The 55725-nt window shown below is 70.1% G+C and carries 57 protein-coding genes (1 of these 57 only partly in view); 27 read left to right on the forward strand and 30 right to left on the reverse strand.

Annotated features, from left to right (window positions below; genetic code table 11):
• Window positions 1-1029 precede the first annotated feature (1029 nt).
• The 4 genes from EIZ45_RS23155 to lipA form a co-directional block, all read right to left on the reverse strand.
• The gene (locus EIZ45_RS23155; RefSeq protein ID WP_037820778.1) at window positions 1030-2232 is read right to left on the reverse strand and encodes an Ig-like domain-containing protein; all 1203 of its coding nucleotides are present in this window, start codon (window positions 2230-2232) and stop codon (window positions 1030-1032) included.
• A 130-nt stretch (window positions 2233-2362) separates the two neighbouring features.
• Complete coding sequence (locus EIZ45_RS23160) at window positions 2363-3232, reverse strand: patatin-like phospholipase family protein (RefSeq protein WP_134665687.1); 870 nt, start codon at window positions 3230-3232, stop codon at window positions 2363-2365.
• Window positions 3233-3289: 57 nt separating this feature from the next.
• Complete coding sequence (locus EIZ45_RS23165) at window positions 3290-3967, reverse strand: DedA family protein (RefSeq protein WP_043839989.1); 678 nt, start codon at window positions 3965-3967, stop codon at window positions 3290-3292.
• Window positions 3968-4070: 103 nt separating this feature from the next.
• A complete protein-coding gene (lipA, locus tag EIZ45_RS23170; protein ID WP_134665689.1) occupies window positions 4071-5072 on the reverse strand; it encodes a lipoyl synthase in 1002 nt (333 codons plus the stop codon).
• A 128-nt stretch (window positions 5073-5200) separates the two neighbouring features.
• Here lipA and EIZ45_RS23175 point away from each other — a divergent pair, with 128 nt between their 5' ends.
• The 4 genes from EIZ45_RS23175 to EIZ45_RS23190 are packed head-to-tail and all read left to right on the forward strand — an operon-like array spanning window position 5201 to window position 9066.
• Window positions 5201-6109, forward strand: coding sequence for an ABC transporter ATP-binding protein (locus tag EIZ45_RS23175; RefSeq protein WP_134665691.1), 909 nt, complete (start codon window positions 5201-5203; stop codon window positions 6107-6109).
• Window positions 6106-6879: an ABC transporter permease gene (locus tag EIZ45_RS23180; RefSeq protein ID WP_134665693.1), complete on the forward strand. Its 774-nt coding sequence runs from the start codon at window positions 6106-6108 to the stop codon at window positions 6877-6879. Before EIZ45_RS23175 ends, EIZ45_RS23180 begins: the two co-directional genes overlap by 4 nt.
• 34 nt (window positions 6880-6913) lie before the next feature.
• Window positions 6914-7609 (forward strand): response regulator transcription factor, encoded by a 696-nt coding sequence (locus tag EIZ45_RS23185; RefSeq protein WP_134665939.1) that lies wholly within the window; start codon window positions 6914-6916, stop codon window positions 7607-7609.
• Window positions 7610-7626: 17 nt separating this feature from the next.
• Window positions 7627-9066, forward strand: coding sequence for a cell wall metabolism sensor histidine kinase WalK (locus EIZ45_RS23190; RefSeq protein ID WP_240690745.1), 1440 nt, complete (start codon window positions 7627-7629; stop codon window positions 9064-9066).
• Here the strand turns inward: EIZ45_RS23190 and EIZ45_RS23195 are convergent.
• Together EIZ45_RS23195 and EIZ45_RS23200 are read right to left on the reverse strand one after the other, a co-directional pair.
• Complete coding sequence (locus EIZ45_RS23195; protein ID WP_134665695.1) at window positions 9047-9991, reverse strand: oxidoreductase; 945 nt, start codon at window positions 9989-9991, stop codon at window positions 9047-9049. The two genes, EIZ45_RS23190 and EIZ45_RS23195, sit on opposite strands and share 20 nt — an antisense overlap.
• Window positions 9992-10010: 19 nt before the next feature.
• Window positions 10011-10532: a hypothetical protein gene (locus tag EIZ45_RS23200; RefSeq protein ID WP_037809496.1), complete on the reverse strand. Its 522-nt coding sequence runs from the start codon at window positions 10530-10532 to the stop codon at window positions 10011-10013.
• A gap of 132 nt (window positions 10533-10664) precedes the next feature.
• On the opposite strand from EIZ45_RS23200, the gene EIZ45_RS23205 reads away from it, so the two are divergent.
• Together EIZ45_RS23205 and EIZ45_RS23210 are read left to right on the forward strand one after the other, a co-directional pair.
• Window positions 10665-11285, forward strand: coding sequence for a TetR/AcrR family transcriptional regulator (locus EIZ45_RS23205; RefSeq protein WP_037809498.1), 621 nt, complete (start codon window positions 10665-10667; stop codon window positions 11283-11285).
• A gap of 25 nt (window positions 11286-11310) precedes the next feature.
• A complete protein-coding gene (locus tag EIZ45_RS23210) occupies window positions 11311-12246 on the forward strand; it encodes an LLM class F420-dependent oxidoreductase (protein ID WP_043827651.1) in 936 nt (311 codons plus the stop codon).
• Between the two features lie 64 nt (window positions 12247-12310).
• Here EIZ45_RS23210 and lipB read toward each other — a convergent pair whose 3' ends face one another.
• The 7 genes from lipB to lpdA all read right to left on the reverse strand — a co-directional run bounded on the left by lipB (window position 12311) and on the right by lpdA (window position 19514).
• The gene (gene lipB, locus EIZ45_RS23215; RefSeq protein ID WP_043827650.1) at window positions 12311-13054 is read right to left on the reverse strand and encodes a lipoyl(octanoyl) transferase LipB; all 744 of its coding nucleotides are present in this window, start codon (window positions 13052-13054) and stop codon (window positions 12311-12313) included.
• A complete protein-coding gene (locus EIZ45_RS23220) occupies window positions 13051-13680 on the reverse strand; it encodes a phosphatase PAP2 family protein (protein WP_043827649.1) in 630 nt (209 codons plus the stop codon). Before EIZ45_RS23220 ends, lipB begins: the two co-directional genes overlap by 4 nt.
• Window positions 13677-14555 (reverse strand): TIGR01777 family oxidoreductase, encoded by an 879-nt coding sequence (locus EIZ45_RS23225; RefSeq protein ID WP_134665697.1) that lies wholly within the window; start codon window positions 14553-14555, stop codon window positions 13677-13679. Before EIZ45_RS23225 ends, EIZ45_RS23220 begins: the two co-directional genes overlap by 4 nt.
• Before the next feature lie 15 nt (window positions 14556-14570).
• Entirely contained in the window at window positions 14571-15056 is a 486-nt protein-coding gene (locus EIZ45_RS23230) for a helix-turn-helix transcriptional regulator (protein WP_037809509.1), read from the reverse strand.
• A gap of 5 nt (window positions 15057-15061) precedes the next feature.
• Window positions 15062-16171 (reverse strand): serine hydrolase, encoded by a 1110-nt coding sequence (locus EIZ45_RS23235; RefSeq protein ID WP_134665699.1) that lies wholly within the window; start codon window positions 16169-16171, stop codon window positions 15062-15064.
• 114 nt (window positions 16172-16285) lie between these two features.
• A complete protein-coding gene (gene sucB / locus EIZ45_RS23240) occupies window positions 16286-18085 on the reverse strand; it encodes a 2-oxoglutarate dehydrogenase, E2 component, dihydrolipoamide succinyltransferase (protein ID WP_134665701.1) in 1800 nt (599 codons plus the stop codon).
• A gap of 55 nt (window positions 18086-18140) precedes the next feature.
• Window positions 18141-19514 carry a dihydrolipoyl dehydrogenase gene (gene lpdA / locus EIZ45_RS23245; RefSeq protein ID WP_037809512.1) on the reverse strand — a complete coding sequence of 458 codons (1374 nt, stop codon included), beginning with the start codon at window positions 19512-19514 and terminating at the stop codon, window positions 18141-18143.
• 193 nt (window positions 19515-19707) lie between these two features.
• Here lpdA and EIZ45_RS23250 point away from each other — a divergent pair, with 193 nt between their 5' ends.
• On the forward strand, window positions 19708-20055 hold the full coding sequence (locus tag EIZ45_RS23250; RefSeq protein WP_043827645.1) for a hypothetical protein: 348 nt from the start codon (window positions 19708-19710) through the stop codon (window positions 20053-20055).
• Between the two features lie 502 nt (window positions 20056-20557).
• Here EIZ45_RS23250 and EIZ45_RS23260 read toward each other — a convergent pair.
• A complete protein-coding gene (locus EIZ45_RS23260; protein WP_134665703.1) occupies window positions 20558-21541 on the reverse strand; it encodes an SMI1/KNR4 family protein in 984 nt (327 codons plus the stop codon).
• A gap of 83 nt (window positions 21542-21624) precedes the next feature.
• Window positions 21625-23127 carry a leucyl aminopeptidase gene (locus tag EIZ45_RS23265; protein ID WP_134665705.1) on the reverse strand — a complete coding sequence of 501 codons (1503 nt, stop codon included), beginning with the start codon at window positions 23125-23127 and terminating at the stop codon, window positions 21625-21627.
• A 102-nt stretch (window positions 23128-23229) separates the two neighbouring features.
• On the opposite strand from EIZ45_RS23265, the gene EIZ45_RS23270 reads away from it, so the two are divergent.
• On the forward strand, window positions 23230-24087 hold the full coding sequence (locus EIZ45_RS23270) for a sulfatase (protein WP_134665707.1): 858 nt from the start codon (window positions 23230-23232) through the stop codon (window positions 24085-24087).
• Window positions 24080-24706 carry a DUF402 domain-containing protein gene (locus tag EIZ45_RS23275; protein ID WP_134665709.1) on the forward strand — a complete coding sequence of 209 codons (627 nt, stop codon included), beginning with the start codon at window positions 24080-24082 and terminating at the stop codon, window positions 24704-24706. Before EIZ45_RS23270 ends, EIZ45_RS23275 begins: the two co-directional genes overlap by 8 nt.
• A gap of 1 nt (window position 24707) precedes the next feature.
• Here the strand turns inward: EIZ45_RS23275 and EIZ45_RS23280 are convergent, their stop codons facing one another.
• Window positions 24708-25010 carry a hypothetical protein gene (locus tag EIZ45_RS23280; RefSeq protein ID WP_043827642.1) on the reverse strand — a complete coding sequence of 101 codons (303 nt, stop codon included), beginning with the start codon at window positions 25008-25010 and terminating at the stop codon, window positions 24708-24710.
• A 96-nt stretch (window positions 25011-25106) separates the two neighbouring features.
• Here EIZ45_RS23280 and EIZ45_RS23285 point away from each other — a divergent pair, with 96 nt between their 5' ends.
• On the forward strand, window positions 25107-26210 hold the full coding sequence (locus tag EIZ45_RS23285; RefSeq protein ID WP_043827641.1) for a branched-chain amino acid aminotransferase: 1104 nt from the start codon (window positions 25107-25109) through the stop codon (window positions 26208-26210).
• A gap of 66 nt (window positions 26211-26276) precedes the next feature.
• On the opposite strand, the gene cobT is transcribed toward EIZ45_RS23285, so the two are convergent.
• Window positions 26277-27347, reverse strand: coding sequence for a nicotinate-nucleotide--dimethylbenzimidazole phosphoribosyltransferase (cobT, locus tag EIZ45_RS23290; RefSeq protein ID WP_037809521.1), 1071 nt, complete (start codon window positions 27345-27347; stop codon window positions 26277-26279).
• Between the two features lie 79 nt (window positions 27348-27426).
• Here cobT and EIZ45_RS23295 point away from each other — a divergent pair, with 79 nt between their 5' ends.
• A complete protein-coding gene (locus EIZ45_RS23295; RefSeq protein WP_134665711.1) occupies window positions 27427-28128 on the forward strand; it encodes a 2-C-methyl-D-erythritol 4-phosphate cytidylyltransferase in 702 nt (233 codons plus the stop codon).
• Between the two features lie 105 nt (window positions 28129-28233).
• Here the strand turns inward: EIZ45_RS23295 and EIZ45_RS23300 are convergent, their stop codons facing one another.
• Window positions 28234-29223, reverse strand: a complete 990-nt coding sequence (locus EIZ45_RS23300) for an aldo/keto reductase family protein (RefSeq protein WP_037809525.1) — start codon at window positions 29221-29223, stop codon at window positions 28234-28236.
• 54 nt (window positions 29224-29277) lie between these two features.
• Complete coding sequence (locus EIZ45_RS23305; RefSeq protein ID WP_043827639.1) at window positions 29278-29937, reverse strand: DUF3043 domain-containing protein; 660 nt, start codon at window positions 29935-29937, stop codon at window positions 29278-29280.
• 143 nt (window positions 29938-30080) lie between these two features.
• On the opposite strand from EIZ45_RS23305, the gene EIZ45_RS23310 reads away from it, so the two are divergent.
• Window positions 30081-30458, forward strand: a complete 378-nt coding sequence (locus tag EIZ45_RS23310; protein ID WP_037809530.1) for an iron-sulfur cluster assembly accessory protein — start codon at window positions 30081-30083, stop codon at window positions 30456-30458.
• A 74-nt stretch (window positions 30459-30532) separates the two neighbouring features.
• On the opposite strand, the gene EIZ45_RS23315 is transcribed toward EIZ45_RS23310, so the two are convergent.
• A complete protein-coding gene (locus EIZ45_RS23315) occupies window positions 30533-30718 on the reverse strand; it encodes a hypothetical protein (protein ID WP_043827638.1) in 186 nt (61 codons plus the stop codon).
• Window positions 30719-30873: 155 nt separating this feature from the next.
• Between EIZ45_RS23315 and EIZ45_RS23320 the strand changes: the two genes are divergently transcribed.
• Window positions 30874-31863, forward strand: a complete 990-nt coding sequence (locus EIZ45_RS23320) for a carbohydrate kinase family protein (RefSeq protein WP_106961136.1) — start codon at window positions 30874-30876, stop codon at window positions 31861-31863.
• A gap of 264 nt (window positions 31864-32127) precedes the next feature.
• Here the strand turns inward: EIZ45_RS23320 and asnB are convergent, their stop codons facing one another.
• Window positions 32128-34062, reverse strand: coding sequence for an asparagine synthase (glutamine-hydrolyzing) (gene asnB / locus EIZ45_RS23325; RefSeq protein WP_134665713.1), 1935 nt, complete (start codon window positions 34060-34062; stop codon window positions 32128-32130).
• A 212-nt stretch (window positions 34063-34274) separates the two neighbouring features.
• Between asnB and EIZ45_RS23330 the strand changes: the two genes are divergently transcribed.
• Together EIZ45_RS23330 and EIZ45_RS23335 are read left to right on the forward strand one after the other, a co-directional pair.
• Complete coding sequence (locus EIZ45_RS23330) at window positions 34275-35222, forward strand: cytochrome c oxidase subunit II (protein ID WP_051728682.1); 948 nt, start codon at window positions 34275-34277, stop codon at window positions 35220-35222.
• 32 nt (window positions 35223-35254) lie between these two features.
• Window positions 35255-35677 carry a cytochrome c oxidase subunit 4 gene (locus EIZ45_RS23335; protein WP_037809532.1) on the forward strand — a complete coding sequence of 141 codons (423 nt, stop codon included), beginning with the start codon at window positions 35255-35257 and terminating at the stop codon, window positions 35675-35677.
• Between the two features lie 11 nt (window positions 35678-35688).
• On the opposite strand, the gene EIZ45_RS23340 is transcribed toward EIZ45_RS23335, so the two are convergent.
• Complete coding sequence (locus EIZ45_RS23340; RefSeq protein WP_134665716.1) at window positions 35689-36597, reverse strand: DMT family transporter; 909 nt, start codon at window positions 36595-36597, stop codon at window positions 35689-35691.
• An 83-nt stretch (window positions 36598-36680) separates the two neighbouring features.
• Here EIZ45_RS23340 and EIZ45_RS23345 point away from each other — a divergent pair, with 83 nt between their 5' ends.
• Complete coding sequence (locus EIZ45_RS23345; RefSeq protein WP_134665718.1) at window positions 36681-37640, forward strand: GlxA family transcriptional regulator; 960 nt, start codon at window positions 36681-36683, stop codon at window positions 37638-37640.
• A 435-nt stretch (window positions 37641-38075) separates the two neighbouring features.
• Here the strand turns inward: EIZ45_RS23345 and trpD are convergent, their stop codons facing one another.
• The 3 genes from trpD to EIZ45_RS23360 all read right to left on the reverse strand — a co-directional run bounded on the left by trpD (window position 38076) and on the right by EIZ45_RS23360 (window position 40025).
• Entirely contained in the window at window positions 38076-39119 is a 1044-nt protein-coding gene (gene trpD / locus EIZ45_RS23350; RefSeq protein ID WP_205670079.1) for an anthranilate phosphoribosyltransferase, read from the reverse strand.
• 5 nt (window positions 39120-39124) lie between these two features.
• Window positions 39125-39538 (reverse strand): hypothetical protein, encoded by a 414-nt coding sequence (locus EIZ45_RS23355; RefSeq protein ID WP_009074814.1) that lies wholly within the window; start codon window positions 39536-39538, stop codon window positions 39125-39127.
• A gap of 61 nt (window positions 39539-39599) precedes the next feature.
• The gene (locus tag EIZ45_RS23360; protein WP_043831120.1) at window positions 39600-40025 is read right to left on the reverse strand and encodes a ribonuclease E inhibitor RraB; all 426 of its coding nucleotides are present in this window, start codon (window positions 40023-40025) and stop codon (window positions 39600-39602) included.
• Window positions 40026-40132: 107 nt separating this feature from the next.
• Here EIZ45_RS23360 and EIZ45_RS23365 point away from each other — a divergent pair, with 107 nt between their 5' ends.
• Genes EIZ45_RS23365 through EIZ45_RS23380 form a run of 4 tightly spaced genes read left to right on the forward strand, consistent with a single transcriptional unit; the run spans window position 40133 to window position 44436 of the window.
• Window positions 40133-40759 carry a heme-copper oxidase subunit III gene (locus EIZ45_RS23365; protein WP_081684809.1) on the forward strand — a complete coding sequence of 209 codons (627 nt, stop codon included), beginning with the start codon at window positions 40133-40135 and terminating at the stop codon, window positions 40757-40759.
• A 55-nt stretch (window positions 40760-40814) separates the two neighbouring features.
• Complete coding sequence (locus EIZ45_RS23370) at window positions 40815-41633, forward strand: c-type cytochrome (protein ID WP_037809539.1); 819 nt, start codon at window positions 40815-40817, stop codon at window positions 41631-41633.
• On the forward strand, window positions 41630-42781 hold the full coding sequence (locus EIZ45_RS23375) for a ubiquinol-cytochrome c reductase iron-sulfur subunit (protein ID WP_134665720.1): 1152 nt from the start codon (window positions 41630-41632) through the stop codon (window positions 42779-42781). Before EIZ45_RS23370 ends, EIZ45_RS23375 begins: the two co-directional genes overlap by 4 nt.
• Window positions 42778-44436 carry a cytochrome bc complex cytochrome b subunit gene (locus EIZ45_RS23380; protein WP_134665722.1) on the forward strand — a complete coding sequence of 553 codons (1659 nt, stop codon included), beginning with the start codon at window positions 42778-42780 and terminating at the stop codon, window positions 44434-44436. The genes EIZ45_RS23375 and EIZ45_RS23380 overlap by 4 nt, the downstream gene beginning before the upstream one ends.
• Before the next feature lie 58 nt (window positions 44437-44494).
• Here the strand turns inward: EIZ45_RS23380 and EIZ45_RS23385 are convergent, their stop codons facing one another.
• From EIZ45_RS23385 to EIZ45_RS23400, 4 genes are all read right to left on the reverse strand, one after another.
• The gene (locus tag EIZ45_RS23385) at window positions 44495-44947 is read right to left on the reverse strand and encodes a GNAT family N-acetyltransferase (RefSeq protein WP_134665724.1); all 453 of its coding nucleotides are present in this window, start codon (window positions 44945-44947) and stop codon (window positions 44495-44497) included.
• A gap of 29 nt (window positions 44948-44976) precedes the next feature.
• Window positions 44977-45429: a GNAT family N-acetyltransferase gene (locus EIZ45_RS23390; protein ID WP_134665726.1), complete on the reverse strand. Its 453-nt coding sequence runs from the start codon at window positions 45427-45429 to the stop codon at window positions 44977-44979.
• 33 nt (window positions 45430-45462) lie between these two features.
• Complete coding sequence (locus EIZ45_RS23395) at window positions 45463-45747, reverse strand: Lrp/AsnC family transcriptional regulator (RefSeq protein ID WP_009074830.1); 285 nt, start codon at window positions 45745-45747, stop codon at window positions 45463-45465.
• A gap of 82 nt (window positions 45748-45829) precedes the next feature.
• A complete protein-coding gene (locus EIZ45_RS23400; RefSeq protein ID WP_134665728.1) occupies window positions 45830-47548 on the reverse strand; it encodes a DEDD exonuclease domain-containing protein in 1719 nt (572 codons plus the stop codon).
• 120 nt (window positions 47549-47668) lie between these two features.
• Here EIZ45_RS23400 and EIZ45_RS23405 point away from each other — a divergent pair, with 120 nt between their 5' ends.
• The 4 genes from EIZ45_RS23405 to EIZ45_RS23420 all read left to right on the forward strand — a co-directional run bounded on the left by EIZ45_RS23405 (window position 47669) and on the right by EIZ45_RS23420 (window position 53180).
• Window positions 47669-49066, forward strand: coding sequence for an NYN domain-containing protein (locus EIZ45_RS23405; RefSeq protein WP_037809553.1), 1398 nt, complete (start codon window positions 47669-47671; stop codon window positions 49064-49066).
• Between the two features lie 867 nt (window positions 49067-49933).
• Window positions 49934-50155, forward strand: coding sequence for a hypothetical protein (locus tag EIZ45_RS23410; protein WP_037358162.1), 222 nt, complete (start codon window positions 49934-49936; stop codon window positions 50153-50155).
• A gap of 429 nt (window positions 50156-50584) precedes the next feature.
• Complete coding sequence (locus EIZ45_RS23415; protein WP_037809557.1) at window positions 50585-51646, forward strand: NlpC/P60 family protein; 1062 nt, start codon at window positions 50585-50587, stop codon at window positions 51644-51646.
• A 376-nt stretch (window positions 51647-52022) separates the two neighbouring features.
• Entirely contained in the window at window positions 52023-53180 is a 1158-nt protein-coding gene (locus tag EIZ45_RS23420; protein WP_205670080.1) for a glycosyltransferase family 4 protein, read from the forward strand.
• 7 nt (window positions 53181-53187) lie between these two features.
• Here the strand turns inward: EIZ45_RS23420 and EIZ45_RS23425 are convergent, their stop codons facing one another.
• Window positions 53188-53802 carry a uridine kinase gene (locus EIZ45_RS23425; protein WP_037810047.1) on the reverse strand — a complete coding sequence of 205 codons (615 nt, stop codon included), beginning with the start codon at window positions 53800-53802 and terminating at the stop codon, window positions 53188-53190.
• 53 nt (window positions 53803-53855) lie between these two features.
• Here EIZ45_RS23425 and EIZ45_RS23430 point away from each other — a divergent pair, with 53 nt between their 5' ends.
• The 3 genes in view from EIZ45_RS23430 to EIZ45_RS23440 are tightly spaced (at most 45 nt apart) and all read left to right on the forward strand, a layout consistent with a single transcriptional unit that may run on beyond the window.
• Window positions 53856-54263, forward strand: coding sequence for an SRPBCC domain-containing protein (locus tag EIZ45_RS23430; protein ID WP_078870303.1), 408 nt, complete (start codon window positions 53856-53858; stop codon window positions 54261-54263).
• 25 nt (window positions 54264-54288) lie between these two features.
• Window positions 54289-55518, forward strand: coding sequence for a cytochrome P450 (locus tag EIZ45_RS23435; RefSeq protein WP_134665730.1), 1230 nt, complete (start codon window positions 54289-54291; stop codon window positions 55516-55518).
• Window positions 55519-55563: 45 nt separating this feature from the next.
• Window positions 55564-55725, forward strand: the beginning of a protein-coding gene (locus EIZ45_RS23440) for an adenosylmethionine--8-amino-7-oxononanoate transaminase (protein WP_134665732.1). The gene runs 1125 nt beyond the window's last position; only the first 162 of its 1287 coding nucleotides appear in the window; its start codon is at window positions 55564-55566; the stop codon falls past the right edge of the window.

Genomic DNA, 55725 nt, shown 5'->3' on the forward strand with positions numbered 1-55725 from the left:
GGGTTGTGGGAGAGTAGGACACCGCCGAACTTAACCTGATAGGTCTGGGCCCCGGTCCGAGAACCCCTGGTGGTTCTCCCGGGGCCCAGACTCGTATCCGGACCAGAACAAGGCCCGAACCCGGCAACGAGTTCGGGCCTTCGTCATGCCCAAGCTATTTCTTCGGAGCCTCCCGAAAGCTGCAACTGGATCGCGCCGCGGCGTGCGCAGGACTGGGCTTCAAGACCCCAGGAGCGTGAGAGGGGAACGCATCCCGCGGAAGCGAGCAACTGGTTGGCCCCATTCAGCAGTGCAGGCAGTGGCGGCACGAGGCAACAAGATCCAGCCAGCAGGGCAGACAACGGAGCAACTAGTCCTGGGCGAGCTTCGCCTGCCTTGTGCGCTCACCACGGAGGTGGCGGCTCCCAGCACCGGCGGCGGGGAAGCGATGCGACACGCAGAGAAACGTCCAGCACCGCCGGCAAAGCGGCGCTGCGAGGGAAGGCGTCCGCGCCAGGGAGCAATGGGCGGCACTAGGCGATGAGATCGAGGCAGCAAGACCGGCAACGGTGGGCCGGGCTTCGTCTCCGCAGCCGATCTGACGGCACTGCGGCCCGGTGCCGATAGCCGCTCCGCAGCGGCATGGCCCGGTGTCGGTCACTGCTCGGCAGCGACACAGCCCAGTGCCGCTAACTGCTCCGCGGCAACGCGACTCGGTGCCGCTCACTACTCTGCGGCGACGCGGTTCGGTGCGGCTAACTGTTCTGGGGCGACAAGGCCCGGAGCTGCTCACTACTCCGCGGCAACGCGGCCCGGTCCCGATCAGTGCTCCGCGGCAACGCGACTCGGTGCCGCTAACTGCTCCGCGGCAACGCAGCCCGGTCCCGATCACTACCTCGCAGCAACGCAGCCCAGCCCAGCCCCGGTAACCCCTCCAACCCCAGGGCAGCAAAAAGGGTGCCGGAGCAAGAAGCTCCGGCACCCTTCTCAGTCGAACCGTTCAGCCGAACCAGCCTCAACCTTGCCCAACCCAAGCCGGGCCGTGAGGGGCTACTTCAGGGCCGAGCCCTTCTGCCAGTCGGTCCAGGACTTGGACCAGTCGCCGTACAGGTCCCACACCGGGAGTTGCGGGCCGCCTGAGTTGGTGACTTCTACGACGTCTCCCAGGCCGAAGTTGTTGAAGAACCACTCCGCGTTCGCGGCGTTCAGGTTGATGCAGCCGTGCGAGACGTTGGAGCTGCCCTGTTGCCCGACGCTGTTCGGGTTCTCGTGGACGAACTCTCCGTCGTTCGAGATGCGTTCGGAGAACTTCTCGTTCGAGCGGTACGCCTTCGGGTCCGGCGGGCACACGCCGTACGTGCAGGAGTCCATCGTGTAGTTCGCCTGCTTGTCCGAGATGACGTGCGGGCCGAGGTGGGTGGGGGTCGCGTCCTTGCCCATCGAGATCGGCATCGACTTCACCATCGAACCGTTGTGGAAGATCTGCATCTGTTCGCTGTTGCCGTCGGCTTTCGCGATCCACGAATCGTGCACCTTGTACGATTCGGTGCGATCGTCCGCTCCGTACACGCCATTTCCGAAATCGACGCCGTAAATCTTCGCGGTCACCGTCAGCGTGGTGCCCGGCTTCCAGTATTCCTTCGGCCGGTAGTGGACGTTCTTGTCGTCCATCCAATACCAGCTGCCGTCCTGCTTCGGCGACGACTCGACCGTGAGCGCCTTCTCCACCGCGGCCTTGTTCTTCACCGGGACGCCGAAGCTGAACACGATCGGCTGGCCCACGCCGACGCCCGAGCTCTTCACCGCGTTCGGGGCCGGGATCAGGTTCGCGTTCGCCTGCTTCTTCGGCGACAGCGTGGTCACCTGGCCCTGCTGTTCGACGGATTTCCCGTCCGCGCCTTGGGCATGCGCCTTCACCTGGTACGTGCCGCCGTAGCCGAGGACCTCGGTGGTCGTCCAGCTGAGCTTGTCCGGAGAGAACTCGCCCGCGACGGCTTTGCCCTTGGAGCTCGTGACCGTGACGTCCGTGAGCTTCCCGTTCGCCGCCTTCACGACGATCGGCGTGCTCGGGCTGATCCCGGACGCGTTGGCCGGTTCGATCGACACCGAAGCCGGTGTCGCGGTCTGGCTCGACCCGCCCGGCGCACCGGGCGTGCCAGCGTTGCTGCCGCCGTCCCCGGAGGAACAGGCGGAAAGCAGCACGGTCGCCGCGAGAATTCCGGCGAGCGGAAAAAATGTCTTCTTCGGGAACATTATGTCTCTTTTGTGAGGGTCCAGGACCGGCAGGTTCAACTGCAAAACTACGCGATCGGAAAGACGCCCCGACCGGCGGATCGGTGCATTAGGGTGACGCGGATCACGTTCGCGAATTCCGCGTCGCGGATCAGGGACGCAGCAATCCGGGCGCGCCGTACAAGCCGGGGCCGTCGACGGTCAGTTCCTTCAAGTGGTCTCGCGCGGCGTGATAGGCCTGCGACGCCAGGTCGTCGGTGCGCGAAAAGTCCAGCGGGCTCACCTGAACCGGCGCCGGGCCCGGCAGGTAGACCACCGGCACCGTCCGGGCGGCGACCGGCGCTTCCAGCACGGCCTGGTTGCGCATGCTGATCATCGCGGTGAACATCATCACCTCGGCGAACGTCCGGGGCGCGCCGGGCATTTTGCCGGGGAACGCGCAGTCCAGGACGACCAGCGACTTCGCGCCCATGCGCAACGCCTGCCGCATCGGGACGTTGGCGACCAGGCCGCCGTCGTAGAGGAGACGGTCCTCGTACGGCACCGGCGGGTAGATGCCGGGGATCGCGCAGCTCGCCAGGAGCGGTGCTTGCAGCGGACCAGAGGTGAGCAGAACCGGTTCGGCGGTGTCGACGTCGGTGGTGACGACGCCCAGCGGCATCGCCAGATCCTCGAACCGGCGGCCGGCGCCGAGGTGGTCGTCGATGATCCTGGCGAGACCGGTGTTCGGGAACAGGTGGGTTTTGCTGTGCCGGAGCGTCCGGACCTGGCTGAGCACGCCGCCGGGGAAAGCCTCGGCCTTCGTCATGTGCGCCCAGATGTCGCGGAGCCGCCGGAGCCGGTCGTCGCCGGCCAACGCGAGCACCGCGGCGTTCAGCGAGCCGACGGACGTGCCGACCGCCAGATCCGGCGTGATGCCCGCTTCGTCGAGGGCTTGCAGCATGCCCACCTGCAGCGCGCCGAGGCTGCCGCCCCCGCCGAGGACGAACGCGACCGGCTTCGGGAGGTCAAGTGCCTGCATACGGTCGAATCTAATCAGCCGGACGGCTCCCGGGCGGGTGACTTCGAGTGACCTCGGTCAATTGCCGGTGCGGGCGGGCTCTTCCGGCTGCTCGTCCGGCGAAGCGGCGGAACCGGTGATGCCCAGTGCCTTGCGTTTCTTCATGCGCAGCAAGAAGAAAACCAGCACCCCGATCACCAGCGCGGCCACCACGAGGAACCCGGTGTTCATCGCGCTCTCGACCTGCTTCGCCGCCTCGCCCAGCGCCGCGCCGAGGCTGATGTGCACGAGCGACCAGCAGAACGCGCCGGCGGCGGTCGCCGGGAGGAACTTGCGGAACGGCAGGTTCGACGCTCCCGCGGCGGCCGGCGTCAGGGTGCGCAGCACCGGCAGGAACCGCGCGAAGAACACCGCCCACGCGCCCCGGCGTTCGAGGACGCCGGTGGCCTTGTCCCAGGCGTCCAGCCCGTATTTGCGGATGAGCTTCGTCTCCCGCAGCCGCGGCCCGAACTTCCGGCCGAGGGCGTACCCGATCGAATCGCCCAGCGCCGCGCAGACGGTGACGACCGCCCACAGCGTCAGGAAGCGGGGCACGGACGTCGCCGTGGTCGCCGCGATCAGCAGGCCCGATTCGCCCGGGGCGATGAAGCCGAGGCCGATCGTGCACTCGGCCAGCACGAGCCCGCCTGCCGCCGCGACGAGACCCGGTTGGGGGAGTGCTTGCAACCAGTCGAGGATGTCCGTTACTAAAGCCACACCATCACTTTACTGATTCTTGGGAATAGCGTGCCACGTTCAGGGGACGCGGAGACGAATAAGGGGCCCCGGTGCGTAACCGGGGCCCCTCGTCGGTACGGGTTCAGCGGGACAGCAGGCTGCTGGCTTCTTGCGCCGCCGGTCCTTCGGCGGTCAGGTGGGCGAGGTTCTCCGGGAGCGCCTCGCCGCGGTGCGCCTTGGTCTGGGCGTAGAGCCGTCCGGCGCGGTAGGACGAGCGGACCAGGGGACCGGCCATCACGCCGGGGAAGCCGATCGCCTCGGCGGTCTTGGCGTGCTCGACGAATTCCTCCGGCTTGACCCAGCGGTCGACCGGGTGGTGCCGTGGGGAAGGCCGCAGGTACTGGGTGATGGTGATGATCTCGCAGCCCGCGTCGAAGAGGTCCTGCAACGCGACGCTGACCTCCTCGGGGGTTTCGCCCATGCCGAGGATCAGGTTCGACTTCGTCACCAAACCGGCCGCGCGGGCCTGGGTGATGACGTCCAGGGAGCGCGCGTAGCGGAAGCCGGGGCGGATCCGCTTGAAGATCCGCGGCACCGTCTCCACGTTGTGCGCCAAAACCTCCGGCCGCGACCCGAACACCTCAGCCAGCTGGTCGGGTTCGGCGTTGAAGTCCGGGATCAGCAGCTCGACACCGGTGCCCGGGTTCAGCGCGTGGATCTGACGCACCGTCTCCGCGTACAGCCACGCACCACCGTCCTCGAGATCGTCCCGGGCGACCCCGGTGATCGTCGAGTACCGCAGCCCCATGGCCTGCACCGACTCCGCGACCTTCCGCGGCTCCGTCCGGTCCAACGCAGCAGGCTTGCCCGTGTCGATCTGACAGAAGTCACAGCGCCGGGTGCACTGGTCCCCGCCGATCAAGAACGTGGCCTCCCGGTCTTCCCAGCATTCGTAAATGTTGGGACAACCCGCTTCTTCGCAGACGGTATGGAGGCCTTCGCGGCGCACGAGCCCCTTGAGTTCGGTGAACTCCGGACCCATCCGCACCCGCGTCTTGATCCACGACGGCTTCTTCTCGATCGGCGTCTCGCTGTTGCGCACCTCAAGCCGCAACAACTTCCGCCCCTCCGGTGCAGCAGTCACGATCCCCACCCTACGCCGAGGTTTTCCTGTGAACGGGACCCAATCCAGCCCGTGGACGGCCGCGAACGCACAGGGTTCTCCCAGAAGCTCTGCGGATTCGCCCGGACCGGCCGGGAACGCTCGCCAGCATGACAGCGATCGAAGTACGCGGGCTCACGAAACGGTACGGGCCCGACACCGTGGTGGACGACCTGTCGTTCAGCGTCGAGCCCGGGCAGGTCACCGGGTTCCTCGGGCCGAACGGGGCGGGCAAGTCCACGACGCTGAAGATGATCACCGGCCTCGCCGCCCCGACGCGCGGGTCGGTGACGATCGGCGGACGGCGCTACCGGGACCTCGCAGTGCCGCTCACGGAGGTCGGCGCGCTGCTCGACGCGGGTGCCGTGCACGGGGCCCGCAAGGCGCGCGGCCACCTTCTCGCGCTCGCGGCGAGCAACCGGCTGCCGCGGAGCCGGGTCGACGACGTGCTCGCGCGCACCGGTCTGGAGAGCGCGGCCGGGCGGAGGGCAGGCGGATTTTCGCTCGGGATGCGGCAGCGGCTCGGCATCGCGGCCGCGCTGCTCGGCGACCCCCGGGTGCTGATTTTCGACGAACCGGTGAACGGCCTCGACCCCGAGGGCATCCGCTGGATCCGGGACTTCATGCGCTCGCTCGCCCGCGACGGCCGCGCGGTGCTGGTGTCCAGCCATCTCATGAGCGAGATGGCGCAGACCGCCGACCGGCTGATCGTCATCGGCAGGGGCAAGCTGCTCGCCGACACCGCCACCGCCGAACTGGCCGGTCAGGCGGGTTCGGTGCTCGTCCGCGCCGCCGATCCGGACGGGTTCGCCCGCCATCTGCTCGCCGCCGGAGCCACCGTGCGGGACAGCGCTGGAGACGCGCTGGTCGTTTCGGGCCTGACCAGCGACGAGATCGGAAAACTGGCCGCGTACCACGGGGTCGCGCTCGGGGAGCTCACGCCGCAGCGGGTTTCGCTCGAGGACGCGTTCCTCGCGCTCACCGAGGACAGCATCGAGTACCAGGGGGTTGCCGCGTGATCGTCTCCGGCACGCTCAGGTCGGAGTGGATCAAGCTCCGCAGCCTGCGTTCCACCTGGTACACCGTGGCCAGCCTGTTCGCCGCCGGGCTCGGCATCACCGCGCTGGCGACCGCTTCGGCGGGCGCCGAGTACGCCAAGGCGACGGCCGCGGAACGCGCGGCCTGGGATCCGACGGCTCTCAGCTTGAAGTCCTTCATCGTCGCGCAGCTGATCATCGGGGTGCTGGGTGTCCTGGTCGTCACGTCGGAATACGCGACCGGGCTGATCCAGACATCGCTCACGGCGACGCCTCGGCGGTCCCGGCTGCTGGCGGCGAAGGTGGTGCTCGCCGCCGCGGTCGCCGTCGTGGCCGGGCAAGTGCTGATGTTCGCCGCTTTCCTGATCGGACAAGGGTTTCTCGCCGGGCAGCAGTTGCCGCACGTGAGTCTCGGCGAGCCTGGCGTGCTCGGTGCCGTGGTGGGCGGTGGGCTGTACCTCGCCGCGATCGCGTTGCTCGCGGTCGGTCTCGGCACGCTGATCCGGGCGACCGCGGGTGCGCTGGCCGCGCTGGTCGGGATCGTGCTGCTGGTGCCTGCTGTCGCCGACCTTTTCCCGTCCTGGATGCAGTGGCTGTTCACGTTCTGGCCGTCCAAGGGCGCGGCAGCGATCTTCTCCGGCAAGTTCGATCCGGCGTACCCGGATCCGTGGCTCAACCTCGCCGGCCTGTACGTCGGCGTGGCCGTGGTGCTCGCCGTCGCGTTCGCGGCGTTCCGCAGGCGGGACGTGTGACCGTGGTCTCCGTACGCTGGCGTTCATGGCAGGGATGACGCCCGCTCGGCTGCTGGTGGTCGACGACGAGGCCACCGTGCGGCAGTTGTTGTCGGCGGCGTTGCGGTTCGCCGGGTTCGAGGTGAGGTCCGCGGCGACGGCGGGCGAGGCAGTCACCTCCGCTGCGGAAGAGCCGCCTGACCTGGTGCTGCTCGACGTGATGCTGCCGGACGCGGACGGTTTCGAGGTCGCCCGGCGTTTGCGCGAACGGCACCGGCCCGGCCGCGGCGGACCGGTGCCGGTGCTCTTCCTCACCGCCCGCGACCGGCAGGCGGACAAGGTCGCCGGCCTGTCACTGGGTGCCGACGACTACGTCACCAAACCGTTCGACCTGGAGGAGCTCATCGCGCGGATCCACGCGATCCTCCGGCGCACGCAAGGACACCAGGCGGTGGTGACGGTGGGCGAGCTGGTGCTCGACGCGGAAGGCCATCAGGTGACGCGGGCCGGGCAGCCGGTCCGCGTCTCGGCCACCGAATTCCGGCTGTTGCGGTATCTGATGGAGAACGCCGGGCGCGTGGTGTCGAAGGCGCAGATCCTCGACCGGGTGTGGCAGTACGACTTCGGCGGCGACGCCAGCATCGTCGACACCTACATCTCCTATCTGCGGCGCAAGGTCGACACCGGCGAGCCCAAGCTGATCCACACCGTGCACGGCGTCGGTTACGTGATGCGGGAACCGCGGCGGTGAGGCATCCACTGCGCCGGATGTCGTTGCGCACCCGGCTTCTGCTCATCACGGCGGGTCTCTTGCTGGCTGGGTTGACGCTGATCAGCGCCGTCGTCTCGGACCGTCTGGAGCGCTACCAGCTCGACCGGATCGACACCCAGCTGCGCGGTTTCACCGAGCTGATCGCGCGCGTGCCGTCCGGCGTGCTGCCCGCGGGCGACCCCCGGACGTCCGCGCTGGACCCGGCGCTGGACCTGATCGGCGCCCCGTACGTGGTCTATCTGGGCGCGAACGGCGCGGTGACCGGCGGCATCCATTCTTCACGGCTGGCGGCGGAAACCCTGCCCTCACCCGAGGAACTGCGATCGGTCCCGGTGCACGGCCCGCCTGCCGACCTGCGGGCCGCGAACGGTTCGGAGCGCTGGCGCGCGGTCGCGGCACCGGCGCCGGGCGGGACGGTGATCGCGGCGGCTCCGCTCGCCGAGGCGGACGCCCTGATCTCCCGGTTGCGGATCAGCAGCGTGGTCACCGGATCCGTGCTGCTCGTGCTGCTGACCGGGGCCGGCTGGTTCGCGCTGCGCGGCGGGCTGCGTCCGTTGCGCCGGATCGAGCACACCGCGGCGGCGATCGCGGGCGGCGACCTCAGCCGCCGGGTGCCCGGGATCGCCGCGCCGGGAACGGAAATCGGCCGCTTGGCGGGGTCGCTCAACACCATGCTCGGACAGCTGGAGCGAGCCTTCGCCGACCGGACCGCTTCCGAGGCGCGGATGCGGACCTTCGTCGCGGACGTCAGCCACGAACTGCGCACGCCGCTTTTCGGGATCAAGGGCACCGCCGAGCTGTACCGGATGGGTGCGCTCCCGGAACAGTCCGATGTGGACGAAGCCATGCACCGGATCGACCGGGAAGCGGTCCGGCTGGCCGCGCTCACCGATGACCTGCTTTTGCTTGCCCAGCTTGACGAAGCTCCGGAAGCGCAGCTCGACCGAGCGCCGATGGACTTGCGCACGCTGGCTGGCGACGCCCGGCACGCGTTGCGCGCGCTCGACCCGTCACGGCCGATCGAGCTGACCGGACCTGGCGGCGAGGGCGGGCCTGGACCGGCTCCGGTGAACGCCGACGAGGCGCGGCTGCGGCAGGTGGTCACGAACCTCGTCGGCAACGCTGTCGCGCACACTCCGCCGGGCACCGCGGTCCGCATCGGGGTCGGGACTGTGGGCGGTCGGGCGGTGCTGGAGGTTGCCGACGAAGGACCGGGAATGACTGCGGCGCAAGCAGAACGCGTCTTCGACCGGTTCTATCGCGCGGACCGTTCGCGAGCGAGGACACCGGGTGCGGACGCGGGTCTGGGGCTCGCGATCGCCCGGTCGCTGACGCGGGCGCACGATGGCGAGATCGAGCTGGAGACCGCGGTCGGCGAGGGGGCGTGTTTCCGGATTGTGTTGCCGCTGCTGGAGTTCAGTGCGGATCGGGAGTGACGCCGGTCAGCTCGGCAGTCAGTTCCCACAGCCTGGTCCCGGCTTCCGGATTCCGGGCCGGGGCAAGGGTGCGCACCTTCGTCGGACGGCCGCGGACCGCGAAAACCGGTCCGATGTAGTCGCCGCCTTCGACGTCGGGGGCCGTCGCGGCGTACAGCTGCGGCAGTGCGCCGTGCTCGACGCGTTGGGCCAGCAGCATTCCGCCGAGCTTGCCGATTTCCCGGAGTGCGGTGCGCAGCACGGGATTCCGGTACGAGCTGGCCATGTTCGTGGTCAGGCCGGTCGCGCTGTAGCCGGGATGTGCGAGCACGCTGCGCACGGTGGAATCCGCCGCGCGGAGGCGTCGGTCCAGTTCGATGCCGAAGGTTTGGTTCGACAGTTTCGCCTGGCCGTACGCAGCGGCAGCGCGATATGGGCGGCGTTCGGCGTTCGGGTCGTCCAGGTGCAGGTGCGCGCCGAGGGCGGCGACGCTGGACAGCGTGACGACGCGGCCGGCCTGTGCGCCGTGCAGGGCGGGCATCAGCAGCCACGTCAGCGCGGCGTGCCCGAGGTGGTTCGTGCCGAATTGGAGCTCGAAACCGTCCGCGGTGCGGCCTTGTGCGGTGGCCATGACCCCGGCGTTGTTCATCAGCACGTCCAGCGCGTCGCCGGTGAGTTCGCGCACGGTCGCGGCGGCTTTCCGGACGGACGCCAGGTCGGCGAGGTCCACGCGCACGAGTTCGGGTTTGGCCCCGGAAGCCGCGGCGCGGACCCGCTCGAGCGCGGTTTCGCCGCGTTCCGGCGAGCGGCAGCCGAGCAGCACGCGGGCGCCGTGCGCGGCGAGGACTTCCGCCGAACGCAGGCCGAGGCCGGAATTCGCTCCGGTGATCAGGACGGTCCGGCCGCTCTGGTCGGGGATCCGGGCCTCGGTCCAGCGTTCGTTCATCGGGTCAGCTAACTACACGTCACGCACTCGGCGCGAGCAGGCGCATCAGATGCCCGACCGGGCCGCGCCTGCGGACCGGGCCGGTGTCGCCGGCGCGGATCAGCGCGTCGAGCGTCCGCCCGACCTTGACGATCTCTTCGGCGGGCTCGTCCGGTTCGGCGAGGCCCGCGGTGAGCGCCAGCATGTGCAGTTCGGTGCGGTGCAGCGGTTCCAGCGCGGGGCAGCGCTCCAGCGCGCCGTCCAGTGCCGCACGAAGGTCTTCGTGGTCGTGCTGCGCCTGCCGCCACGCGCGGGTGACGGCGTCGACCTGGTCGCCGGGAAGATCCGCCTCGTCGGGATCGGCGAACTCGGCGCGCAGGTAGCCGCTGAGCAGCTGCGTCCACTTGTACTGCAGTGCCAGCAACAGGTTCTCTTCGGTGCCGAACTCGTCGGCGGCACCCGGGATTTCGGCCAGCGACAGCGGTGCCTGCGGCGCGCGCCTCGCCTGGCGGACAGCGGCATCGAGGATCTCTCGCCGCCGGTAGAAGTCGGTCCAGCTCATGGTGTGGCTCCCCTTCCGTGACCCGGGTCATACTGCCGGTCTGCGGCATACTCCCGGTACGGACCTGACGCAGCCAACATACCACGGGTATGGTCCGTCGGGCCCCGGCGTAAGGTTGTGAGCGTGCCGACAATGAGGTCCCGACGACTCGACTACTCCGAGTCGACCCGATCCGCCCTGGTCGACAGCGCGGTCGAACTGTTCACGAAACGCGGATACGCGGGCACCTCGCTCGACGAGGTGGCCAAGCGCGCCCGCGTCACGAAAGGCGCGCTGTACCACCATTTCAGCGGGAAACAGGCGCTCTTCGAGGCCGCCTTCGAACAGGTCGAAAGCCTGGTCTACGACCGGCTGCAGAAGATCATGACCGGCGACGGCGAGCCGTGGGAGCGCGCGATGGGCGGGCTGCAGGCGTTCATCCGCAGCTGCCTCGACCCCTCCTACCAGCGGATCGCCATCCACGAGGGACCGGTCGTGATGGGCTGGGAACGCTGGCGCGAGGCCGAGGAACAGTCGAGCTTCGGGCTCGTGCGGTCCGGGCTGCAGCTGCTCGTCGACGCCGGCGAGGTGGAGCCGGTGCCGGTCGACCTCACCGCGCGGCTGCTGTTCGGCGCGCTGTCGAGCGCGGCCACCGAGATCGCGGGCGCGGCCGACCCGAAGAAGGTCGGGGCCGAAATCGAGGACGTCATCACGCGGATGCTGTCGAGGCTGCGCCGCCCCGCGGGACACGAAGAACGGCCCGCCGCGGGCTGACCGATCCGCCATTAGGCTGGCGGACATGGACTTGAGGATCTTCACCGAACCCCAGCAGGGGGCGAGCTACGACGACCTGCTGCGGGTCGCGCGGACCACCGAAGCCGCGGGCTACGACGCCTTCTTCCGCAGCGACCACTACCTCAAGATGGGCAGCGCGGACGGCCTTCCCGGGCCGACCGACGCGTGGATCACCCTCGCCGGCCTCGCCCGCGAGACCGAGCGCGTCCGGCTCGGCACGCTCGTCACCGCGGCCACCTTCCGCCACCCCGGCCCGCTCGCGATCTCGGTCGCGCAGGTGGACCAGATGTCCGGCGGGCGCGTGGAATTCGGCCTCGGCACCGGCTGGTACGACGACGAGCACACCGCCTACGGCCTCACCCTGCCGCCGCTCAAGGAGCGCTTCGACCGCTACGCCGAGCAGCTCGCGGTGATCACCGGCCTGTGGAAGACCCCGGTCGGCGAGACGTTCTCCTACTCCGGCGACTACTACACGCTCGCCGACTCGCCCGCGCTGCCGAAGCCCGCGCAGTCGCCCGCGCCGCCGGTGATCATCGGCGGGGGCGGCAAGAAACGCACCCCGGCGCTGGCCGCGCAGTACGCCGACGAGTTCAACCTGCCGTTCGTGGACGCCGAAACAGCGCTCGCGCAGTTCCAGCGGGTGGACGCGGCAGCGGAGGCGATCGGCCGCGACCCGAAGGAGATCCTGCGTTCGGTCGCGCTCGTGCTCGCGGCGGGCCGGGACGAGGCCGAGGTCGCGCGCCGCGCGTCCGCGATCGGCCGGGAGACCGGCGAACTGCGGGCCAACGGGCTGGCCGGGACCGCGGCGGAGATCGTCGACCGGATCGGGCAGTGGCGCGAGAAGACCGGGATCACCCGGCTGTACCTGCAGGTGCTCGACCTTTCCGACCTCGACCACATCGAGTTCGTGGCCTCCGAGGTCGCACCGCAGCTGGACTGAAAAGCCGTGAAGGACTCCTTGAGGGAATCAGATTCCCTCAAGGAGTCCTTCACGGACAGCTGGGTCAGTTCTGCAGGGCGAAGGTGACGCCGGGGGCCTTCGGGGCCTCCGGGCGCGGCAGCCAGCGGTCGTCGCTCACCTGCAGCTCGCCTTCGAGCGCGGCCAGTACCAGCTCCTTCGCCACCGGCAGCACCTCGGCGACCGGGACGTCGCGCTGCAGTTCCCAGGACAGCGACGTGGTGCCCGCGTCGCGGATGCCGCACGGCACGATGTTGTCGAACGCGGCCAGGTCGGCGTTGCAGTTCAGCTCGAAGCCGTGCATGGTCACGCCGCGCTGGACGCGGATGCCGATCGCGGCGATCTTGCGTTCGATGCCGCGTTCGTCGGCCGGGATCCACACGCCGCTGCGGCCCTCGACGCGGCCGGTGCGCACGCCGAACCGGTCGCACACCACGATCAGCGCCTCTTCCAGCCGACGCACGTAGTGCATGACGTCGATCGGGTCGGCGAGCTTCAGGATCGGGTAGCCGACCAGCTGGCCGGGGCCGTGCCAGGTGATCTTGCCGCCGCGGTCGACGTCGATCACCGGGGTGCCGTCGGCGGGCCGGTCCTCGGGTTCGGTGCGCTTGCCCGCGGTGTAGACCGACGGGTGCTCCAGCAGCAGCATGGTGTCCGGCCCGGTTTCGTCCGCCCGCGCGGCGAGGATCTCCCGCTGCAGGTCCCAGGCCTCGGTGTAGTCGATCGTCCCGATCTCGCGCACGACGAGGGGCTCGGTGGCGATGCGGCAGCTTGCGCTCGAAGAACTCACCCGTCGAGGCTACGCCTTTCGCGCACCGGAAAGGGGACCAGCCGGAGTGCGGTCGCTGACACCAGTCCCACGCCGAGCACCGCGAGCACGGCCCCGATCGTGTCGGTGACCCAGTGCACGCCGAGGACGATCCGGCAGGCCGCGGCCAGCACGGTCGCGGCGGCGGACAGCCAGATCGCCCACCGCACGGCCCGCGGCCGGAGCCAGGCGCACAGCAGGACCACGACCAGGCTGGTCGTCGCCACCGAGACGACGTGGCCGCTGGGGTAGCTCAGATCCGGGTACACGCGCGGGCGCTGCCGCTGGAACACCGGCTTGAACGCCAGGCTGGTCAGCCGGCACAGCACCAGCACTACGGCGAGCCGCACGCACAGCGAGAGCTGCGACCGGTCCCGCAGCACGATCGCCAGCAGCACCACGCCGAGCACGTACGGCAGCACCGGGCCGAGGACGTTCGTCACCACGCCCGCGATCTGACCGGCCGGGTGCGTGTCCTGTCCCCGCAAGGCAGTTGCGACCTCGACGTCGAGCTGCAGCGGCTGCCGGTCTACCAGGAAGCCGAGCCAGAGGAACGCGGCGAAGAGCACCACTCCAGTGACGATCCACCGGACGCGCGGCATCGTCACGTCGCCGCGGCGAGCGCGCTGTCGACGGTGCGGTGCCGGAATTCGTACCCGCTCGCCTCCAGCTTCCGCGGCACTGCGCGCTGCCCGAACAACGCCATCTCTTCGGCGGCCTGGCCGAGGGCGATCTTCATCGCGATTTCCGGCACCCACCACGGCGCGGGCCGGTGCACGGCGTGGCCGAGGGCCTTGGTGAACTCGGCGTTGGAGACGGGGATCGGGCCGGTGAGATTGACCGGGCCGGACAGCGTCTCGTGCTCCAGGATGTGCACGAGGGCACCGATTTCGTCGTCCAGCGCGATCCACGGCATGAACTGGCGGCCGTCGCCGAGCCGTCCGCCGAGTGCGAAACGGAAGAGCGGGCGCAGCACGTCGAGCAGGCCGCCGCTGCGGGCCAGGACGAGACCGGTGCGGACCGAGACCACGCGGGCGCCGGCCGCCGCGGCGGTCGCGTCTTCCCACTCGACGCACATCTCGGCGAGAAAACCGTTGCCCGGCTTGGTGTTCTCATCGACCACAGTGGACCCGGTGTTGCCGTAGTAGCCCACGGCGGAGGCGTTCACCAGCACCCCGATGCCGTGCTCCGCCACCGCTTCGGCGAGCACTTCGGTCGGCTCCACCCGGCTGTCGAGCAGCTGCTGCTTGCGCATTCCGCTCCAGCGGCCGGGCAGCAGCGGGGCGCCGCACAGGTTCACCACCGCGTCGATGCCGTCGAACGCGCCGTCGTCGATCCGTCCCGACGGCGGGTCCCAGCCGCGCTCGTCTTCCGCCCGCGAGGTGCGCCGCACCAGCCGGCGCACCTCGTGCCCGGATTCGCGCAGCCGTCCGGTCAATGCGGTGCCGATAAGGCCGCCGGAGCCCGCGATGAGTACCCGCATGCCTCTGATCGTGTCCTATCGGCCCGGTTCGCGCACACCCGGGCGGAGCTGACCGGCGACGTCGGCGGCGGCGGTCAGCAGCACCAGCGCGGGAATCGCGGCGGTCGGCTTGAGCCGGTAGCTGCCGCGGCGGTCCTGCTCGACGAGCCCGGCCGCGGTGAGCGCCTTGAGATGGTGGTAGAGCCGCCCCGGCGAGCTGAGTTCCGCGGCTTCCTGCAGCGCGGCCCCGGTTTGCGCGCCGTCGCGGGCGAGCAGCCGGACGAGCGCGATCCGGTCGGTGTTCGCCAGCGCGGCGAGCACCTCGGCGCGCGGCCCGTCCGGCAGCGACAGGACCGCCGGGGTCGTGAGCCGGATTTCCCAGCGCAGCTCGGGATCGGTCAATTCACCCTGATAGCCCACGATCCCCGGCGGACCGTCCTGGACGGGTTCGGCGGGCCGCCCCTCCAATGCGGCCATCCGGCGTTCGAGCGCCGCGACACGCTCGGCGAGGTCTTCGGTCATGCCGGTCAGTGTCCCAGCGCACGCTCCAAAGCCGCGAAGGTGCCCGGAATGGACAGCGCGTCGATGCACATCCGCTGCAGCACCGGCACGTGCGCGAAATCCTCCGGAGTGCAGTTCTCCAGGAAGATCGTGCTGGTGCCGGGACGGCGGTCGGGCCACAGTACGTCGAACCCGAACACGAGGCAGCCGGGAAGGCTGCCGCCCTTGTACAGCAAGGCTTTCGAGCCTGGCGGCTTGTCGCCCGAGAGCGGCACGCCGAGGATCTCCTGCGCGAGGACGGCCGCGCGATCGCGGCTGACGGAGATTTCCTGGTGCATCCGGAACAACTGTGCGGCGCTGCCGCGTCCGCTCGATTCCGTCCACGCCATGATCGCTTCGACGGAGGGCGGTTTCTCAGCGGCGCGGGGGAGCACCTTGGCGCGGAACGCCGGATCGCACGCGAACCGGTTCGACAGCGCGTCTCCCGCCGCGCGGCGGACCGCGGCCGGGCTGCCCGGCGGTGGGCAGTATTCCGGGAAGTACAGCAGCAGCACCTCGCCGCCGAACATCCGGACATCCGGCATCCGCCAGCCGCCGCGGGCCGCCGCGGTCCGCAACGCCCGGTCGCCGAGCCGGGCCCGCAGGTAGTCGGCGGCGGAATTGTCGCTGATGAAGATCATCATTTCCGCGATGTTCCGCAGCGGCACACGCTGGTCCGGGTTCTTCGCGACGCCGTACTCGTCGCACGGGACTCCCAGGTAAGTCAGCGCGGTGTGGTGGTTGCCCTTGCCGACCTCGCCGTCGCCGATATACGGATGCCGGGCGTCCCAGTCGCCGACGCGCACCTGTTCGTCCGGATCGAGCCGTCCTTCGGCGACCGCCGTGGTGTAGGCGAGCAGATGGACCACCTTGATCGCGGACGCGACGACGAGCGACCGGTCCGCGAGATGGCTGAACCGGCGGCCGGCGCCGTCGGAGAAAACCGCTGACACGTCGTCGCGGTGGGCCGCGAGCCGGGCGAGCCAGCCTTCGGGAGTGGATTGGTCAGGGGGATCGGCCAGCGCGAGCGAGGGCAGGACGAACGTGGCGGCCCCCGCTGCTGCGACCGACGTGAGCAAGCTTCGTCGAGTGAGCATGCCGAGCAGCTTACTCCGGTATTCCGGAATTCCGGATTAGCCGAAAGTAGGAGAAACGGCGAAGGCCCCCGCACTCGGGCGAGTGCGGGGGCCTTCGGTCGAAGAGCTACCGGATCAGAGACCCAGCTCGTCCTCGAAGTTGCCCTCTTCCAGCCGCTGCTTGATCGTGGTCAGGAAGCGGCCGGCATCCGCGCCGTCGACCAGGCGGTGGTCGTAGGTCAGCGGCAGGTACGCCATCGAGCGGACCGCGATGGTGTCGTTGCCCTCGGCGTCGCTCACCACGACCGGGCGCTTCACCACGGCGCCGGTGCCGAGCATGCCGGACTGCGGCTGCACGATGATCGGCGTGTCGAACAGGGCCCCGTTGGAGCCGATGTTCGTGACGGTGAAGGTGCCGCCGATCAGCTCGTCCGGCTTGATCTTGTTGGCCCGGGCCCGCGCCGCCAGGTCGGCGATGCGGTGCGCGAGACCGGCGAGGCTCAGTTCGCCCGCGTCGTGGATCACGACCGAGAGCAGACCGCGCTCGGTGTCCACCGCGATGCCCAGGTGCACGGCGCCGTGGTAGGTGATCTCCTTCGTGTCCTCGTTGTAGGACGCGTTGACGTTCGGGTGCTGCTTGAGCGCCTCGACGGTCGCCTTGGCGAAGAACGGCAGGAACGTGAGGTTGACGCCCTCGCGCTCCTTGAACGCCGCCTTCGCGCGCTGGCGCAGCTTGGCGATCTTGGTGACGTCCACCTCGTGCACCTGCGTGAGCTGCGCGGAAACCTGCAGCGACTCGCGGGTCTTGGTGGCGGTGATCTGCCGGATCCGGCTCGCCTTCTGCACGGTGCCGCGCAGGGCGGCGACCTCCGGCGAGACCGCGGCGGCGCGCGGCGCGGACGGAGCGGCGGCGGCCGGGGCGGCTGCCGGAGCGGAAGCAGCCGGGGCCGGAGCCGCCTTCTGCTTCGCCTCGGCCGCGGCGAGCACGTCCTGCTTGCGGATGCGGCCGCCGACTCCGCTGCCGGTCAGCGACGCGAGGTCGATGCCGTGCTCGGAGGCCAGCTTGCGCACCAGCGGCGTGACGTACGGGCCGTCCGCGGAGCCGTTGTCCGCGGGGGCCTGGGCAGCCGGAGCGGGCTTGCTCTCCTGTGCCGGAGCCGGAGCCGGGGCCGGAGCGGCGGGCGCGGGGGCCGGAGCCGCCGGGGCCGGGGCGGGCTTGCTTTCCTGGACCGGGGCCGGAGCGGGCTCGGGTTCCGGAGCGGGAGCGGGCTTGCTCTCCTGCGCCGGAGCGGCGGCCGGGGCGGCACTCGCGTCGCCGATGACCGCGAGCACTCCGCCGACCTCGACGGTCTCGTCCTCGCCCGCGCGGATCTCCAGCACGGTGCCGGCGACCGGCGACGGGACCTCGGTGTCGACCTTGTCGGTGGAGATCTCGAGCAGCGGCTCGTCGACCTCGACCGACTCGCCGACCTGCTTCAGCCAGCGGGTGACGGTGCCCTCGGTGACGCTCTCGCCCAGCTCGGGCAGCTTCACCTCGGTGCCCGAACCGCCCGCGGCCGGAGCGGTGTCCGGCTGCGACGGAGCGGACTCGGCCGGGGCGGATTCGGCCTGGGCAGGGGCTTCCTGCTGCTGCGGCGCGGGCTCCGGTTCCGGCTCGGCCTGCTGGGCCGGGGCGGAGGACTCGGGCACGCCGCCGGTGCCGTCGTCGATCACCGCCAGCTCGCCGCCGACCTCGACGGTGTCGTCTTCCTTGGCGCTGATCTTCACGACCGTGCCTGCCACCGGCGACGGTACTTCGGTGTCGACCTTGTCGGTCGAGATCTCGAGCAACGGCTCGTCGACCTCGACGGTGTCGCCCTCCTGCTTCAACCACCGGGTGACGGTTCCCTCGGTGACGCTCTCGCCGAGCTCCGGCAGCGTGACGGAGTAGGCCATTGTTCGCTGGCTCCCTTGATCGCTAAGACGTGGTCTGGATTGTGCTGGTTGCGCGTCAGCTGTGCACGTGCAGCGGCTTGCCCGCGAGGGCGAGGAACGCTTCGCCGAGTGCCTCGGTCTGCGTGGGGTGCGCGTGGATCAGCGGGGCGACGTCCTCCGGGAACGCCTCCCAGCTGTAGATCAGCTGCGCTTCGCCGATCAGCTCGCCGACCCGGTCGCCCACCATGTGCACGCCGACGACGGGGCCGTCCGGGGCCTTCACCAGCTTCACGCCGCCGGAGGTCTTGAGGATCTGGCTCTTGCCGTTGCCGCCGAGGTCGTAGGTGAACGTGGTGACGTCCGAACCGTACTTCTCCTTGGCCTGGGCCTCGGTGAGCCCGACGGACGCGACCTCGGGGTGCGAGTAGGTGACGCGCGGGATGCCGCGCTCGTCGATGGCGCGCGGGTTCAGCCCGGCGATCTCCTCGGCCACGAAGATGCCCTGCTGGAAGCCGCGGTGCGCGAGCTGGAGGCCCGGCACGATGTCGCCGACCGCGTAGACGTTCGGCAGGTTGGTGCGCAGCCGGTCGTCGGTGAGCACGAAGCCGCGGTCGATCTGGACGCCCGCCTCCTCGTAGCCGTGCCCGGCCGAGTTCGGGCCGCGGCCGACGGCGACCAGCAGCAGGTCGGCCTCCAGCGTTTCGCCGGACTCCAGCGACACGCTGACGCCGTTGTCGTCCTGCTTCGCGCCGGTGAACCGGACGCCGGTCTTGAAGGCGATCTTGCGGCGGCGGAACGCGCGCTCGAGCTGCTTGGAGGCGTACTCGTCCTCGTTCGGGACCAGCCGCGGGAGCGCCTCGACCACGGTGACGTCGACCCCGAAGGAGGCCCACACGCTGGCGAACTCCACGCCGATCACGCCGCCGCCGAGCACGACGACCTTCTTCGGCACGTAGTCCAGCGTCAGCGCCTGCTCGCTCGCGATGATGCGGCCGCCGAGCTCCAGGCCGGGCAGGGTGCGCGAGTACGAACCGGTGGCGAGGATGACGTTCTTGCCGGTGTAGCGCGTGCCGTCGACCTCGACGGTGGTGCCGCCGACGAACCGGCCGGTGCCCTCGACGAGGTTCACCTTGTGCGCCTTGGCCAGGCCCTGGAGGCCCTTGTACAGCCGGGAGACGATCCCGTCCTTGTACTTGTTCACCCCCGCGATGTCGATGCCCTCGAACACGGCCTTGACGCCGAAGGTCTCGGCGTCGCGGGCCTCGTCGGCGACCTCGGCGGCGTGCAGCAGGGCCTTGGTCGGGATGCAGCCCCGGTGGAGGCAGGTCCCGCCCAGCTTGTCCTTCTCGATCAGCGTGACGGAAAGGCCCAGCTCGGCCGCGCGGAAGGCCGCGGCGTAGCCGCCCGATCCGCCTCCCAGGATCACGAGGTCGGCGGAGGTGTCGCTCACTTCAATAACTCCTCGGCAGCGATAGGGGTGGAGCTTCGGTCGCCGCGGCACCCGGTATAACCGCGCGCGCGACAACAGCCATCTTGTCACTACGCCGATCGGCGTTGCGACCTAGCCGGGCCAAGGCGGTGCTGCGACACCGGCCACACACGAACCCGGGAATAATGAAGTCCGGACTCTCGCCGGAAGAAAGGTGGTCGAAGTGGGGATCTTCGACTCGTTGCGCCGCCGCGGCAGACGCGGCGCGGGCACGGGAGCGGGCCGCTCCGGGGGCTCGAGCGATACCCGTTACCTGGAGGAATGGGCTGCTGCGCGTCGTGGGGTGGAGGCGTATGTCGAGCCGCCGACCACGGTGACTGACACCACTGTGGTGCTTGTCGCTCATGACGGGGAATGGACCCGCCGGCGTATTGGGAGCTTCGACGCGGCGCAGCGGTTCGGGCATAAGCACACGATTCCTGTGTATGAGGCTGCGCGGGTTGGTTATCCGAAGCGGATGCGGGAGTACACGGAGCGGCAGAAGCGGCGGCCTGGTGGTTGAGGTGGGCTGCTGTCGGTGATCGGCTCGTCGCCTGGCGGCGACATTGCCTGCCTTGGTTGCGTGGGGCACCCCGAAGTTTGATTGTGCTGACGGTTCGGGGGTGCTTGTCAAGGCGGGAAAGATGCCTTGACAAGCACCCCCGAACCGCAGGGGAGCTTCGTATCGGGGTGCGGGGGAGGGCTGGGTGCCTCGCTCGTTGGGTGCATCGGCTGCGGGTGCCGGGCTGGGTGCCTCGATAGCGGGTGCATCGGCTGCGGGTTGGGTGGGGGTCGGGCTAGCGCCCCAATGTGGCATTGGGTGCGTTAGATGCACCGAATGCCGCATTGGGTGCGTTAGATGCACCGAATGCCACATTGGGTGCGTCGCGGTCCGTGAAGGGCTCCTTGAGGGAATCTAAGTCCGTGAAGGAGCCCTTCACGGACCGGTGGCTGGTCGTGAGGGGAACCCTGGGGGAATCTGGGTTCGTGAGGGTGGCCCTCACGGACTTCGGCGGGCGGGTGAGTCAAGCGCTTGCTTCCAGAAGCCGGTGGTGGTGTTCCAGCAGTGCGCGAAATGATGCGTGCGCGGTGCTGCCGTAGGTGAGGTCCACTTCGACTGCTCGCCAGCTGTCACCGGTGTGGGTGAGCAGGATTGTCGCGGGGTCGGAGACGATCACGACGGATCCGTCGGCGCGCAAGTCTCGGGCGGGCAGTAGGCGGGGGAACACTACGTCCGCGGGTAGGCCGTCTGCGAGTGTCAGGAACTCACGGTAATCGTCGGGCAGGCGGAGGCCGAGGCGTTGTTCTGCGGCGGCTAGGTCGGCAGGCGGCGTCGGGGCGGGGGCGGGTTGTCCGCGCAGGCGGAGGATCGCTGCGATCAGTTCTGCGAGGCTGGCTGGGCCGGTCGGGTGGCGTTCGCGCAGGGCGGCGATCAGTGCGCCTGCGCATTGGTCCGGCCATTCGGAACCGAGGGCGAGTGGATCTGCGCCGTTGATTAGTTGGGTAGTGAGTGAGCGGGTGGCGGCGAGGGTTGCGACGTCTGGGGTGGGGTGGTTTTCCACGAGGGTGGCCCATGCGTCGAGGTCGGCGGCGGCGAGTGCGTCGCGTATCGGGTCGGGGCGCTTGGGGGCGAGCGCGGAGACTGCGCCTGCGACTGGTGAGCCGTCGAAGAGACCGTCCAAATCGGACACTCGGCGGGTGAGGAAGGCTTGGTGGGCTTGTTCTTCTGCGTCCAGGTCTAGCGGGGCGAGGGCGTCTGCCCATTGTGGACGGTCGCCGCGGGCCTCGAAGAGCATTGCCCAGGCGCGGGCGTGCACGGCGTCGTCGGCGAGTGCGGACGTTGGGCGGCCGGTTACCGCGTGCCATTGCGTGACAAGGCGGTCGGAGGCGTCGGTCGCGCCTGCGGTTGCCAGGAGGAGTGCGGCGTGGCCGATCCTGCGGTCAGCGGCGGCCTCGTCGGCGGTGAGCACGTCGCGGACGGCGGTTTCGAGGTAGTCGTCGCGCTGCATGTCGCGAGCGTGCCACACGGCCGCGGACACGACGGAGGCCCCGCACCGGCGTGGGTGCGGGGCCTCCGGGTCAAACAGGTCGATCAGCCCTGGTCGGCGATGTCCGCCAGCACCGCGGCGATGGTGCGGACCGGGATGCCGGTGCCGCCCTTGCCGGTGTAGCCCCACGGGCCGCCGGAGTTGAAGGCCGGGCCTGCGACGTCGAGGTGCGCCCACGGCAGGTCGGCGGGCACGAACTCGCGCAGGAACACGCCCGCGACGAGCATGCCTGCCCAGCGCTGGCCGGTGACGTTCGCGATGTCCGCCAGGCGCGAGTCCAGGTCGGCGCGCAGTTCGTCGGGCAGCGGCATGGCCCAGCCGCCCTCGCCGGTGGCCTGCATGATGCCCGCGACGCGGTCGCGGAACTCGTCCGAGCCCATCACGCCGGAGATCCGGTTGCCCAGCGCGACCACCTGCGCGCCGGTCAGCGTGGCGGTCTCGATCAGGTAGTCCGGGTTCTCCTCGGCCGCCCGCACGATCGCGTCGGCCAGCACGAGGCGTCCCTCGGCGTCGGTGTTGAGCACCTCGACGGTCTTGCCGCCGTACATGGTCAGCACGTCGCCGGGACGGTAGGACGTGGCCGAGGGCAGGTTCTCGGCCAGCGGGATGTGCGCGGTGACCTCGAGCGGGTACTTCAGCTTCGCGGCCAGCACGACCGACGCGAGCACGGCGGCCGCACCCGACATGTCGGAGGTCATGTGGTCCATGTTCGCGGCGGGCTTCAGCGAGATGCCGCCCGAGTCGAAGGTGATGCCCTTGCCGACCAGCGCGACCTTCTTGCGCGCCTTGGTCGGCTTCCAGCTGACCCGCAGCAGACGCGGCGGCCGCGACGAACCGCCGCCCACGCCGAGGATGCCGCCGAAGCCCTTGCGCTTGAGGGCCTTCTCGTCGAGCACCTCGAAGTCGAGGCCGTTCTCGTCGGCGAGCTTCTTCGCGCGGTCGGCGAAGGACGCCGGGAACAGGTCGTTCGGCGGGGTGTTGATCAGGTCGCGGGCGATGATCACCGACTCGGCGATGAACCCGGCCGCCTTCAGCGTGGCCTTGTGCTCGCGCGCGGTGCCCTCGGCCGGGCTGACCAGGTCGGCCTTCGCCAGCGGGCCCTCGCCCTTCTCCGAGCGGTACTCGGTGAAGACGTACGCGCCCAGCGCGATGCCTTCGGTGGCGGCGTGCAGGTCGAGCGCCGACAGCGTGACGAACGCGCGCTCGGTGCCGTTCAGCGCGCGGGCCGCGGCGCCGGCCGCGCGGCGCACCTGCTCGGCGGTGATTACGCCGTCCTGCGGCTTGCCGAGGCCGACCGCCAGCACGACGCCCGCGGGCAGCTTGCCCAGCGTCGGCAGCTTCACGATCTCCTCGGCCTTGCCGGTCGCGCCGAGCGTGCCCAGCACCTCGGCGAGCTTGCCGTCGAACGCCGCGTCGGCGACCTCCGCGCCGGCGGCGAGCTCGAGGCCGCCCTCGCCCTGGAGAGTGCCGATCACGACGACGTCGGCGCGGGTCTTGCCCAATGCCGCACCCGTGTTCTCGGAGAGGGCAAGCTTCGGCACGGTCACTTCTGGCTCCTCGCGACGTCGCGGTGGTGCCGGGCGATCTGCCCGGTCGATCGTGAGCCATGCTAATGACAAAGCCATCCGGACGGGGGAAGGGGGATCGCGGTGCGGCTCGCGGGAGCACTCCTGGTGACGCTGGCGGCAGGCGCCGCCGGGGCCGGGTTTTGGGTGCTCGGCGGGGTTTTGCTCGCCGCGCTGATCGCGGTCGCGGCTTCCCGGCTGCCCGCGCTCGGCGATGATCCGGCTGCCCGGATCGTCGGCGGATTATCCCGGCTGGCCCAGATCGTCGTGCTCGCGCAGGCCTTCGGCGCGTACGTGTTCCCCGTGCAGCCCGGATACGCCGCCGCTGCGCTCGTGGTGTTCGTCGCGGCGGCGGGTTTCGCCGGGCTGCGGCTGCCGGATCTGCTGGTCAAGTGGGTGCTCGGGGTGCTGCTGGCCGCCGCGGCGGTGCTCGTGGCGATGTGCCTGGCGGTCGCTCCGGTTGCGCAAACGGGCGGAATCGGCACGCCGCCGGTGGCCGGGATCGTGGTCGCGGCGTTGTTCCTGCTGCCGTTCCTCGTTCCGGAACCAGGGGAGCGGAGCACCGGACGCGCGCTCGTGCTGAGTCTGGTCGCGGTGGCGGTCACGGCGGTGACCCTGCTGCAGCTGGGTCCGGTCCGGCTCGGACTGTCCGGGACCGCGATGCGGGATCTGCTCTCCGCGGCGGACGCCGGACAGCTCCAGCCGTTGCTCACGGTGATCGCAGTGCTGGCGACTCTTCCCGCGGCATTCACGACTTTCGTCGGTGCTCGACAGCGGTTTGCGCCGTCCGGCGGGGCTCCGGTCGCGGTAGCCGCAGCGCTGGCAGCGGCCGCCGCGGCGTTCGTTCCGCTGCCGGCGGTACCGCTCGTGGCGGGCCTCGGCGCGGTGGCGGAACTGCTGCTGCGCGTGCGGGTTCGCCGCTACCGTGGCGTCCATGACTGAGCACCGCTGGGCGCCGGGACAGACAGTCGTCGAACGTTTCGTCCGCCCGGACGGCAGCATCGGCCAGCACCATCCGCTGCGCGTGCTCTCCGACGACGGCGAGACGCTGCTCGGCTGGCTCCCGGCCAGCACGCCGATCGTCGGCAGCAGGCTCGCGGACGGCCGCTCATTGCGGGAAGCGCCGCTGGAACAACGGTTCCGCGAGCCGCGCGTATGCGTGCCGGACATCTGGCACGGCTCCTCGACGCTGCGCCTGATCCCCGACCGGGCGTGGTCGTCGGTGTGGTGGTTTTTCGAGCCGGACGGCCGGTTCCGCGACTGGTACGTGAACCTCGAGCTGCCGCGCGGGCGCACCGAAACCGGCCCGGACCGGATCGACGGCGTCCTCGACCTGGTCGTGACGCCGGGCGCGGGCTGGGAATGGAAGGACGAGGACGAAGCGGAGGCGGCCCTCGACGCGGGCCGGTTGACCACCGCCGACCTCGACCGGTTGCGCGCGGAAGGCGAACGGATGGGCGCGCTGGCCGAGCGGGGCGCGTACCCGTTCGACGGCACGCACACCGATTTCCGCCCGGACCCGGACTGGCCCGCTCCGGCGCTGCCCGCCGGGCTGTGCTGACCTACTGGGCCAGCAGGACCAGCGCGATGAACAGCACGATGTTGACGACGAGCAGGATCACCACGGATTTGGTCGGCAGGTTCTTGGTGATCACCTTGCCGTGCAGGTTTTTCCACCAGTAGATGCCGAATCCGGCGACGACCAGACCGAGGAAGAAGCCGAACCCGCTCGAAAGCAGGCCCCAGCCGACCATCCCGAGCAGTCCCGCGCCGAAGGTCAGCAGGGCCGCGGTGCCGAAGGTCTTGACGTCCGGCCCGGCGCCGGGCCCGGCTTGGCGTGCTGGTTGAGTGCTCACGGCGTCCATCGTAGTGGGGTGACGCTGCGAGCGGGGGCCGGTGCAGCGAGTAAAACCACAGGACTTCCGACTAACGTGCTTCCGACCAAGCGTTATTGTCTAAGCATGACGACAGCGACGCAGTTCACTCACGTTCCGAACCCGAGCCCCGCGAGTGCTGAACGCGTCGCTGAGGTACTTGCCAAGCCGGGGTTCGGCACGCACTTCACCGACCACATGGTCACCGTCCGCTACAGCACCGAAAAGGGCTGGCACGACGCCAAGGTCGGGCCGTACGAACCGTTCACCCTCGACCCGGCCACGTCCGTGCTGCACTACGGGCAGGCGATCTTCGAGGGCCTCAAGGCCTACCGCCAGCCGGACGGCACGATCGCCGCGTTCCGGCCGGACGCCAACGCGCAGCGGTTCCGCGAATCCGCCGAACGGCTCGCGATGCCGCAGCTGCCGGTGGAGACCTTCGTCGACGCGCTGCGCGAGCTGATCGCGGTCGACGAGCGCTGGGTGCCGACCCGCCAGGGCGACTCCCTGTACCTGCGCCCGTTCATGATCTCCACCTCGGCCGGCCTCGGCGTGAACAGCCCGGCCGACGAGTACGTCTTCGCGGTGATCGCCTCGCCGGCCGGCTCGTACTTCAGCGGCGGCGTCAAGCCGGTCAGCGTGTGGCTGTCCACCGAGTACGTGCGCGCGGCCCCCGGCGGCACCGGCGCGGCGAAGTGCGCTGGCAACTACGCGGCGTCCTTCGTGGCGCAGGCGCAGGCCGTCGAAAAGGGCTGCGACCAGGTGGTGTGGCTGGACGCGGTCGAGCGCCGCTGGGTCGAGGAGATGGGCGGGATGAACCTGTTCTTCGTCTTCGGCTCGGGCGACGACGTCCGCGTGGTCACCCCGGAGCTCACCGGTTCGCTGCTGCCGGGCGTCACCCGGAAGTCGCTGCTGCAGCTGGCGAAGGACGCCGGGCACAAGGTCGAGGAGCGCCGGATCTCCACCGACGAATGGGAGAAGGCGGCCGCCTCGGGCGAACTGACCGAGGTGTTCGCGTGCGGCACGGCGGCGGTCATCACGCCGGTCGGCCACGTGAAGCACGGCGGCGGCGAGTTCTCGATCTCCGGCGGGCAGCCGGGCCCGGTCACCATGGCCCTGCGCGAGCAGCTCGTCGGCATCCAGGAAGGCACCCGCCCGGCCCCGTCCGGCTGGATGACCCCGCTCACCTGAGGTTCTAGTTGTCCGTGAAGGGCTCCTTGCGGGAATCGGATTCCCGCAAGGAGCCCTTCACGGCTTTCAGGACGTGAGCGGGCCGGAGACGCCGGATTGCTCGTGCGTGGTCATTTCGGCGAGCACGCGGCTGGCCATCATCAGCAGCGGCAACGCGGTGACCGCGCCGGTGCCTTCGCCGAGGCGGACGTCGAGGTCGAGCAGCGCCCCGAGGTCCAGGTGCTCCAACGCGAGCGCGTGCGCGGGTTCGCCGGTGAGCTGACCGGACATCCACCAGCGGCGCGCGCCGGGCGCGAGTTCTTCGGCGACGAGCGCGGCGGAGCAGACCACGAGCCCGTCGAGCACCACCGGCGTACGGCGAACCGCCGCCTGCGCGAGAAAGCCGGTCATCGCGGCGATGTCGGCGCCCGAGGACGTCCGCAGCAGCGCGAGCGGGTCGGCCAGCACCGCGCGGGCCCGGCGCAGCGCGTCGCGGACCGCGGCGGCCTTGCGCATCCAGGTGTTGTCGTCGATGCCCGAACCCCGGCCGACCACGGCGACCGGTTCGCTGCCGGTCAGCGCCGCGACCAGCACCGACGCCGGGGTGCTGTTGCCGATCCCCAGGTCGCCCGCGATCAGCAGGTCCGCGCCGCCGTCGACCTCCGCGTCGGCGATCTTGCGGCCGGCTTCGACCGCGGCGCGCACCTCGGCGTCGGTGAGCGCGTCCTCGACGTCGATCGAGCCGGAACCGCGGCGGACCTTGAACTCGCCGATCGACCGCATCGCGGATTCCTCGGTGTCCACGGCCATGTCGACCACGCGCACGCCCGCGCCCGCCGCGGCGGCGAGCACGTTGATCGCCGCGCCGCCGGTCAGCATGGTCCCGACGAGCTGCGACGTGACCTCCCGCGGATACGCCGAGACGCCCTTCTTCGCGATGCCGTGATCGCCGGCGAACACGACGACGCGCGGGCGGGTGAACGGCCGCGGCGGCGCCTGGCCCTGGCACGAAGCGATCCACACGCCCAGCTCTTCCAGCCTGCCGAGCGAGCCCGCCGGTTTGACGAGCTTGTCGTGCAGCGCGATCGCGCCCGACCGGGCCAGGTCGCTCGGCGGTTCGATCTCGCCGAACTCGATGCCCGTTTCGCCGGTGTCCACAGCCAGGTTTCCTTTCGCCGCTGGGCGTCCCGGCGCCCAACCTACCGCCGCGCGGGCAGGGCCCTTAGGGTCGGTCGGCGTGCGGGAATCGACGGCGGCCGGGGTCGTGCTGGCGAGTGGTGCGGGGACCCGGGTCGGGGCCGCGCTGAACAAGGTCTACCTGCCGGTCGCGGGCAGGCGGGTGGTGGCGTGGTCGCTGGACGCGTTCGCCGCGGTGCCCGGGATCGGCGTGCTGGTGCTGGTGATCCGGCCCGAGGACGCGCCGCTGGCCGAGGAGGTGCTGGCCGGGACGAGCGCTCCGGTGGAGATCGTGACCGGCGGCCCGACACGGCAGGCTTCCGAACTGAACGCGCTGCGCCATCTCGCGCCGCGAATCGCCGACGGGACTGTGGATTCCGTGCTGCTGCACGACGGCGCCCGGCCGTTGGTGACGTCGGAGCTGATCGCCGCGGTGCTGGAACGGACCAGGGAAGACGGGGGAGCGGTGCCGGGACTGGCCGCGGATGACGTGGTCTCGATGGCCGGACCGGACACAGTGGCGGGCCCGCTGCCCGGCGCGATCCGGGTGCAGACCCCGCAGGGCTTCCGGGCGCAACCGCTGCTCGCGGCGTACGAACAGGCCGCCGAGGAAGGGTTTCTGGGCACCGACACGGCTTCGTGCATGGAGCGGTTCTCCGCGCTGCCGGTGCGGTGGGTGCCCGGCAGCGCGGAGAACGTGAAGATCACCTATCCGCACGACCTCGCGGTGGCGGAGCGGTTCCTGCTGCGGCCTTCTTCGTAGTCGCCGCTGTGCCCGCAGGAGGTCCGTGAAGGGCTCCTTGAGGGAATCAGATTCCCTGAATGAGCCCTTCACGGACTTTCGCCGGGATGAACCCGGCTGCGCTGATCAGGGGGAAACGGTGAGCGCCGGGTCGGTGACCACGACGTCGCCCAGCGCCTCGTCGATCGCCGTGAGCAGCTCCGGCTCCAGCTTCACGCCCGCGGCCTTGACGTTGTCGTGCACCTGCTCCGGCCGCGAGGCCCCGATGATCGCCGACGCGACGTTCGGGTTCTGCAGCACCCACGCGACGGCCAGCTGCGCCATCGACAGCCCGGCGTCGGCCGCCAGCGGCTCCAGCTTCGCTACCGCGGCGAGGGTCTTCTCGTCGAGGAAGCGCTTCACCATGTTCGCGCCGCCGTTCTCGTCGGTCGCGCGCGAACCGGCGGGAAGCGGCTGGCCCACCTTGTACTTGCCGGTCAGCACGCCCTGCGCCACCGGCGACCAGACGATCTGGCTCAGGCCCTCGCGCTCGGAAGCGGGCACGACCTGCGACTCGATGACGCGCCACAGCATCGAGTACTGCGGCTGGTTCGACACGAACGGGATCTTCAGCTCGCGGGCGAGCGCCGCGCCGCGGGAGATCTGCTCGGCGTTCCACTCCGAGACGCCGATGTAGAGCGCCTTGCCCTGGCGGACCAGGTCGGCGAACGCCTGCATCGTCTCTTCCAGCGGCACCGTCCGGTCGAACCGGTGCGCCTGGTAGAGGTCGACGTAGTCGGTGCCGAGCCGCTTGAGCGACGCGTTGGCCGACTCGAGGATGTGCTTGCGCGAGAGACCCTTGTCGTTCGGCCCCTTCGGACCGGTCGGCCAGAAGACCTTGGTGAAGATCTCCAGGCTCTCCCGGCGCTGTCCCTTCAGCCCGCGCCCGAGCACCGACTCCGCGGCGGTGTTGGCGTAGACGTCAGCCGTGTCGAAGGTCGTGATGCCCGCGTCGAGCGCCGCCTTGATGCAGGCTTGCGCCTGGTCCTCCTCGACCTGGGACCCGTGGGTCAGCCAGTTGCCGTAGGAGATCTCACTGATGTTGAGGCCGCTGCGGCCGAGACGTCGAAACTCCATGCCGACAGCGTAAACGTTTCGTTCGCGAGGCTAACGACCTGTGTGCCGGACGGCTCAGTTCGGGATCGGGTCCCCGGCCTTCAGCCGCGGCTTCGGCACGCGCAGCTTGCGGATCTGGCTCGCCCGGACGAACGCGTACCAGCCGACGCCGCGCTTGGCCGTCGCCGGTTCCTTCGGGAAGCGTTCCTGGACCAGCTTCGAGATCTTGCGGCCGTTCACGAAGCCCTCGATGGCCATGACCAGCAGCATCGCCATGCAGACCAGGGTGATGTACTGCTGCACCGCCGGCGCCGGGACCAGCAGCGCGAGGAACACCAGGATCGCCAGCGGCATGAACAGGCCGAGGATGTTGCGCCGGGAGTCGACCAGGTCGCGCACGTACGCCTTGACCGGGCCCTTGTCGCGCGGCGGCAGGTACTTGTCGTCGCCCGACATCATCCGCTCGCGGCGCACGCGGGCGGCTTCCTTGCGGTCTTCCTTGCTGACCGGGTTGGCCTTGCGCAGCTCCTTGTTGCGCTTCATCGCTTCGCGCATGGAGGTGGGCGGCGCCGCGACCGGCCCGCGCCTGCGTCCCTCGGCCTCGCGGCGCTTGGGCGTCGCCTTGCCCTTTCCCGGCGTGTACGACTTGCTCGTGACCGGGGAATCGGCCACGGCGGTCTCGGCCGCGGACTCTTCGGCGGCGGGGTCAGTGGTGCTTCGGCGCAGGAACCTCACCTCACCAGGGTATTGCAGGCGTCACGGCTTTGTTCACCAGGTCGTTCCATATGCGACGATGGAGGGGAACAGATCGGGCGAGTCCCGTGTTGTGCCTAGGACACGAGATGTACCCGCAGCGAGTTCGACCAAGAGGGAGTGCCATGACGACCGCTGAGCAGACCGGTGCGGCTGCGGCCGAGACCGCCGAGGAGACCCACGGCGTGACGTTGACCGACGCCGCGGCCGCCAAGGCGAAGGCGCTGCTCGAACAGGAGGGCCGCGACGACATGCACCTGCGCATCGCCGTGCAGCCCGGCGGCTGTGCTGGCTTGCGCTACCAGCTGTTCTTCGACGAGCGCACGCTCGACGGCGACCTGTTCCGCGACTTCGACGGCCTCCAGGTCGCCGTGGACCGGATGAGCGCGCCTTACGTGTCCGAGGCCGTGATCGACTTCGTCGACACCATCGAGAAGCAGGGCTTCACGATCGACAACCCGAACGCCACGGGTTCCTGCGCCTGCGGCGACAGCTTCCACTGAGCCCAGAGCCGGAAAACGGGCCCCCGCGCGATCCGCGCTGGGGCCCGTTCTCGTTTCCGGCGTTCCCGGCCGGCTCAGACGTAGGCGTCGAGATCGGCGACCTGCGCGTGGCAGGCGTCGTCGACCGTCCACGGCCGCGCGGCCCTCGGGCGCGGCAGCCGGGCCTGGTCGACGGGCTGTTCGGGCTGCAGCGTGGACGGCAGGTGGGCGCAGTCGGCGATCAGGTCGCCGAGGGTTTCCGGTTCGGTCGCGAGGTTCACTCGAGCCACGCTATTCAGCCGGACTTGAACGGGAAACGAGTACCGGCCGGTAGTGTCGGAACGTGGCGCGGAAACTACCCGGAAGGGTCATGACCAGCGGGTAACTTGCGTCAGGGCGCGAAAACGACAGCTCATCCACCCCGTGAGGAGAACCGGTGGCAGACAAGCCCAGGATCGCCGTGTCCGGCAGCATCGCTACGGACCATCTGATGCACTTCCCGGGGAGGTTCGCCGAGCAGCTCGTCGCCGAGCAGCTGCACCGGGTGTCGCTGAGCTTCCTCGCCGACGACCTCGTCGTGCGCCGCGGCGGCATCGGCGCGAACATCGCGTTCGGCCTCGGCGTGCTCGGCGTCGAGCCGGTGCTCGTCGGCGCCGTCGGCCAGGACTGGGCGGACTACCAGTCGTGGCTGCAGCGCCACGGCGTGGACACCTCGGGCGTGCTGGTTTCCGAGGTCGCGCACACCGCGCGGTTCGTGTGCACCACGGACGAGGACATGTGCCAGATCGCGACGTTCTACGCGGGCGCGATGGCGGAGTCCCGCAACATCGAGATGGGGCCGATTTCGGATCGGGTCGGCGGGCTGGGGCTGGTGTTGATCAGTCCGGACGATCCTGAGGGCATGGTTCGGCATGCTCAGGAGTGCCGTCAGCGCGGGTACACGTTTGCCGTTGATCCCTCGCAGCAGCTGGCTCGGATGGACGGGGCGCAGGTGCGGTCGTTCGTGGAGGGGGCCAAGTACCTGTTCAGCAATGACTATGAGTGGGAGTTGCTGCTGCAGAAGACTGGGTGGACCGAGGCTGACGTGCTGGAGCGCGTTGGGCTGCGGATTACCACGCTGGGGGAGAAGGGCGTTGAGATCGTCGGGCGGGACGGGACTGCGTTGCAGATCGGGGCCGTGCCGGAGCGGGGGAAGGCTGATCCCACTGGGGTGGGGGATGGGTTCCGGGCTGGGTTCCTTGCTGCGATCGATGGCGGGTTGAGTTTGGAGCGGGCGGCGCAGTTGGGGTGTTTGATCGCTGTGCTGGTGCTGGAGACTGTGGGGACGCAGGAGTGGCGGCTGGAGCGGGGCGAGGCGTTGACTCGGCTGCGGGAGGCGTTCGGGCCTGAGGCTGCTGAGGAGATTGCGGCGGTTTTGCCTGCTTGAGTCTCGGTCCGCCTCGTCGCCTGGCGGCGACATCGCTTGGTGGTTGCGTGGGGCACCCCGAAGCTTGATTGTGCTGACGGTCGGTGGGTGCTTGTCAAGGCGGGAAAGATGCCTTGACAAGCACCCACCGACCGCAGATGCGCTTCGTATCGGGGTGCGGGGGAGGGCTGGGTGCCTCGCTCGTTGGGTGCGCCGGTGCGGTTTTAGGGCCGTGAGGGGAACCCTGAGGGAATCAGAGTCAATGAGGGTTCCCCTCACGTCCGGTCAGAGCTTGACTGGGTAGGCCGGTTCCGGGATTTCCGGCTTGATGCGGTGTTCCACGAAGATGCCGTGCCACAGCATGAAGACCAGCAGGGCCCAGAGCTGGCGGCTGCGGTCCAGCTGGCCTTCCTTGTGTTCGTCCAGCAGGCGCAGCACTGCGGTTTTGTCCAGCAGTTCGTCGGTCTTCGAGTCGTTGATGATGCCGCGCGCCCAGTCGTACATCTCGTTGCGCAGCCACAGGCGGATGGGGACCGGGAAGCCCAGTTTCTTCCGGTTCAGGACGTGGCCGGGGATGATCTTCGCGAGGGCCTGGCGCAGTGCGTACTTGGTGGTGCCGTGCGCGAGTTTCTGGTCGAGCGGGATCGAAGCGGCGACCTTGAACACCTCGGCGTCCAGGAACGGCACGCGCAGCTCCAGCGAGTTCGCCATGGTCACCTTGTCCGCCTTGACCAGGATGTCGCCGCGCAGCCAGGTGTACAGGTCCACGTGCTGCATGCGGGCCACCGGGTCCCAGCCTCGGGACACGTCGTACCAGGGGGCGGTGACGTCCTTGAAGCCGACGCCTTCCTGGTACGTCCGCAGCACGGCGCGCAGCTGCTCGTCGCGGAAGTTGCGGGCGTTGCCGTAGTAGCGGTCTTCCAGGGGGAGCGCGCCGCGGCGCAGGAGGTCCTTGCCTCGGGTGCCCTCCGGGATCTTCGTGGACACCTTGCCCAGCAGTTTTCGCACGCTGCCGGGGATTTTCTCGAACGGGGCCAGCGAGATCGGCTCGCCGTAGATCGTGTAGCCGCCGAACAGTTCGTCCGCGCCTTCGCCGGACAGCACTGCCTTCACGTGCTTGCGGGCCTCGCGCGCGATGAACCACAGCGGGACCAGCGCCGGGTCCGCGACCGGGTCGTCCAGGTACCAGACGATGAGCGGCAGCGCTTCCATCATCTCGTCCGCCGACACCGTGCGGACCACGTGCTTCACGCCGATCGCGGCGGCCGATTCCGCGGCCACGTCCACCTCGGAGTAGCCCTCGCGCTCGAAGCCGGTGGTGAACGCGATGAGGTTCGGGTTGTGCTCCTTGGCGAGCGTCGCGGTCGCGGTGGAGTCGATGCCGCCGGAGAGGAACGCGCCGACCGTCACGTCCGGGTCCGAGATCATGTGCTTGCCGACCGAGTCGCGCATCACATCGGCGATGCGCTCGTACAGCGCCTCGGCCTCGGCGGGGCCGTTCACCGGCTTCGCGGCGAACTTCGGGTGGAAGTAGCGGGTGAACTCGGGCTTCCCGCCCGGCGAGAGCCGGAACGAGGTGCCGGACTCGACGCGGCGGATCGCGGTGTGCAGCGACTCCGGCTCCGGCACGTACTGCAGCACCAGGTAGTGCTGCAGGGCCTTGCGGTCCAGCTCCTGCGCGACGCCGAGCGTGTCAGACAGCTCCAGCAGGCTCTTCTTCTCGCTGGAGAACGCCGTGCCCTTCGGGCCCTCGCTGTAGTAGAGCGGCTTGATCCCGAACGGGTCGCGCGCGCCGAAAACGGTCTTTTCCGCCGAATCCCAGATCAGGAACGCGAACATGCCGCGCAGCTTTTCGACCGCTTTGTCCCCGAGGTAGTGATATGCCGCGACGATCGCCTCGCCGTCGCCTTCAGTGGCGAATTTCGCACCGAATTTTTCGGCGAGCTCGTCGCGCAGCTCGCGGTAGTTGTAGATCTCGCCGTTGAAGTTCAGCGTGTAGCGGCCGGGAGCCTCCGGCGGGCCCCACACCAGCGGCTGGTGCGCGTGGTCCACGTCGATGAAGGCGAGCCGGTTGAAGCCGTACACGACCTCGGCATCGGCCCAGGTGTCCTGCTCGTCGGGGCCGCGGTGACGCTGGCAGCGCATCGCCGCGCCGACGCTCGCACGGGCCGCCGCGGCGTCGTTTTCGGTCGCGCAGATCAGTCCAAGCAGGCCGCACACGTGTACTCACACACCTCAGGGTCGGGCCGGTCCGGGGAAGGGCCCAGTATGCCGGTGCGGGGCGACTCGCCCGGAAAGCGGGTGACGCGTGGCGCAACTGGTCACCCCTTGGTCAGCGGGAGCGGCCAACTCGGCTAGGCTCCGCCTGTCACGAAGATCGGTCGAAGAAGGCCCGGTGTGAGAGGGCCTGTTGGGTGAAAGGGCAGGGCGCAGTGGGAAAACCAGAGCGCACCCCGGTGGGTAAGCGGGTCGGGCGTGTCGCCGCGCTGGCCGTGCTGGTGGCGCTGACCGCGACGGGCTGCTCGGGAGACGAGATCCTCCGCTTCGGCTGGCCCAAGGGCGTCACGCCGCAGGCCGACCAGATGCGCACCCTCTGGACGTGGACGGTCGTCGCCGCGCTCGTCGTCGGCGCGATCGTGTGGGCCCTGATCTTCTGGACCGCGATCTTCCACCGCAAGAAGAAGGGCGCGGCCGCCGAAGGCCCCGAGGACCTCCCGCGGCAGTTCCAGTACAACATCCCGCTGGAGATCTTCACGGTCGTCCTGCCGACGATCATGGTCTGCGTGCTGTTCTTCTTCACGGCGACGACCGAGAGCAAGGTCCTCGACAAGAAGCCGAACCCGGACGTCGTGGTCGACGTGATCGCCTTCCAGTGGAACTGGGAGTTCAAGTACGAGGGCGACGCCGCCAAGCGCGCCGACGGCACCCAGGTGAGCACCGTCGGCTCCTCCGGCGAGATCCCGCTGCTCGTGCTGCCGACGAACAAGACCATCGAGTACCGGCTCCGCTCGACGGACGTCATCCACTCGTTCTGGGTCCCGGAGTTCAACTTCAAGCGCGACGTGATGCCGGACCCGGAGAAGAACAACCAGGACAGCTCGTTCCAGAACTCGATCGACCGCGAAGGCTCGTTCGTCGGCCGCTGCGCCGAGCTGTGCGGGACGTACCATTCGGTGATGAACTTCGAGGTGCGCGCCTTGTCCCCGGACAAGTTCGACCAGTACCTCAAGCTGCGCACCGAGACGAACCCGAAGACCGGCAAGCCGAACACCGCGTCTGAGGCGCTGGCTTCGATGAACTGCGGCGAGCTGTGCAGCCCGTACGCGGTGACCACGAAGCCGTTCAACACCGACCGCACCGCGCGCACCGCGTCCAACTGACGGCGAACCAGAAGGAGCAGGGGACCAATCCCATGAAGGTCGAAGCCCGGATTTTCTACATGGTGGCGGGGTTTGCCGTCCTCATGACCGCCGTCTACTGGGTCATGACCGCGCTCTTCACCACCGACCAGAAGGCTGAGCCGGTCGGCATCGTCGCGCTGTTCCTGACCGGCGGCCTCGCGTTCCTCGCCGGCAGCTACATGCAGTTCGTGTCCCGCCGGATCGAAGAGCGCCCGGAGGACCGCGAGGACGCCGAGATCAGCGACGGTGCCGGCGAGCTGGGCTTCTTCAGCCCGGGCAGCTACTGGCCGGTCGCGCTGGCCGCGGCGGCCGGGCTGGCCGGCCTCGCCCTCGCGTTCTTCCACATCTGGCTGCTCGTGATGGCGATCGTGGCGCTGCTCATCGCCGTGGGCGGGCTGGTGTTTGAGTACCACACCGGTCCCGAGCACGACTGAGTTCTTCCGCTTCACCGCGACGCCCGGCTGGGAATCCCCGGCCGGGCGTTTCGCGTATCCGGCTTCGCGCGCTGCGGAGCGAGCGCCGCGGCGAGCACCGCCAGCATGCCCAGGCCCTCCGGCCAGGTGAGCCGGTGCCCGAACGCCAGCATGTCCACCACGACCGCGACCACCGGGTACAGGTAGGACAGCAGCGCGACCGTCGTGGTCGGCAGCTTGCCGATGCTGGCGTACATCAGCACGTACATCACCGCCGTGTGCACCGTGCCCAGGAGCAGCAGCCACAGCAGTCCCGGAGCCGAACTCGGCAGCGGCGTGAAAATCAGCGCTGGGGCGAGCACGATCGCGCCGACCGTCAGTTGCACCGCTGCGAGCAGATGCGGCCGGATGTGCTTGAGCTGCTTCGCGATGAAGGACGCACCGGCGTAGAGCAGGGCCGCGCCGAGCGCGAGCGCGATTCCGGCGAATCGCACGGGTTGTCCGTCATCTCCTTGTGCGGAAAGGGAAATCACCACCACTCCGGCGAACGCGATGCCCGCCCGCGCGAGGTGCGAACGGCCGACCTTCTCGCCGAGGAACACCGCCGCCATTCCGACCAGGATCAGCGGCTGGGTGTGGTAGACGACCGTGCTGACGCCGATGGACGACAGCGAGTAGGACGCGAACAGCAGCACCCAGTTGCCGACCAGCAGCAGCCCGCCGGCGATCGCGAGCAGCAGGTCGCGGCGGGTCGGCCGCCAGTCGCGGAACCAGCCCCTGGCGAGGGACCACACGACCAGCAGGACGCCGCCGACGAGGCAGCGGGCGAACGCGACCGCCGGTGCGGCCGCGCCGCTTTCGAGCACGACCGCGCCGATCGTGCCGGACAACGCCATCGCCGCGGACCACTGCAGGACCGGGCGGGATTCGGGGTTCTTCATGCGACCCAGATTCGTCTCCGCGGCGACGCTCAACCAGTGTCAGAGATGACAATGACCGCAAAACTTGTGACATGCTGGGGCGCATGGACGTGGAACGGGTCGCCGTGCTGCTCGCGGACCGGGTTTCGCCGTTCGAGCTGGGGGTCGCGTGCGAGGTGTTCGGCACCGACCGCAGTGCGGACGGCATGCCCGGCTGGGACTTCGGCGTGTGCTCGCCGGGCGGCGCGGACGTGGCCAGCTGGTCCGGCTTCGGCCTGGCAGGACTGCGCGATCTCGACTTCGCGGCGTCGGCGGATTTGGTGATTGTGCCCACGCAGGCGCCGCGGACCGCGCCGCCGCCGGAACCGCTGCTGGACGCCTTGCGCGCCGCCCGGGAACGCGGCGCGTGGGTGGCCGGGTTCTGCGCGGGAGTTTTTTCACTCGGGTACGCGGGCCTCTTGGACGGCCGTCGCTGCACCGTGCACTGGATCTACGAACCGGAATTCCGCCGCCTGTTCCCCACCGCGGAAGTGGACCCGCAAGCCCTCTACGCGGACGACGACGGCGTGTTCACCAGCGCCGGGACCGTCGCCGCGGTGGACCTCTGCCTGCACCTGGTGCGCCGCCTGCGCGGGGTCACGGCGGCGACGGCGCTGGCCCGGCGAATGGTGGCCGCTCCGCATCGCGCGGGCGGGCAGGCGCAGTTCGTGCAGGCCCCGGTGCCCGCGACGGCCGCCCCGGACGACGCGGTGGTCGCCGAAGCGCTCGAATGGGTGGAACGACGGTTGGATCAACCGTTCACGGTCGCGGAATTGGCTCGCCGCAGCGGATTGGGTGAGCGGACGTTCCTGCGCCGGTTCTCGGCCGCGACCGGGACGACGCCGCACCGCTGGCTGACCGAACGCCGCCTCGACCGGGCGCAGGCGCTGCTGGAGGAGGGCTCGCTTTCGGTGGAGGACATCGCGGTGGCCTGCGGATACGCGTCGGCGGCGGCGTTGCGGCACCAGTTTTCGCGGTTGCGCGCTACTACGCCGAGCGCTTACCGGACCGCCTTCCGTTCGTGAGCCTTGGTCCGGCTCGTCGCGATCCTGCTGTGGCGGATCTTCGCGGGAGCGGCTGCGTGCTCGCTGCTCGCACAGACGTCCGTGAGGGCCACCCTGAGGGACTCAGATTCCCTCAGGGTTCCCCTCACGACATCCGCGCCAGCCCAACCGCGCCCGTCGACCGAGGGCAGCTTCACGCACCGCGCTCGTGAGGAGTTTCCTTCCTCCAGCAGTGGGCGGGCGCGCAGTGGCAAGGATCCGCCTCGTCGGCCGGCGCCTGCAGCACCCTGACAAGCACCCCTGCCGCGAACCCACCGCGCACCGCGCTACTGAGAAAACCTCATTGGGGCGCTCGCAACGCCCGCCCCACAGCGCCCCGAACGACTCGCTGAAAACGACAAACGCCGCACCGGGCGCGGAAAAGCGCCCGATGCGGCGTTCAGCCGATGCGAACGGTCAGCGCTCAGCCGAGGAGAACGCGATCCACCGGTCCAGCAGCGCCGCTGCCGCGCCGTTGTCGATGGCCTGGCGTGCTCGGTCCAGTCCGGCCGCCAAGTCGTCCTCGAGCGAATCGGAGAAGCCCGCGAAGGCGGCCAGCGCGGCGGCGGCGTTCAGCACCACCGCGTCGCGCACTGGGCCGGTCTTGCCGCTGACCAGTTCCCGGACTACCTCCGCGTTCGCCGCGGCGTCGCCGCCGCGCAGGTCCTCCGCCGTGGCGCGCGGGATGCCGAGCGACTGCGGGTCGAAGGTGCGTTCCGTCACCGTGCCGCCGGAGACCACCAGCACCGACGTCGTCGTGGTGGTGGTGATCTCGTCCAGCCCGTCGTCGCCGCGGGCCACCAGCACCGACATCCCGCGCTGGGCGAAAATCTCCGCCAGGGCACGGGTTTTGTCCGCGTACGCGCAGCCGATCAGCGCGCTCTGCGGCTGCGCCGGGTTGGTGAGCGGGCCGAGCAGGTTGAACGTGGTCGGCACGCCCAGTTCGCGCCGCGGCGGGCCGGTGTGCCGGAACGCCGGGTGGAACGCCGGGGCGAAGCAGAACCCGATGCCGATCTCCTCGAGCGACGCGAGCACCGCTTCCGGCGGCAGGTCGATCTTCACTCCGAGGGTTTCCAGCACGTCGGCCGCGCCGGACTTCGACGACGCGCTCCGGTTGCCGTGCTTGGCCACCGGCGCGCCCGCCGCCGCGGTGACGATCGTCGCCATCGTGGAGATGTTCACCGAGTTCGACCGGTCGCCGCCGGTGCCGACGATGTCCACCGCGGGACGGCTCAGCGTGATCCGCCGGGCGTGCGCCAGCATCGCGTCGGCCATGCCGGCGATCTCCGCGGGCGTTTCGCCCTTGGCGCGCAGCGCGACCGCGAAACCGCCGATCTGCGCCTGCCCGGCGCTGCCGGACATGATCTGGTCCATCGCCCACGCCGTGTCCTCCGCGGACAGGTCCTCGCCGGCGATGAGCCGGGTCAGCAGCGCGGGCCAGGTGTGCGGGGTGGCGCCCACCGGGCTCAGCCGCCGTTGACGGCGGGGACCCGCCCGGCGCGCAGCACGCCGGCGACGGTTTCCGCCGCGGTCAGCGGGTCGAGGGGGTGCACCAGCACGGCGTCGGCCAGCGCCCAGGTGGCGAGCCATCGGTCGTCCCGGCGGCGGACGGCCACCACGATCGGCGGGCAGTCGTCGATCTCGTGCTTGAGCTGGCGGGTCAGGCCGATGCCGCCGGTCGGCTGCGCCTCGCCGTCGAGGATCGCGAGGTCGACCGAGCCCGCGTCCATCTCGGCGAGCACGTCGGCGATGCCGGCCGCCTCGACCCACTCGACGCGGCCGAGGTCGGCCGCCGGGCGCCTGCCGACGGCGTTCATGATCGCCTCGCGGACCTCGGCCTTGTGGCTGAACACCAGGATCCGCTGGGACTGCTCGCTCATTGAGCACGCCTCCGTCTCGTCACGGGTGGAACAGCCGCGATCGTATCGGCCGAGACGCATCTCACGCGGACGCGGTGGGCGAGTCACCCGGTTGCCGCGCCTCCCAGCCCGGGGCGTCGCCGCCGAGCCGCTGCGCCAGACCGGCCATCCGGGACCGTTCCTGGGCGCAGTGCAGGGCGTCCAGGACCTGCACCCGCCGGGCGTGCGCCAGCACCCGGTCGCCGTCGCGGCTTTGTTCGCGCAGGTCGTAGCCGTCCTGCGCGAGAATCGCCGCCGCCTCCTCCAGCCGGTGCGCCGGAAGGACGAGGTGATGGACGAGCACTGCGGGCGCTTCGCTTGCCCAGCCGGGTGAATCGGCGAGCACCGCCGAATCCGCGACGGCCGGATCGAACGCCGAAACGACCGTCCGCAGACCGGGCGCGTCCGGGTCGAGAACCGCTTTCTCCGGCTTTCTCACCAGGTCACGGAGCTTCTCCAGCCAACTCACGAGTAGCTCCTTCCGCCGCTGGTCCGCGTCTCGCGCGCGGGTGTGACGCGAAGCTCCCACGACCCGCCGCAGACCCGGCGGGCGGGGTGCGGTCGCGAGAGGACATAATGCGATCCGTGACAACGGCAGCTCCCACCATCAGCCAGCGGGTCCACTCGCTGAACCGGCCGAACATGGTCAGTGTCGGCACCGTCGTGTGGCTGTCCAGCGAACTGATGTTCTTCGCCGGACTGTTCGCCATGTTCTTCACCGTCAAGGCGCAGAACCCGGCCGGGGCGTCCTGGCCGCCGCCGTTGCACGGCGAGGAATTCCACCTCAACGTCGGGTACGCGATCCCGTTCACGGTGATCCTCGTGCTGTCGTCGCTGACCTGCCAGTTCGGCGTGTTCGCCGCGGAGCGGGGCGACGTCTACGGCCTGCGGCGCTGGTACATCGTGACGCTGATCATGGGCGCGATCTTCGTGTTCGGGCAGGCGAACGAGTACCACAACCTGGTCGAGGAGGGGCTCACGATCCCGTCCGGCCCGTTCGGCACGGTGTTCTACCTCGCGACCGGTTTCCACGGCCTGCACGTGATCGGCGGGCTCATCGCCTTCGTGTTCCTGCTGGTCCGCACGAAGCTCAGCAAGTTCACTCCGGCGCAGGCCACCTCGGCGATCGTCGTGTCGTACTACTGGCACTTCGTCGACATCGTGTGGGTCGGCCTCTTCGCGGTGATCTACATCCTTCCCTGATCTCCGCACCGCCCACCACAAAACGGCCTGAACTGACAGCAAGGGTTGCCGCAAGATGACCACCAGCACCAAATCCTCGGAGCGCCGGTTCCGCGCGCGCTCGAAGATGCGCAGGCGCCTCGCGGGCGTGCTCGCACTCGGCGTCGCCCTGGTGGGGGCCGGCGCCCTGTACGCCGTGTTCGCCCCGGAGCCGCAGACCGCGCAGGCACAGGGCGACCCGGCGCTGCTGCGCCAGGGCGAGCAGGTCTACAACAACACCTGCATCGAATGCCACGGCGCGAACCTCGAGGGCGTCAAGGACCGCGGTCCGAGCCTCATCGGCATCGGCGACGCGGCCGTCTACTTCCAGACTTCCTCCGGCCGGATGCCCGCGGCGCGCCAGGAGGCGCAGATCGCCCGCAAGCCGCCGAAGCTGACCCCGAGCGAGATCGACGCGGTCGGCGCCTACGTGCAGGCGCACGGGGGCGGCGCGCAGCGTCCGGAGGAGCGCGGCGAGGCGCTGCGCGGCAACGACCCGGCGCGCGGCGGCGAGCTGTTCCGGCTCAACTGCGCCTCGTGCCACAACTTCACCGGCCGCGGGGGCGCGCTGTCGGCGGGCAAGTACGCGCCGCCGCTCGACCCGGCCACCGAGGAGCAGATCTACGACGCGATGCTCACCGGGCCGCAGAACATGCCGAAGTTCTCCGACCGCCAGCTCAGCGCCGAGGAGAAGAAGGACATCATCGCCTACGTCAAGTCGGTGTCCGACGGCAACAACGACCCGGGCGGCAACGGTCTCGGCGGGGTCGGCCCCGCCTCCGAAGGCGTCATCGCCTTCGTCGTCGGAATCGCCGCGCTCGTCGGCATTACGCTGTGGATTGGATCGAAGGCATGAGTGCCGAAGGGCCCAAGCCGCCCTCGGAGGCGGAGCTGGCTGAGATGGACCGCGACGAGCTGCTCAAGCTCGGCGGTCAGCTGGACGGCGTCGAAATCGTCGAGTACCCGGAGCCGTGGCCGGTCGAGGGCACCCGCGCGGAGCGTCGCGCGCAGCGCCTCGTCGCGTTCTGGTTCGCCCTGTCGGCGCTCGCCGGCCTGGCGTTCGTGGTCGTGATGGCCTGGCCGAAGTGGTGGGAGTACAAGGACCCGAGCGACCCCAGCGGGCACTCGACCTACAGCCTCTACACCCCGGCGCTCGGCGTCACGCTCGGTCTCGCGGTGCTGGCGCTCGGCATCGGCGTGATCCTCTACACCAAGAAGTTCGTCCCGCACGAGGTCTCGGTGCAGCAGCGCAGCGACGGCCCGTCCGCGGAGGTCGACCGGGCCACCATCCTGGCCCACCTGGCCGACGCCGGGACCCGCAACGGCATCGCCCGCCGGTCGCTGATCAAGCGCACCGCGGGCGCGGGTGCGGGCGCGCTCGGACTCGCGGTGGCGGCGCTGCCGCTCGCGTCCTTCATCAAGGACCCGTGGAAGGACACCGAGAACCGGGACGGCCTCTGGCACACCGGCTGGCTGCCGAACTTCCCCGGCGAGAAGGTCTACCTGCGCCGCAACACCGGCGACCTCGAAGCCGACGTCAAGCACGGCGTCGCGCTGGTCAAGGCCGAGGACCTGGACGCGGGCGCGATGGAGACGGTCTTCCCCTACCGCGAGTCGGAGAAGGGCGACGAGAAGAAGCTGTCCGAGGCGCTGTTCCGGGTCGACAACCCGGTCATGCTCATCCGGCTGCGCCCGACCGACGCCGCGCGCGTGGTCAAGCGCAAGGGCCAGGAGGACTTCAACTTCGGCGACTACTACGCGTACACGAAGATCTGCAGCCACGTCGGCTGCCCGACCTCCCTGTACGAACAGCGCACGAACCGCATCCTCTGCCCGTGCCACCAGTCGCAGTTCGACGCCCTGCACTACGCGAAGCCGATCTTCGGCCCGGCGACCCGTCCGCTCGCCCAGCTTCCGATCACGGTTGACGAAGAGGGATACTTGATCGCGAAGGGCGATTTCATCGAGGCCATCGGACCGGCCTTCTGGGAGCGTAAGTCATGAGTTCACTCACCACGCCGACCAAGGGCACGAGCGCACTCCAGAAGCACCTGGGCGAGGCCGCGGACAACGCGGACCAGCGGTACAAGCTGGCCAAGGGCCTGCGGCACCAGATGAACAAGGTGTTCCCGACCCACTGGTCCTTCCTGCTGGGCGAGATCGCGCTGTACAGCTTCATCGTCATCCTGCTGTCCGGGGTGTACCTGACGCTGTTCTTCGACCCCTCCATGCAGGAGGTCACGTACAACGGCAGCTTCACGAACATGCAGGGCATGCAAATGTCCCAGGCGTTCCGCACCACGCTGGACATCTCGTTCGACGTGCGCGGCGGCCTGTTCGTGCGGCAGCTGCACCACTGGGCGGCGCTGATCTTCGTCGCGTCGATGATGGTGCACATGCTCCGGATCTTCTTCACCGGCGCGTTCCGCAAGCCCCGCGAAGCGAACTGGGTCATCGGCGGCCTGCTGCTGATCCTGGGCATGTTCGAGGGCTTCTTCGGCTACTCGCTCCCGGACGACCTGCTGTCCGGCACCGGTATCCGCGCGACCCTGTCCGGCATCGTGCTGTCGGTGCCGGTGATCGGCACCTGGATCCACTGGGCGCTGTTCGGCGGGGAGTTCCCCGGCGACCAGATCATCCCGCGGCTCTACACGCTGCACATCCTGCTGATCCCGGGCATCATGCTGGCGCTGATCGGCGCGCACCTCGCGCTGGTCTGGTACCAGAAGCACACCCAGTTCCCGGGCGTGCGGCGCAAGGAGACCAACGTCGTCGGCGTGCGGATCATGCCGTACTTCGCCCTCAAGGGCGGCGCGTTCTTCACCCTGGTCGTGGGCGTGCTGGCGCTGATGTCCGGCCTGTTCCAGATCAACCCGGTGTGGAACTTCGGGCCGTACAACCCGTCGATGGTGTCCGCGGGATCCCAGCCGGACTTCTACATGGCCTGGGCGGACGGCATGCTCCGGATCTGGCCCGCCTGGGAGGTCTACCTCGGGAACTACACGATCCCGGCGGTGTTCTTCCCCGGCGCGATCGGCATGCCGATCCTGTTCGCGCTCCTGCTGACCTATCCGTTCCTGGAACGGAAGCTGTCCAAGGACACCGCGCACCACAACCTGCTCCAGCGGCCGCGCGACGCACCGGTCCGCACCGCGCTGGGCATGATGGCGCTCGGGTTCTTCGCGGTGATCGAACTGTCCGGCTTCAACGACATCATCGCCGACCAGTTCGACATCTCGCTGAACGCGACGACGTGGGCCGGGCGCATCGGCGTGCTGATCGTGCCGCCGATCGCGTACTACGTCACCTACCGGATCTGCCTCGGCCTGCAGCGGTCCGACCGGGAGGTGCTGGAGCACGGTGTCGAGACCGGCATCATCAAGCGGCTCCCGCACGGCGAGTTCATCGAGATCCACCAGCCGCTGGGCGGCACGGACAGCCACGGCCACGCCATCCCGCTCGAGTACCAGGGCGCGGCGGTGCCGAAGAAGATGAACAAGCTCGGCACCGCGGGCACCGCTGTCCCGGGTTCGATCTGGACGCCGGACCCGGCGGAGGAGTCGAAGGCACTCGAGCGCGCTCGCGGCAACGGCCACGGGAACGGACACGGGAAGCTCGAGGGCACCGAGGAGTCGACCGAGGTCGGTTCCGGGCACTGAGTCCCGCAGAACGCCGGAAGGCCCCTTCCTCATCGCGAGGGAGGGGCCTTCTCGTGTTTCAGAGCTGGATGCGGGCGACGATCTCGTCGTCGTCCATTTCGCCGGTCGGCCGGAAGCCCAGCTGCTGGTAGAAGGGGCCGGGGCTGTGCTTGCCCGGCATCCAGCTGACCGTGACGAATTCGGCGTCGCGGCGGCGCGCTTCGGCCAGCACCGCCTGGACGGCGAACCGTCCGTAGCCCTTTTTCTGGTGTTTGGCGGCGATGTTCAGCCGCCACAGGTAGTGGCGGTAGTAGTCGGTCGGATTGTCCGGGTCGAACGCGGCCATGACGAAGCCGACGAGTTTGTTCCCGGCGTAGATCAGCCTCGGCCAGGCGATTTCGTGCTGGACATAGGCTTCGGCGAGCGAGCAGGCGACCGGAGCGACGTAGTCGCGTTGATGCTTCGCCACTTTGAGATCGCAGGCGTCTTCCACATTGTCGACCGTGACTTCGACCAGTCTCGGGGTCGTCATGCGAAATACGGTAGCGCTGCCGCCGGGGTTCAGAGCTGGATGCGGGCCACGACCTCGCCCTCGTGCTGCTGGCCGGTGGGCTGGAATCCCAGCCGCAGATAAAACGGCTCCGGACTGTGCTCGCCGGGCACCCACAGCACTGTCGCTGATTCCTGTCCGCGGCGGCGCGCTTCGGCCAGTACCGCTTCGACGGCGAACTTCCCGTAGCCCTTTTTCTGGTGCTCGGCCGAGATGTTCAGCCGCCAGATGCCGCAGCGGAAGTAGTCGATCGGACAGCCCGGATCGAAGGCGGCCATGACGAAGCCGACGAGATCGTCGCCGGCGTAGACCAGCCTCGGCCACGCGACGCCCGGCTGGGCGTAGGCCTCGGCCAGCGAACGGGCGACCGGGGCCACGTAGCGCTCCTGGTGCGGCGCCACCGACAGATCGCAGGCCGCGCCCACGTTGTCGCTGGTGACCTCGGCCAGCCGCAGTGTCGTCATGCCCCGGACGTTAGCCCGGGGGTACGACAATTCTCAGGCTCCTTCGACGCCGATCTCGAACGCGGAGTCGGTGTCGGCGCGGGAGTAGGACCGGAACGCGATGTGGGTGACGGTGTCGAGGACGCCGCGGACCTTGCCGATGCGGCCGGGGATCAGGTCGGCGAGGTCTTCGTGGGCCTGCACGCGCACGGTGGCGATGAGGTCGACGTCCCCGGCGCACGAGTAGACCTCGGACACCTGGTCGAGGTCCGCGATCGCCTGCGCGGCCTGCGGGATTTCCTCGGCCTCTACGTTGATCAGCACGATCGCCGTGATCACAGCGTTCCTCCCACTTCCTGGCGGTAACCGACGTGCGCGATCGTAGCCGGGAACACGCCCGCGCATGGTGCGGCGGGGCTTCTCAACCCGCGACGTGTTCGAGCGACCGGGCGTCGGCGACCCGGGCGAGCCAGGATTGCCACCCGGCGACAGCGGCGGGCTCGGCCCACGGCCGGGTGGTACGGACGAGCCGGGTCCCCGGCCGGGCGAGCCAGCGCAGCAGGATTCCGACCTCCTCGCCGGGAGCCCCACGCAGCGGACCGTCGCCGGGCAGCACGGTTTCCCCGGCGGCGACGAGGGATTCGACCACCGGCATCGGCGGCACCCCGCGCCGGGCGACTCCCGCGGAGGCGAGCCTGCCGTAGCGGATGACAGACAGTTCCCAGCCGCCGTTGCCGTCCGGGGCCGCCGCGATGAGTTCCGCGACCGACGCGAGCGCGGCCTGCCGGTGCGCGCGGCCGACGGCGCGGACCAGCCCGGCCAGTTCGTCGCGGTGGCGCGCGGCCTGTTCGTAATGCCTTCGCTCGGCCAGCTCCTCCAGTCGCGCCGCCGCCAGGTGCAGCGGACGGCCGTCGTGACCGGCGATGAGCCCGCGGGCAGCTTCGACAGCGGGGGAGTAGTCGGCGACGGTCTGCCTGCCCGCGCACGGGGCTCCGCAACGGCCGAGTTCCGCCAGGACACACGGTGTGCCGGACGCGGCGGTGGCGGAGATGCGTTGGGTGCAGGTGCGCAATCCGGAAGCGTCGGCGAGAGTCTCGGCGGCCGTGCGCGCGTCGGCTTGGCTGCGGAACGGCCCGAGCGTGCCCGCGCGCGGCAGACGGACCACGGAAAGCCGCGGGAAAGCCTCGTCGGTGAGGCTGATCCACCAGCCGTGGTGCGGGTTTTTCGAACGCCGGTTGTAGGCGGGCCGGTGCGCGGCGATCAGCCGCAGTTCGCGGATCTCGGCTTCGAGGGAATGCGCGCACTCGATGGCGTCCACCCGCTCCGCCAGCGCGACCATTTCCCGGATCCGGCCCCGGCTCTCCGAACCGGTGAAATACGTGCGCACGCGCCGTCTCAGGTCGCGCGCGGTGCCTACGTACAGGACTTCGTCCCGCGGTCCCTTGAAGAGGTACACGCCGGGCCGCGACGGGAGGTCGGCGGCGAGGTTTCGCTTGCGCCGCTGGGCTGGCGTGACGTCCGGGAGGTAGTCGATCAGCTCTTCGACGGTGTGCACGCCGAGGTTGCCGACGCGCTCCAGCAATGCGTGCAGGACGTCGGTGGTGGCGCGGGCGTCGTCGAGCGCGCGGTGCGTCGGCCGGGTGCGCGCGCCGAGCAGCATGGACAGCGACGACAACCGGTAGCTGCGCGCTTCTTCTCTCGGGATGACGCGGCGCGCCAGCTTCACCGTGCAGACGACGGTGGGACGCGGCCAGACGTAGCCGTGTCCTTCGCAGGCGGCCTTCATGAAGCTGGTGTCGAAGCCGGAGTTGTGCGCGACCAGCACGGTGCCCGCGATGAACTCCAGGAACGCGGGCAGCACGTGTTCGATCCGCGGCGCGTCGTAGACCATCGCCTGCGTGATCCCGGTCAGCTCGACGATCTGCGGCGGGATCGGCGTGCCCGGGTTGACCAGCGTCGCGAACTCGCCCAGCACCTGGCCGGCGCGGACCTTGACCGCGCCGATCTCGGTGATCCCGTCCGGCCCTGGCTTGGTGCCGGTGGTCTCGAGGTCGAACACGACGAACGTGGTGTCCCGCAGCGGGGTGCCGAGCTCGTCGAACGCCAGCTGAGCCTGGTCCGGCCTCGGTCGGGTCTCCATGATCGCGCACAGTAGGGCCGACCACCGACAATCTTCGCGCGCGCCGCCCGTGGCCCGATGGTGACCAGCGGAACGGGCCGGTGCGGCGCGGGATCCGGCGGCGGGGCCTACCCTGGACCAATGCACCCTCAGCCCGTCGAACCGGAAGAAGCCGCGGAGGCCGTCGGCCCCTCGGCGGTTCCGGCGCGGGCGGGAGAGGACGCCGAGGCCGCCGAACCGGGGACGTGTCCGGAACCGGCCACGTGGACGAGCCTGCCGGAGGCGGTGCGCGAGCGGATCGCCGAACTGGCCGCGGCCGCGGTCGCGAAACTGCCGGTCGCGGACGTGCCGCGGCAGCTGCGGCCGGTGGCGAAATTCGCCCCCGCCAAACGCGCGAAGCTCGGCGGCACCGCGCTGCTCACGGCGTTAGGGGATTCGGCGCAGTTCCGGACCGCGGTCCTGGAATGGCTGCGCGAGCACCGGACCGACGCGCTGGACCCGAACGTTTCCGACTCCGTCTCGGCCGCTGCCGCCGCGGTGCTGCTCGGCGAATCCGGCGCGGCCGGACGCGTGCGGCTGGTCGCGAAGAACGCCGAGGAAACCGCGCTGCGCGCTGAGCGGGACGCGGCGCTGGCCCGGAACCAGCGGCTGGAAGTCGAAATCGCCGAGCTGCGCGCCGAGCTGGAAGAGGCGCGCGGAGCGGTCGAGAGCGCGCGCGGCGAACGCGAGGCCGAAGTCGAGAAGCTGCTGCGCCGACTGCGTGAGCAGGGCGTGCTGCTGCGGCAGGCCAAGGACGCGGCCGAGGCGGCGCGCGCCGAACTGGCCGACGGAGGCGCGACGCGGGAACGCGAGATCGAGATGCTGAACGTGCAACTCGACCGGGAACGCCGCCGGGTCGCCGCGGAACGCACTCGTGCTGAACGGGCGGTCGCGGACGCGGAGATGGCCCGGCAGTCGGCGCGCGAGGCCAGGGAGGCCGACGAGGTCCGGCTGGCGTTGCTGGTGGACACGATCGACGGCGCGGTGCACGGCCTGCGGCGCGAACTGGCTTTGGGCGACCGCGGCGCGCGCCCTGCCGACATGGTGAGCGGCGCGCGGTCCGGACTCGGCCCGGGCGGGCGGATCCAGGACGTCACGGCGCTCGACCGGCATCTGGCGTTGCCGAACGTCCATCTCATCGTGGACGGCTACAACGTCACCAAAACGGGTTACCCGGAACTGGCGCTGGCCGATCAGCGAGACCGGCTGGTGCATCAGCTCTCGGCACTGGCGGCGCGCACGTCGGCGGAGGTCACGGTGGTGTTCGACGGGGCCGGCGTGCTGTCGGTGCCCGCCGCGGTGCCGCGCGGGGTGCGGGTGCTGTTTTCCGAGCGTGGCGTGCTTGCCGACGACGTGATCCGGTCGCTGGTCGCGGCCGAGCCGAAGGGCCGTCCGATGGTCGTCGCGACATCCGACCGGGCGGTCGCGGACTCGGTCCGCGCGGGCGGCGCGCACCCGGTGGCGTCGGCGGTTCTCGTCAGCCGATTGGGTCGTGTCTGATCCTGGCCGCCCTCGCGGCTCCGGAAATTGTCGGTGGTGCTTCCTACCGTTTGTTCCCGAGGCGATTCCCGGAACCGGTCCGGGGCCTCGCGGACGAACGGAGGCCCGGCAATGGGCGAGAACAAGCAGGAGCGGTTCGGAGTCGGTTCCGGCATGCGTGCGGCGGAGTCGGCTGGGGTTAGCGGGGGAGTTCGGTTCGCGGCGGGGCCGGGGGATCGGAACGCCGGGGTTGGTGGCGGGGCTCTTGAGCGCTCTCGGCCGTTGGATCATGGGGCTGCTGAGCGGTCGCGGCCGCCGGACGTTGGGGCTGAGGGCTCTCGGCCGCCGGACCATCAGGCTGACGGAGCGGTTGAACGGTCCCGGCCGCTTGGTCGTGGGGCTGGCGTGGCTGCTGAGCGCTCCCGCCAACCGGACCATGGGGGCGGAGGCGAGCCTGAGCGCTATCAGCCGCCGGATGATCGGGAGGGTGGGGCTGCCGAGCTGTTCCGGCCGCCGGGTCACGAGCTTGGCGGGGAGGCTGACCACTCCCGGCTGCCGCACCGTCGGCATGGCGAGGCGGCTGAACGGTCCCGGCCGCCGGACCGGAGCGGTCACCCGGGCGGGGAGGGTCCGGCGGTGAGTCTTGCCACTGGGGTGAGTCCGGCCACGGGCCAAGCGCGGGACCGGGACCTGGAGGCGCGCCGGGAAACCACCGTTTCGTCGGCTTCTGGCGGAAGCGCTGCTGCTGCGGCTTCGTCCGGCGAAAGCGAGTGCGCGGAGCCTGTCAGTCAACGGCGCTCAGCGCGACAGCACCCGGGCGCGGCACGAAGCGCGAAGCGGGCGAAACCCGTTGCCTCCCGCCAGGAAGAGCGGCGTCCGGCCGGTGCGGTGGACGTCGCGGTCGAGGACATCGACACGTTCGTCGTCGACTGCGACCGGTGTGCGGTGCGCGGGGCGGCGTGTGCCGATTGCGTGGTCAGCGTGCTGCTCGGGCCGCCGGTCGGCCTCGTCTGGGACGCGGACGAGCGGCGGGCTGTCGACGCGCTCGCCGAGGCGGGGATGGTGCCGCGGCTGCGCCTGGTTCCGGAGACCGACAGTAGGTCGGCGTGACACCAGTGGGTGACACTGGCTCGCCGAGCGGTCGCCTCGGTGCGGTGAACGGTAAGTAGTCGAAGGGGTCGTTTGTGCTGCCAGAGCGTGTGACTTAAGTCACGTGTAGCTGCTGTGCTGGTCCGATGGTGTTTCGCCGGACTACGGAGAGTTTTTACGGGGGGCCCGGTGGACGCGCCGACGGTCTTTTCGTAACCTGGCCGAGATCTCGCGCCAGTCAGCTGTCGGACGACGGCGACGCGGGATCGCCGCCGGTTCGGCTTTGTCGGGGAGTCAGGACCGGAACCAATCACCGTGCGCGGGAAAAGCTGTTGTGGCACACGACGGCCGGAACGCGGACGGGCAGCGTGCGCGAAGAGGGCCCCCGACCTCTTCCGCGCCGGGGTTCCGGCCACGGCGGCCCGACGAGCAAAGGAGACCCGCGCGGCCGTGCAGTCGCATCCAGTCAAGCGCGTGGTGTCAGGCGCCCTCGCGGCCGCCTCGGTGATCGCAGTCGTCGCCGTGGCGCAGCCAGCGGGCACCGCAGCCGCTTCCCCCCTCCCCGTCCTCCAGGCCCCGCCGGACTCCGGTTCGGACGCTCTCGCCAAGTACCGCGACCTCGCGGCGCAGGCGGAGAAGGCGAACGAGGACCTCCTGAAAGCCAAGGACGACCTCACTGCCCGCCAGGGCGACCTCGACAAGGCCAACGCGGACGTGGGCAACGCCCACAACCTCTCCGCGCAGGCCGCCGAGAACGAGAAGAAGTACAAGGTCGACGTCGACAAGTTCGCGAACGCGTCGTTCCTGTCCGGCGTGCAGATGAACAAGCTGTCCGCGCTGCTGGCGGGCACGTCGACGCAGGAGTTCCTCGACCGTTCGTCGGCGCTGGACCAGATCGCCTCGCAGAAGGCCGTCGCGCTGGAGAAGCTCCAGGGCGCGGTCGACCAGGCCAAGTCCGCCGAGAAGCTGGCCGCCGACGCCGCACAGCGGGCCACCGCGGCGCGCGACGCGGCGGCGAAGCTGACCGAGGACATCACGGCCAAGAAGAAGTCGCTCGACGACCAGGTCGCCGAGCTGAAGAAGACCTCGTCGGCGCTGAGCGCGGCCGACCGCAACGCGCAGAAGGACACCGGCGGCGACATCTCGGTGGACCTCGCGAACGCGGGCCCGGCCGCGGCGGCTGCCGTCCAGGCCGCGCTGAGCCAGCGGGGCAAGCCCTACGAGTGGGGCGCCACCGGGCCGAGCTCGTACGACTGCTCGGGCCTCATGCAGTGGGCCTACCGGCAGGCCGGCATCTCGCTGCCGCGCTCGAGCCAGCAGCAGAGCCAGACCGGCACGCCGGTCCCGCGCAGCCAGCTGCAGCCCGGCGACCTGGTGTTCTACTACACGCCGGTCTCGCACGTGGGCATGTACATCGGCAACGGGATGATGGTGCACGCGCCGACCACCGGCGACGTCGTCAAGATCTCGCCGCTGCAGAGCCAGTACGTGGGCGCCCGCCGGGTCGCCTGACCGGACGCTCTCGCTCCCACCGGGGCGGTGCCGCATTGCGCGGTGCCGCCCCGGTGTTTTTTGTGGGGACGGTTCAGGGGTTTCGTGCTTGGGACTCTGCGCCGACTACCCGGTGATGGGCCGGTGCGCGGGCGAGTGGCGGGTCGATGCGAGCCGTGCGTCGGTTTCGTGTGTGGGACTGCGCGCCGACCACCCGGCGATGAGCCTGTGCGCGGGCGAGTGGCGGATCAAGCCGAGCCGCGCGTCGGTTTCGTCCCTTAGACTGCGCCCCGCCACCGGCGAAAGCGGCCAAGACCCAGCCCGAGCTGAAGAAGCCGGGCGGACTCCCGCTTCACCGCGACGGGCCCGCGCAATCGCTCGTCGGTAGCCTGCGGGGGTGCTGAGGACCCTGCTCGTGACGAACGACTTCCCGCCGCGCCCCGGGGGTATCCAGAATTACCTCAATTCGCTGGCCATCCGGCTGCCCGCGGACGACCTCGTCGTTTACGCGCCCTCCTGGGAGCGCAGCAGCGGCTCGCACGTCGAGTTCGACGCGGCCGCTCCGTTCGAAGTCGTGCGGCATCCGACGTCGTTGATGCTCCCCACGCCCGATGTCCTGCGGCGTGCGAAGCAGATCATGCGCGCCCGCGACTGTCAGGCCGTCTGGTTCGGTGCGGCGGCTCCGCTCGCGCTGCTCGGGCATCCGTTGCGGCAAGCCGGTGCGCGCCGGATCGTCGCGTCCACGCATGGGCATGAAGTCGGCTGGTCGATGCTTCCTGGCTCCCGGCAAGCGCTGCGGCGCATCGGCGAGACGGTGGACGTCGTCACGTACGTCAGCAAGTACACGCGCAACCGGTTCGCCGCCGCGTTCGGGCGGCATGCTGGGCTCGAAATGCTGCCGAGCGGTGTCGACACCACGGTTTTCGCGCCGGATCCGGCTGGTCGCGAGGAAATCCGGGCTCGGCACGGGCTTGGCGATCGGCCGACCGTCGTGTGCGTTTCGCGGCTGGTTCCGCGCAAGGGCCAGGACATGCTGATCTCCGCGTTGCCCGCGATCCGGGAGCGCGTGCCTGGCGCGGCCTTGCTGCTCGTCGGGGGCGGGCCGTATCGCAAGCGGCTCAACCAGCTGGCTGGCGCGCTGGGGGTGGCCGACGACGTGGTCTTCACCGGCTCGGTGCCGTGGGAGGAACTGCCCGCGCACTACAACGCGGGCGACGTCTTCGCGATGCCTGCCCGCACGCGCGGCAAGGGGCTCGACGTGGAAGGGCTCGGCATCGTCTACCTGGAGGCGTCCGCGACCGGGCTGCCGGTGGTCGCGGGCACGTCCGGCGGGGCGCCGGAGGCGGTGCTGGACGAGGTGACCGGGCACGTGGTCGACGGCCGCGACCCGGGCCAGCTCGCGGAGACCCTGGCGGCCCTCCTGTCCGACCCGGTCCGCGCCCGCAGGATGGGCGAGGCGGGCCGTTCGTGGGTCGCCGAGAGCTGGCGCTGGGACACGATGGCGCAGCGTCTCTCGACGCTCCTGGACGGCGATCCGGTGGCGGCGGTGCGCTGACCCGGGCTCAGGGTTCGTAGATGGCCGGATGGCGCGGGTCGTCCATGCGGACCACGACGTCCGCGAGGGCGCTCGGGTCGACTTCGTTTTCGTAGCGTTCGTAGGCGGGCAGCGCCCATTCGTCGGACACGCGGCGGCGCAGCGCACCCGGCGAAAGCCACAAATGCACCACGAAATCGAACGCCAATCCCGCGCCCAGCAAAAACTCTCCGTCGACCAGGACGACGCCTCGGTCCGGGACCGGGACGCGCGGCAATCTGGTCGCCCGGTCGCGTTCGGCGTCCCACAGCGCGGGCAGGACTTCGCCGCTTCCGTCGTCGGCGAGCGGGTCCAGGACTTCCCGGCGCAGACCGCCTAAATCGAGCCAATCGGTATACCGCGCGTCCGGATTCTGTTTCCCGTGCTCGAAACGGAGTGACGCTGGTCGCAAAAAACCGCGGGCGGGCACGTGCAGCGCGGCCCGGCCGAGCAGCTTCAGCGGGTCGGTCAACGCCTCCGCGAGCGGGCCGGTTCCGGCCGCTCCGTCGACGGCGACGGCGATTCGCCTGCGGTGGGTGAGCGCGTCGACGCGCTCGGTCAGCTCGGCGGCGAGGGCGTCGGGGGAGATGGGGCGATAGCGCACGATCGCATGATCCCGCACCGGTTTCCGTCGGTCCCCGATGCCATGATGGCGGCATGGCCAACGAGGAGGGCAAGACCGGGCGGAGTGGTTGGGAGACAGCCGTTTCCCGCACGATGCCGTACCCGGGCAGCCGGGTGTGGGAGTTCCTGGTGGGGGACGGGGTGGAGATCTGGCTCGGCCCCGGCGTCGACCTGCCGCGCGAACGCGGGGCGGGCTACGAGACCGAACACGGCACGACCGGCGAAATCCGCAGCTATTCCGATGACCGGCTGCGGCTCACGTGGCGTCCGACGGACTGGGACCACGATTCCTTGCTGGAGCTCGAGGTCGCGGATCTCGGCAAGCGCAGCACGCTGAAGATCCGCCAGGAACAGCTCGCGGACGTGGCGGAAAAGGCCGAGCAGCGGGCATATTGGAAACAAGTGGTCGAGCGCGTCGAGGCGGCATTGGCCGAACGCTGACCGAACTGCCCAGGGGGTTCCAGCAGTGAGCGTCGACGAACACACCGAGGAAATCCCTTACGCGGACGAGGAATTCTGGCAGCGCCCGCACGAATGGCTCGCCCAGCGGCGCGAATCCGGCGCAGTCTGCCCGATCACCGCCCGCCGCGGAATCCCGTCCTACCTGGTCGGCGGATACGAGCAGGCGCGCGAGCTGCTCAACGATCCCCGGATCAGCAAGGACAGCGCCGACGTGCACCGGGTGTACGCGGCGAAAATCGGCCAGGACGTCGAGGTGCCGGAGTTCGGCAACCTGCTCACCCGGCACATGCTCAACAGCGATCCGCCGGTCCACACCCGGCTGCGCAAGCTGGTGAACAAGGCGTTCACCGCGCGCACCGTCGCGCGGCTGCGGCCGCGGATCCAGGAGATCGCCGATACGCTGCTGGACGAGATGGCCCGGCACGAGCAGGTCGACCTGGTACAGGCGTTCGCCGAGCCGTTGCCGATCACCGTCATCTGCGAACTGCTCGGCGTGCGCGTCGAGGACCGCGGCCAGTTCACCGCCTGGTCGCACCTGCTGTTGTCGTTCTCCGAGGACCACGAGGCACAGGCCGCGGCGGCGCGCGACATGCACGGCTACCTGCAGCAACTGGTCGAGAGCAAGCGCGCCGTACCGGCCGAAGACCTGTTGTCGGACCTCGTGCACGCCAGCGACGAAGGCGATTCGCTCGACGAGGACGAACTGACCTCGATGGCGTTCCTGCTGCTGGTCGCCGGGCACGAGACCACGGTCAACCTGATCGCCAACGCCACGTTCGCGCTGCTGCGCGCGCCGGACCAGGCGGAGAAACTGCGCGCCGACCCGAGCTTGCTGCCGGGTGCGGTCGAGGAGTTCCTCCGGTACGACGGGCCGATCAACTTCGCGACCCTGCGCTACACGGTCGACGAGATCGAGGCGGGCGGCGTCACCGTCCCGCGCGACGAGTTCGTGCAGATCTCGCTGCTGTCGGCCAACCGCGACCCGGAGAAGTTCCCCGACCCGGACACGCTCGACGTCACGCGCGCGCCCGGCGGGCACCTCGCGTTCGGGCACGGCATCCACTACTGCGTCGGCGCGCCGCTGGCCCGGCTGGAGGCGCAGATCGCGCTGGGCTCGCTGCTGGCGCGGTTCCCGGAGCTGAGCCTGGCCGTGCCCGCCGAGAACATCGTCTACCGGCCGAGTTCGCTGGTGCACGGCGTGCTGTCGCTGCCGGTGCGGCTGAACGGGGCGTAGCGGCTGTCACTGCGGAGCCGCCCGCCGCCCGGTTAGGGTCGGCGGGTGGAACCCAGTGCTGCCGACCTCCTCGCCCTCGACGCCGCGCACGTGTGGCATCCCTACGCGCCGATGCCGGGCCGCGTGCCGCCGCTGCTCGTGGAAGAGGCGAGCGGGGTGCGGTTGAAGCTCGCCGACGGACGGGAACTGGTCGACGGCATGTCGTCC

The sequence above is a fragment of the Amycolatopsis sp. CFH S0740 genome (assembly GCF_004522315.1).
Lineage (GTDB): Bacteria > Actinomycetota > Actinomycetes > Mycobacteriales > Pseudonocardiaceae > Amycolatopsis > Amycolatopsis nivea.

Coding starts and splice junctions, on each gene's coding strand:
- EIZ45_RS23155 (WP_037820778.1), bottom strand. CDS start 2,232: ATGTTCCCGAAGAAGACATTTTTTCCGCTCGCCGGAATTCTCGCGGCG.
- EIZ45_RS23160 (WP_134665687.1), bottom strand. CDS start 3,232: ATGCAGGCACTTGACCTCCCGAAGCCGGTCGCGTTCGTCCTCGGCGGG.
- EIZ45_RS23175 (WP_134665691.1), top strand. CDS start 5,201: ATGACAGCGATCGAAGTACGCGGGCTCACGAAACGGTACGGGCCCGAC.
- EIZ45_RS23185 (WP_134665939.1), top strand. CDS start 6,914: ATGACGCCCGCTCGGCTGCTGGTGGTCGACGACGAGGCCACCGTGCGG.
- EIZ45_RS23190 (WP_240690745.1), top strand. CDS start 7,627: ATGTCGTTGCGCACCCGGCTTCTGCTCATCACGGCGGGTCTCTTGCTG.
- EIZ45_RS23195 (WP_134665695.1), bottom strand. CDS start 9,991: ATGAACGAACGCTGGACCGAGGCCCGGATCCCCGACCAGAGCGGCCGG.
- EIZ45_RS23200 (WP_037809496.1), bottom strand. CDS start 10,532: ATGAGCTGGACCGACTTCTACCGGCGGCGAGAGATCCTCGATGCCGCT.
- EIZ45_RS23205 (WP_037809498.1), top strand. CDS start 10,665: ATGAGGTCCCGACGACTCGACTACTCCGAGTCGACCCGATCCGCCCTG.
- EIZ45_RS23210 (WP_043827651.1), top strand. CDS start 11,311: ATGGACTTGAGGATCTTCACCGAACCCCAGCAGGGGGCGAGCTACGAC.
- EIZ45_RS23225 (WP_134665697.1), bottom strand. CDS start 14,555: ATGCGGGTACTCATCGCGGGCTCCGGCGGCCTTATCGGCACCGCATTG.
- EIZ45_RS23230 (WP_037809509.1), bottom strand. CDS start 15,056: ATGACCGAAGACCTCGCCGAGCGTGTCGCGGCGCTCGAACGCCGGATG.
- EIZ45_RS23235 (WP_134665699.1), bottom strand. CDS start 16,171: ATGCTCACTCGACGAAGCTTGCTCACGTCGGTCGCAGCAGCGGGGGCC.
- sucB (WP_134665701.1), bottom strand. CDS start 18,085: ATGGCCTACTCCGTCACGCTGCCGGAGCTCGGCGAGAGCGTCACCGAG.
- EIZ45_RS23260 (WP_134665703.1), bottom strand. CDS start 21,541: ATGCAGCGCGACGACTACCTCGAAACCGCCGTCCGCGACGTGCTCACC.
- EIZ45_RS23275 (WP_134665709.1), top strand. CDS start 24,080: ATGACTGAGCACCGCTGGGCGCCGGGACAGACAGTCGTCGAACGTTTC.
- EIZ45_RS23280 (WP_043827642.1), bottom strand. CDS start 25,010: ATGGACGCCGTGAGCACTCAACCAGCACGCCAAGCCGGGCCCGGCGCC.
- EIZ45_RS23285 (WP_043827641.1), top strand. CDS start 25,107: ATGACGACAGCGACGCAGTTCACTCACGTTCCGAACCCGAGCCCCGCG.
- EIZ45_RS23300 (WP_037809525.1), bottom strand. CDS start 29,223: ATGGAGTTTCGACGTCTCGGCCGCAGCGGCCTCAACATCAGTGAGATC.
- EIZ45_RS23310 (WP_037809530.1), top strand. CDS start 30,081: ATGACGACCGCTGAGCAGACCGGTGCGGCTGCGGCCGAGACCGCCGAG.
- EIZ45_RS23335 (WP_037809532.1), top strand. CDS start 35,255: ATGAAGGTCGAAGCCCGGATTTTCTACATGGTGGCGGGGTTTGCCGTC.
- EIZ45_RS23340 (WP_134665716.1), bottom strand. CDS start 36,597: ATGAAGAACCCCGAATCCCGCCCGGTCCTGCAGTGGTCCGCGGCGATG.
- EIZ45_RS23345 (WP_134665718.1), top strand. CDS start 36,681: ATGGACGTGGAACGGGTCGCCGTGCTGCTCGCGGACCGGGTTTCGCCG.
- EIZ45_RS23355 (WP_009074814.1), bottom strand. CDS start 39,538: ATGAGCGAGCAGTCCCAGCGGATCCTGGTGTTCAGCCACAAGGCCGAG.
- EIZ45_RS23365 (WP_081684809.1), top strand. CDS start 40,133: ATGCGATCCGTGACAACGGCAGCTCCCACCATCAGCCAGCGGGTCCAC.
- EIZ45_RS23370 (WP_037809539.1), top strand. CDS start 40,815: ATGACCACCAGCACCAAATCCTCGGAGCGCCGGTTCCGCGCGCGCTCG.
- EIZ45_RS23375 (WP_134665720.1), top strand. CDS start 41,630: ATGAGTGCCGAAGGGCCCAAGCCGCCCTCGGAGGCGGAGCTGGCTGAG.
- EIZ45_RS23380 (WP_134665722.1), top strand. CDS start 42,778: ATGAGTTCACTCACCACGCCGACCAAGGGCACGAGCGCACTCCAGAAG.
- EIZ45_RS23385 (WP_134665724.1), bottom strand. CDS start 44,947: ATGACGACCCCGAGACTGGTCGAAGTCACGGTCGACAATGTGGAAGAC.
- EIZ45_RS23390 (WP_134665726.1), bottom strand. CDS start 45,429: ATGACGACACTGCGGCTGGCCGAGGTCACCAGCGACAACGTGGGCGCG.
- EIZ45_RS23400 (WP_134665728.1), bottom strand. CDS start 47,548: ATGGAGACCCGACCGAGGCCGGACCAGGCTCAGCTGGCGTTCGACGAG.
- EIZ45_RS23405 (WP_037809553.1), top strand. CDS start 47,669: ATGCACCCTCAGCCCGTCGAACCGGAAGAAGCCGCGGAGGCCGTCGGC.
- EIZ45_RS23430 (WP_078870303.1), top strand. CDS start 53,856: ATGGCCAACGAGGAGGGCAAGACCGGGCGGAGTGGTTGGGAGACAGCC.